Source organism: Thiobacter subterraneus, from assembly GCF_055379455.1.
On the sequence record NZ_AP042402.1, the window covers coordinates 2,595,046 to 2,649,735 of the forward strand.

Consider the following 54,690-nt stretch of genomic DNA (forward strand, 5'->3'; position numbering starts at 1 on the left):
TCGGGCTCGACCAGCACCAGCCGCCCGTCGGGCAGTTTCACCCGGGGCGTGCGCACCTCCAGGTAGCACTCGTGCTGGAAGAAGTTGAGATGCCGGTAACGCTTGACCTGGGTTCATGCACCGGGTGCAGCCCGGCGGCCGCAGGATGGGCAAAGCGGCTGCCGGCGGCAAAGTCGATTCGAATCGTCAGGGTCTTCTTGGCGGCATCGAAATCGTCGCCCTGGACGAACTAGCCCGGATATTTCATAGGGAAGGTATCGGCACAGCGTGTAGACCCGCGTAAAATCAGCGTGTGAAGCAGATTTTGAGGGGGGCTGTGCCGATGCCAAAGTGTACCGCGGATCTGATGAGATTTGGGCGTCTTGGGCGCCGCGTAATCGAAGCCAATTTTGAGGGCGGAGCGCTCAGCTCGGACGGCGGTCTGATGCTGCTGCGGCAGGTGGATCGCAGAATCGGCCTGTCGGCGGCAGTCGCCGCTGCCCTGCACGACCCGCGCAAGCCCGATTCCATCGTGCATAAGTTGCGCGACCTGGTGGCACAGCGGCTGTACGGCCTGTGCTGTGGCTACGAAGACCTGAACGACCATGCCGCCCTGCGGGAGGACCCGCTGATGCAAACCGCGGTCGGCACGAATGAGCCCCTTGTCAGCAGCCCGACCCTGTGCCGCATGGAACGCCGCGCCAGCCGGGCCGACGTGGTGGCCATCAACCGGGTGCTCGTCGAGCAGTTCATCGCCAGCCATGCCGCAGCGCCTGCCGAACTGGTGCTGGATGTGGATGCCTCCGACATTCCCCTGCACGGCGAGCAGGAGGGCAAAGCGTTCCACGCCTACTACGACCACCATTGCTACCTGCCGCTGTATGTCTACTGCGGCAAGTCCCTGTTGGCCTGCGTCCTGCGCAAAAGCCGCATCGACGGGGCGAAACATGCCGCAGCCGTGATCAAGCTCCTGGTCACCCGGCTGCGCGAGGCGTGGCCTCATGTCCGGATCATTGTCCGGGGGGATTCCGGCTTCTGCCGGCAACGCCTGATTCGCTGGTGCGAAAGGCACGCAGTCGGCTACGTCATTGGCGTGGCCAGGAATGCCCGCCTGCACCAGGCGGTTCAAGCATGGGAAGCCGAGCTCGAAGCGGCCTTCGTCCGCGAGGGCACGAAGCAGCGTGCGATCCGCGAGTTCCGTTATGCGGCGGAGTCCTGGAACATCGAGCGTCGCATCGTCACCCGCCTGGAGTTCGGCGCTCAGGGCGCCAATCCCCGCTTCATCGTGACCAACCTCGATCTGCCGGCGGCCGAGCTCTACGACGGCCTGTATTGCCAGCGGGGCGAGGCGGAGAACCGGATCAAGGAGACCCAGCTCGATCTGTTCGGCACCCGCGCCAGCAGCCAGAAGTTCCTGAGCAATTGGCTGCGCATCCTGTTCTCGGCACTGGCCTATACCTTGATGCAGCGCCTGCGCGAACTCGCACTCGCCGGCACAGAGCTGGCGCGGGCGAGTGCGGCGACGATTCGGGTCAGACTGCTCAAGATTGGTGCGGCAGTGGTGCGCAACACCCGGCGCATCCGCATTCTGTTCGCCTCGCATCACCCCTTGCGCGACCTCTTCCTGACTGCCGCGCGCGCCCTGGCCTCTCCATGAGCGTTCCCCAGTGCGGCCCCGACATGTTGACGCTTCGGGGGTAGGGGGTGGTGCGCCCTTCATTCGCCAAAATGCCTAATTCTTGAGCAAGCCTCCACCGTCCACCACTCATGAGTCCTGCTAACCTCAAAGTGACCTCTTGATCAGAGGGCCGGTGAAATATCCGGGCTAGGGCGAGCTGACGCGGAAGGCGGCTTCAAACAGTTGGTTGTGCATGATCGCGTTGTTGTTTCCAAGACTCAATGCCGCATTCTGCCGCATCCAGCCTCGGACCGGCGTATGGGCTTGAACCCGGTGTCAAGGGCGGGCGGCAAAAGGCGCGCCGCCCGCCCTTGATCCTGGCTTCAAGCCGGTTATGCCTGTAGCACCCACTCGAAATTCAAAAAAGGCCAAAGGATTCATAACTCTGGTCGGATGAAAACTTTGGGGTGCAGCATCATGGCTTTTTGAGTCGATCACGACTCGGGCGGGTGCCCGCGAAGGCTCCTACGCAAGCGGACGAAAGAACTCAACCTCAGCTTTGGTGCTTGCCCGCATCTGTGAGCATACACCGCTGTATCCACACCATACATCTGACCACATCATGTGACAACATGCCAGCAGGCCGTTGACAACACCCCCCAGGCAAGGACAATGGCATACTCCATTTGTAATTGATTGCCGTTGACGAAGAAAAACAAAAACATGCAGGGCGTGCATCAGGACAGGGTTGCCGATTCGGAAAGACACGTAGGCACCCAAGCCGCGCTGCGGCTCCTGGCGAGCCTGGCCGGTTTCTATCGCCAGCCGTTCGATGCCGAGCTGGTGATCAAGCGTTTTCCGCCGCCGATCGATCTGCCCACGCTGATCGAGGCCTTGGACGCGCTCGGCCTCAAGGCGGGGCTCACGCACTGGCCGGAGGCGGGGTTGTCGGCTTTGCCGCTGCCTGCCGTGGTACTGCTGTCTGCTCCGGCTCCAGAAACCTCGCAGACCGCTGTCGAACCGGCAAGCACTGTTTCACCCCAGCATCCACTCCGCACTCCGCTCACCCCGGCGCTGATCGTCCAGCACGGTGACGACACCCTCGCTTGGGTCAAACCCGGCCAGTCCGCACCGGAAACCGTGGCGCTCGATGCCGCCCGCGCCCAGGCCGCGCCGGTTCTGCTGCTGGTGGCGCAGGCCGATCCGCCGGTGTCGGAATCCGTCCGCCGCGCCGAATCGCCCGAATCCCAGAGCAAGCCTTTCGGCTTCTCCTGGTTCGTGCCCGAACTACTGCGCCACAAGCGCATCTGGCGCGATGTTCGTCTGGCCAGCCTCGCCATCCAATTGGTGGGCCTTGCCACACCCCTGTTCACCCAGGTCATCATCGACAAGGTCATCGCCCACCATTCGGAAAGCACCTTCATCGTGCTCGGCGTGGCGCTGGTGGTGTTCATGCTCTTCACCAGCGGCATGAGCTGGCTGCGCCAGTATCTGGTGCTGCACACCGGCAGCCGCATCGACGCCGTGCTGGGTGAGAAGGTGCTCAAGCACTTGCTGCACCTGCCGCTGCCGTATTTCGAAGCGCGACCCACCGGCACCCTGGTGGCCCGCCTGCACGGCGTGGAGCAGTTGCGCGAGTTCATCTCCGGTGCGGCGGTGAGTCTGGTGCTGGACCTGCCTTTCCTGCTGATCTTCCTGGCGGTGATGTTCTCCTACAGCTGGCAGCTCACGCTGATCGCCCTGGGCATCATGGCGCTGATCGTCACCGTGAGCCTCATCATGGTGCCCGTCTTCCGCGAACGGCTGGACAAGCAGTTCCTGCTCGGCGCCCGCAACCAGGCCTTCCTCACCGAATACCTGGCCGGCATGGCCACGGTGAAATCCCTGCAACTGGAGCCGGATGTCGGTAAGCGCTACGGCACCTACCTGGCGCAATACCTTTCGGCAGGCTTTGCCACCAAACAGGTGGGCAACACCTACAACGTCGTCGCCAACGGCTTGGAGCAGGTGATGATGCTGTCCATCCTCATCGTCGGTGCCTGGCTGGTGATGCAGCCCGAAGCGGGAATGACCGTCGGCATGCTGGTCGCCTTCCAGATGTTCGCCAGCCGCATGAGCCAGCCACTGCTGCGGCTGGTCGGGCTGTGGCAGGAATTCCAGCAGGCCAGCATTTCTGTCAAACGCCTGGGCGACATTCCGGACATGCCACAGGAGCCGTTCACCCTGACACCGCAACGCGCCGCCGGTGGCGAGGGCCGCATCGAGATCCGCGACGTGGGTTTCCGTTACTCCGAACAGCATCCCTGGCTCTACCGCAATCTCAACCTCAGCATTCCCGTCGGCAAGCTCACCGTGCTGGTGGGCCCCAGCGGCTGCGGCAAGAGCACGCTGGCCAAGCTGATGCAAGGCTTCTACTGGCCGCAGGAGGGGCAAATCCTGCTCCACGGGCGCGACATCCGGCAACTCGCCGCCAACGAACTCAGAGCCACCTTTGGCGTGGTGCCGCAAGAGACGGTGCTGTTCTCCGGCACGGTGTACGACAACCTGGCCATGGCCCATCCGCATGCGAGCTTTGAAGATGTGATCACTGCGTGCAAAGCGGCGGAAATCCACGAGGTGATCGAGAAACTGCCGCAGGGCTACCAGACCGAGTTCGGCGAGCGTGGCACAGGCTTGTCAGGCGGACAGCGCCAGCGCATTGCCATTGCCCGTGCCCTGCTCAAGCGCCCCAAGGTGCTGATCTTTGACGAGGCGATCTCCAATCTGGATCAGCAGACTGCCGAACACTTCGCCCAGACCATCAACCCGCTCAAGGGCAAGGTGACGATGATCTTCATCACGCATCAGGTGCCCAAGGGCTTGCAGGTGGATGAGGTGGTGAACATGGGGCAGCATGCCATGCACATGAGTTTGGTGGAGGAGTAGAACACGTGAGCAAGTTTTTTACAGCAGCCGGTTCGGTGATGCTGATCTTTTGCGTCATTTGGGGATATTCATGGCTTGAAGTGTGGCGGGACCCGAAGGGTGAGCTAGCCGACTTCTATGCGCGGCACCCGCGTACCAAGGCGCGTGTTGCATTGGCGAATAGGTTATGGGTGCCGGCTTTGGTTGCTGGGCTTGTTTTCGTAGTCTTGGGCGCGATGATGGGAGGAAAATCATGAGTGCGATTCAGAATGCAGCGGCAGCGACTGCTGCCGCCAGCTTTGTTGCCAGCCAGATCGGAAACAGCATAGCCGGTACTTTCGGCATGGGATATGCCAAATTGGTCGTCGGTCAGGCCGCATGGGCTGCGTCCGTGGGCGCGCTTGGCGAAAAACTGGCCAACGGCACAGCAACCGGCGGTGATTATGCCGCTGTGATTCAAAAGACTGGCGACGGCGGGACGGCGGCACATACGCAAATTACTGGACATGGCGGGTAGCGGCATGAAATCGTTTGATGGTCAAACTGAACGTCTGGAATCCTTCACCTGCATCAGACAGCTATTTGGCTTCATCTTGCATACATACGATGGTTACTACTTAGTGGCTTTGTCCATCACTTATTTTTCATGGGCAACTTACACGCTTTTCCAACCATCAGAATGGACCGGATTGAGTTCACTAGCCTTATTTTTCTATCCTGTTCTACTGCTGATTGTTTACGTGAGGCATCGAATTGGCACCTTGCCATCCGACCGATCGCCGGCACTATTCTCTTTTATCAGCTTAACAGTGCTGGCGCTTGTCCCGGCTTACATCATTTTCTGGAGATAACACGATGTCGTCCGTTGACGTTCAAATTCTGAAAACTATAGACAATATCAAGACTGCTATTGAACTCGGGCAGAGCCAGAATCTGGCTGCGGATGTTGCCAAACTCACGGCAATGCTGGCGGCTGGCGTGGCAGCCGAAAGCACATTCCGAACGTACTGGGCTCTCAATGGGTTGGCAAAAGCCCTGTCAGATTGGCGGCTTGGCAAAGCTGTTTCAGGGCGAGAGGCAGATATCGCCAGAGCACAGGCACTCGCTGGCTTAGTTGCAGCGGAACTCGTTGGCCGGGGAATAGACTACATAAACGATTGGAATCTGGGTTCAAAGTTATATGATTTATTTCATCCGGATGAGTTATCTCGTTCCGATTTCAACCGCGCCAAACCCTGGCGCTGGCCCCGGGACCCCTTCATCCTGGATCTCGACAGCGACGGCTGGGAGGCAGTGGGCTACCCCGCCCACATTGACTTCGACTTTGATGGCGACGGCATCCTGACCAAGACCGGCTGGGTGGGCAGGGAGTTGTGCATCTTTCTCTCTGCAAATTCCGCCCCGCACTACCGGCGGGCTGGTGAGGTGTGCGGTGGTCGCGGTAGCCTGGCCAGCCCCTGGGAATAAGCCAAGGCCGGTGCTGCCGGAGCGGCCATTGCAGGCGATGCTGCCGCAAATCCTCTTTAAGATCCCTCCGGGCGCTTGGCAGGGGGCCAAGGGCTGTGTCGTGTGCCCCATGGGCTGATGGAGAACCGGAACAAGTCAAGCTAGTTGTCGCCTGATTCATGCAACAAACTGCCCTGTATCTTCGGCATGTACGTGGCCGCGCACGACGGCATCGCGCTCCGGATTGAGCGTGACCGCACCGACCGGTGTCCAGTCGCGAACCTCCCCGGACCAGCGCGCAGGGTGGCGCTCGCGGGCCTGGAGATACGTCTGATGGCGTTTGGCCAGGATGGCCTGGTCCTCCAACGCGTGTCGCTGCGCCGGCGTGACGTAGCGGATGCCACTGTGGCGGTGCTCGAAGTTGTACCAGTGCACGAAGTCCCGTCCCCAGCGGCGGGCCTCTTCAAGGGTGGCAAAGCCCCGCGCCGGGAATTCGGGGCGATACTTGGCCGTTTTGAACAGCGACTCGACGAAGGCGTTGTCGTCGGAGACGCGCGGGCGCGAGTAAGAGGGTTTGACACCCAGCCAGTGCAGCATGGCAAGCACCGTGGTGGCCTTGAGCGTGCTGCCGTTATCGCCGTGAAGCACGGGTTTGTCGATCATCGCGTGGACGCCTTCGGCCAGCGCGGTGCGCTTGAGCAGGCTCACCGCGTGGTCGGCGTGGTCAGCCGCATGGATTTCCCATCCGACGATCTTGCGGCTGTAGAGATCCAGGATCAGGTAAAGGTGGAACCAACGCCCCTGCACCTGCGTGGGCAGGTAAGTCATGTCCCAGCACCAGACCTGGCCTGGCGCGGTCGCGACATGGGTGGTTGGCGGGCGCGAACGCTGAGGCGCACGAGCCCGGCCCCGGTGGCGCGTCTGCCCGTGGGCGCGCAGCACGCGCTGGAAGCTCGATTCGCTGGCGATATAGATCCCTTCGTCGGCGAGCGTCGGCACGATGCGCGCGGGGGGTTGGTCGGCGAAACGCGCCTCGTTGGCCACCGCCAGGATGCGGGCGCGCTCCTCTTCGGTGAGCGCATGGGCGGGTGTCGGGCGCTTGGCCATGGGCCGGCGATCGCCGACGTGCAGGCCGTCCTCGGCCTTCCAGCGTTGCAAGGTGCGCACGGTGATGCCCGCGACCTCGCAGGCCAGGCGCAGGCGCGCCCCCGTGGCATGTGCGGTGTCGATATGGCGGACTATTGTTTGGCGATCTTCCAGGCCAATCATGCGTCCTCGTCCTTGTCCTTTGGAAAGATCGCCTCGAGCTTTTTTGACAGCACCAGCAGCGCGGCGGCTTCGGCCAAGGCCTTCTCCTTGCGGCGGAGGTCGCGCTCCAGTTCCTTGATACGTCGCCGGTCGGCCTTTTTGTCACGGTGGCTGATCCGCGCGGTGTCCTCGGGGTCAGCCAGCGCTTGTGTCGCCGCTGTACGCCATTGCTCGAGTTTCTGCGGATACACGCCGTTCTCGCGGCACCAGGCACTCTTGCTGGCCTCATCCATTGCGGCGGTGACTAACACAGCCTCGAATCGGGCCGGCCCTGTCCAAGCCCGCTCGCGAGCCGGCTTGGACAGGGCATCCGCACGCCACCGCTCCAGCGTCGCCGTTGAAATACTCAGTTCGCGGGAAACCGTCTCCACCGATGCGCTCTCCGGGGGCAACAACCGTGCTACCGCTTTGTCCTTGAATGCTTGTCCGTATCTGGCTACTTTGTTCTTCCCTTATCGCCCTCAGGTTTCAGATTCTATCGAGGCGACAACTATTCTGACTCAGAGGGAGCCTTGCGGGGATCGTCGCCGTAGTCCACCAGCTGCCAGGTGACCTCGACGGGGGTGCCTTCCGTGCCGCCCAATAGCCCCCTGAGCCCTGGCGCGGGGCGGCTGGCCAGGCCATAGGGCATGGGAGCGCCCCGGGGGATGAAGCGGCGGCGGGGGTTGAGGCTGACGTCTTCGTTCAGGCACTGCCACAGGCCGCTTTCGGGGCAGAGGGCGCGGCTGGTGACCCGGGTGCCCAGGGGCAGGCGCGGCGGCGGGGTGGCGGCCGCGCCCTTGCCGGGCCCCGTGGGCCGCAGGCGGATGGAATTGACGATGGCGTCGAACAGGCGGATGGCCTGCTCGTCAGTGAGGGAGGGGGGGACATAACGCTCGCCCGTCTCGCGTCCGTCGCCGGTCATAAATTCCAGGCTGATCGAAGGACGCAACACCGAGCGGGGTTCCCCGCCCGCTTCCCAGACGAAATGGTGGATCGCATAGCCTTTGCCGCTGGGCAGCGCGTCGAGCACCTCCTGCCCGGCAATGGGTCCCACGTTCCGTTACCCTTGCGCAACACGCGCAGCTGCAACGCGACCTGGGCGAGGAAATCGGGGAAAGGCCTGCTGATGCGGGTTAGCAGCGGTTCGCTGAGTTTGTCGCGGTTGGTAAGGGTTTCCACCGAGATCAGCACATCCGGCCAGCGGGGGATGCGGAAGCTGATGCCTGCCCGCTCGTAGTGGAACTCATCGCCGGCATCGGCGATGAAGCCCTCCTCGAGGCAGAAGCCCGGCTCGGTGGGGATTTCCTCCGGCAGGCGGTAGCGCAGGTTGGGGAGGAGTTTGGTTTCCAGGCGGGTTATGACCGGGGTCATTTTGGATTCGTCAAATGCCGTCTCCGACATGGAATACAACATGCCCTTGTCCAGTCGGTAGGCCTCGAAGCCATGGGTTGTGTCGTTATCTATCAGCCGTTTGCTTAAGGTGAACACCCGCGCATGGGGAAAGGGGCGGCGGGACTCGACTAGGCTAAATTTCTCTTCGTGCTTGCCCGCCCGAAGCTTGGCCTCCCGCTCGGCCATGCGCTGCTCGAACAGGGCGGGACCACCGCCCAGCCGCTCGCTTCGGATCTCTCCGAACATGTACTCGTAGCTTTGGCCGCTCACCACGGCCTCCTGGGGCACGTCGATGAGAAAGCGCCCAAAACAGACGGTACGCATGCCGGTCATGTCATCAGCGCCCCAGGCGAGGGGGCCGAGGAGGCAGAGGACGAGCCAGCAGAGCCATCGGGACATGGAAAGTGCTCCTTCTTCGATTGGGGCAGTTCAGTCACGGGTGTGGCCTGCTCCACCAGGCGGGCGATGCAGTAGCAGACGTTGTCCCACACCTCGGGATGGCGGTAGCTCGAGGCATGCTCCACGCCCTGTAGGCGGAAGCTGGCCCTGAGGCCGGCCCGTTCCACCTGGGCCCCCGAGGGCTCGGGCACCGTGCCATCGCCGGGGCCGTCCTTGGCCCCCAGCCGGAAGGGCACGGTGTCCTCGCCCAGGGCCACCTCGCAGCGTCCCAGCCCGTCCCAGTCCGTGGCCCGGGCCTGGCGGAGCCGCTCGCCCGCTTCCGGGCCGAGTTTCACGGGGCCGTCCTCGAACTGGGATGTGGCCTCCCAGCAGACCGTGTGGAAGGTGGGCAGACAGGGATCCACCCCGAAATAGGCATAGGTGTGGGGGTGGAAATAGAGACCCAAGGTGTCGTGGAAAGCCCGTGCCTCTGTGAGAGCGTTCTCATAGGCGTCAAACGGCGTAAGCTTTTTGTCCACCAACCCCGCCGGATCGATGAGGGTTTCGTCCACCATGCCCCACCAGACGTCCTGCACCCGCTTGGCGTAGATCTCGCTGTAGGGGTCGGTTTCGGGCAGGCTCAGGAGGGTGTGGGTGCCCGCCTTCACCCGGAGCCAGCCCGGGGGATAGTCCCGGGTGGGCAGAAGCTCCAGGGCGCCGGGGGAGTGGGCCAGCACGCAGGTGGTGTCCGCCGCACTCCAGCCCAGCACCACGGCCGTGAGCTTGCCCACGAGGTCGAACAGGCCATTGCTTTCCGTGCCCGCCCGGAAGCGGCGGTAGGTCACGGGCGCCCCCAGCGCGGGCAGCACCCCGTGCACCACCCCCAGGATGCGCTCGGGGGCCTGCTGGGCGGCGCGCCGCGCCACCAGCCCGCCCATGGAGTGGGTCACCAGGATCACCCGGCCTTCCGGGATGAAGAAGTCGCTTGCCTGGTAGTGCGCCAGGATGGCCTCGATGCGTTCGAGCAGGCGCCGGGCGGAGCGCTCGTTGCTTTCCATCCAGTTGTAGCCGCAGGCCCAGACGGGGTAGTAGTAGTCGTCCAGGCGCTGGAAGGCCGCCGGGCTCAGGGGAGGGGCCTCGCCCCGGGCGCCCCAGCGGCGGCGGGTGTCCTCATCGAGCCGCTGGGCCCGCTGCCAGACGGCAAGCGGCGTGGCGGTGGGGCGGCCGCAGTCTTCGTACTGGTCGTTGAGGGCGCGTTCCAGGGTGAGCAGAAAGGGGCCGTAGGACTCCCAGTGCACCTCCCCCCAGCCGCGCCGGCGGGCTTCCCGGGTGTCCAGGTTGTAGCAGTCGCGGGGGATCGAGACAAAGCCGCCGTCGTCCACTTCGACCCGGCTGGGGTGGAGTTGGAGCTGCCGGGCCTCCGGTTTTTGTTTTAACCGCATGCGTACTTCGCCCAAGCTTTCCCATAACCCGTTGGGCGGCCGCCAGGCAGGGACGGTTTTACCGTTTATCCGCTTCAACGACCGCAGATTGCTCCCCATGATGCCCGGCACGAACACGATGGGGATGACGTGGCGGGGTGGGGCGACACACAGGGCCCGCTGGCAAAAGTCCTCCGGGCTCAAGGTGGAGTGGAATTGCGGATTGCCCCGCTCATCGAAGCACAGCGCCACACGCCGGGTGGCAAAGGGGTTGACCGTTCCCATGCAGCTTCCTGGCTATGCAGAAAGCATACAGTATCCATGACGAAGACATAGCTCGCAAGAGGGCAGACCACTGGGTTGCCACGGGCCCGTGTTTGCGGGGGCGCACGAGTGGCGCCGCTGGCCAAGGGGGAAGGTGCTGGATGCGAGTGACGCGCCTGCTGTGGCCGAGTGTCGCCGGCGTGGTGGCGCCTCACTCGGCAGCCAGGAGGGGGACGGGTTCGATGATCACGGAGCGGCCGGAAGACAGCAGGCACACCATGCCTTCCTGGATGTTGCAGGTAAGGTCCAGGTTGCGTTGGGCGAGTTGCGCCAAAGCCTCGCTTTGCTGGGGCTCGATCTTGAGCACGCTCAGGTTGGGCAGCTTTGTCAGATCCTGCCGCTGCCGCTGCCACCACTGGTCCGCGCTGCGCCCATAGGCCAGAACCACCACATGGTCCGCCCTCCGGCAGGCCTTGCGCACGGCGCGCGCCTCGGGCAGGCCCACGTCGATCCACAGTGCCAGGCGACCAGCGGCGTCTTCCTGCCGCAGCGCGGGTTCGTCCTCCACGCACAGCCCGCGGCCGAAGCTGAGGGTGTCGCTGGCGTAGAGCACGAAGGCCAGCAGCCGCACCATCATGCGCTCCAGGGTTTCCGACGGATGCCGCGCCAGAATCAGGCGGTGGCTGTCGTAGTAGCCGGCGTCCATGTCGGCGATCTTTACGTTGATTTTGTAGAGGGTGGCGTCCGCGGCCATGGGGGGACCTGTGCGGGAAGGGATGCTGCGCGCACTGTAGCACTTTGCCCGGGATGAAACAGCGGGGGCCGGTGCTTTGCCCTATCATAGGGGCCTGCGTGGAAGAAGGAGAGACCCCATGAGCTTCACCGTCTATCAAGTGATCGTTCCGCCCCTGGGGCGCATGCTGAACAATCTGGCTGCCATCCTGGAAAAGGCCGCCGCTCATTGCGAGGCGCAAGGTATCGACCCCGAGGCCCTGCTGCGCTTCCGCCTCTACCCGGACATGTTCCATTTCACCAAACAGGTGCAGGTGGCCTGCGACCATGCCAAGAACGCTGCCGCCCGTCTCACTGGCGTGGAGGCGCCGGCCTTCGCGAATGACGAACGGACCTTCGCCGATCTGGTGGCCCGGGTGCGCAAGACCGCGGAATGGCTGGGGACCCTGCGCCCGGAACAGTTCGAGGGCGCGGAGGGGCGGGACGTGGTGATCCGCCGCGGTGAGACGGTAGTCACCTATCGGGGGGACGATTACCTGCTCAATCGTGCCCTGCCCAATTTCTATTTCCACGTCACGACTGCCTACGACATCCTGCGCCACAACGGTGTGCCCCTGGGCAAGCGCGACTATCTCGGGCAGGGCTGACGGCGTGCTGCGCGCAGCCGGCCACGTGTGTCGACTCACGCCCTGAATCATCCTCTGGATCATCATGGTCTGGAGCTTCAGGAACTGGCGGCGCCGGCAGGTGTTGAAGCGTCATCCCCTGCCGGACCGACTCTGGCAGGCGGCCGTGGAAAACATGCCCCTCCTTGCTGGCATGAGCGAGGCGGACCTCGCCCGCCTGCGCGAGTGGGTGACGCTGTTCCTTCACGAGAAGGTGATCACCGGGGCGGGCGGGCTCATGCTCACCGATGCCATGCGGCTTCACATTGCCATCCAGGCCTGTCTGCTCATCCTCAACCTGGATCTGGATTACTACCGGGACTGGGTGGAAGTCATCGTCTATCCGGACGAGTTCGTGCCGGAATACGAATACACGGACGAAGACGGCCTGGTGCACCACGTGCGCGAGCCCATGAGCGGCGAGGCATGGCTTACCGGGCCGGTGATCCTCTCCTGGCATGACGCGGCGGGGGCCCACGATGTGCCGGGCTACAACGTGGTGATCCACGAGTTCGCCCACAAACTGGACATGCTAAACGGCGAGCCCAACGGTTTTCCGCCGCTGCACCGCGACATGAGCCGGGCGGCGTGGAGCGAAGCCTTCGGCGCTGCCTACCAGGATTTCTGCCGGCGGGTGGCGGCGGGGGAAGACACGCCCATCGACCCCTACGCGGCGGAAACGCCGGGCGAGTTCTTCGCCGTGCTCAGCGAGGTTTTCTTCGAAACGCCGGAGGTTCTGCTCCAGACCTATCCGGCCGTGTACGGGCAGCTCGCGCGGTTCTACCGTCAGGACCCGGCCGCCAGGCGGGCGCTCACGGCGCCTTCTCGAATTTCAGCGACACCGAGTTGATGCAGTAGCGCAGGCCGGTGGGAGGCGGGCCGTCTTCGAACACGTGGCCGAGATGGGCGCCGCAGCGGCTACAGGTGACTTCGGTGCGCACCATGCCGTGACTAAAGTCGGTCTCGGTGGCGATGCTGTCCGGCGAGATGGGTGCCCAGTAGCTGGGCCAGCCGGTGCCGGAATCGAACTTGGTCTCCGAGCTGAACAGGGGCTCGCCGCAACAGGCGCAGCGGTAGATGCCGGTTTCGTGATGATCCCAGTAGGCGCCGGTGAAGGCGCGCTCGGTGCCCTTCTCCCGGCACACGCGATACTGTTCCGGCGTGAGCTGGGCACGCCATTCCTCCGGGGTCTTGTGGATCTTCTCGCTCATGGCCTTCCTCCTTCTTGGCAGGCTGTATGGTAGCCGAAGCCGTCCTGCGCGGCGCCATCAGACACGCACCCGCGGCCGCTGCAGATGGGCGTAGGCGGGCAGGGTCTGCAGGCGGGCGTCGGCCAGCGCCGCGCCCACCGTGAAGTGATAGAGATCCTGAAAGTCGCGGCCTCCGAGGCCCAGCAGTTCGTGTGTGGCATCGTCGAAGAAGCAGCCGATCCCCGTGCCCTGCAATCCCGCCGCTTCTGCGGCCAGGTAAAGCACCTGGCCGATCATTCCCGCTTCCCAGTGGAGCTGCCGGTACACCCAGGGGCCTTCCGCCAGCGGATCGTCGAATTCCGCCAGCATGGCCACGGCGAAGGCCCCGTCGGCGGCAATGTCCTGATGGCAGGAGAGGATCTGCGCCGCGCCGCGCGCATCGCCGCTTTGCAGCCGATACAGGGGCAGGTGGCCGGGCCAGTCTTCGGCACGCTGCCAGGCGAAAGCCGGTGACAGGGCCGCGCGCAGTTTGGTTTCCGCCCCGGCCCGCCGGGGGAGGAGATAGAGGCCCGGCGCGAGTCCCTCCACCCGGTGCACGAACAAGACCAGATGCACCCGGGGCGCCCAGCCGAGGGCATCAAAGGGGGCAAGGCCCGGGCGTGGCAGGGTCAAATCCAGCATGCGGCAGAAGGCATCGCGGGAAATGGCCGTGACGCCGTCGAAGGCCTGGGCGCTGCGCCGCTGGCGGATCAGCCGGGCGGCGGGCGCGTCGGCCACTTCGGGCGAGGGGAGGGGCAGCGTCGGGGGCGTCCAGCCGTGGGGAGGGGTCGCCGGCTTGCGCGTGGCCTTGGCGACCTCTTCGATCACCGGCCAGTCGCGGGCGTGGTGGGGCGAGAGGCGGTTGGCCCGGCCCTGCCAGTCGCGCGTGGATTGGACCAGGGGCCCGAGGGGCCAGTCGGCGGGCAGCGGCCCGGGCCCCACCAGCACCAGGAGGTCCGGATGTTCGCCTTCCGCCTCCACGAAGTCGGGCGTCCGGTCGAGGCCGAGCAACGCGGCGATTTCGGCATCCGCCACACCCTCCAGCAGGCGAGCCTGCCAGCCCAGGGTGGCGGCGGCGAAGCGCAGGGCGGCGAGGGCATGGCCCGCGTCGTGCTGGCAGTAGCGGAAGGCCCGCTCGCCGTATTTCCACGCCTCGCGCCAGGGAATGGCGGACAGGCCCACCAGCAAGCATCCCGGCGGCAGCAGGGCGGCTTGCGCCGCGAGGGCGGCACGGCGTTCCAGAAGATGGTCGCGGCTCAGATAGTGGTAGACCCCATCGGCCAGGCCCGGGCAGTCCTGCAGGACCAGATAGCCCTCGGTGGGATGCAGGTTGCCGCTGGAAGGATTGCAGCGCAGGGCCCAGCGGGTGCCCCCGTAGGCCTTCCAGGCAGCGAGCCCAAGGGCGAGTTCCAGCAGGGCCGCCACGCTCTCGATGCCCAGGGGGCGGGGCGCTACGGCACCCGGCCGGAACAGCTCCCCCCAGGGGGTGGCGGGATGATGGGCAGCAAGCAGGGGCAGTTCGATGGAGGAGGCGCCCGCGAAGTGGCGGAAGGGGTCGGGCTGGGTAGCCCAGTCGAGCCCGCCGGGCCCGGCGGCATAGCGCTTAAGATGGTGCTTGCTGCGCTCGTGGTAGGCGAGCACGGTGGCAGGGTCTGTGGTCATGGGCATGGCAGGCAAGGCCTCACCCTACCACGTCCCCATGCCAACGATGCAGGACGGCGGTAGCATGGCAGGAAGGCGTGGAGGGGCAAGTCCGATGAAACCCGTCCTGGATATCGTATTCGGTCTGACACGGCTGAAGAAGCCCGTGGCCCTGGCCCTGGGTCTCTTCCTGTTCGGCCTGATCGCCCTGCTGGACGCCTTTGCGCCCGCGGCGCTCAGCGCCCATTCCCTGTTCCTGTTGCCCATCGTGCTGGTGGCCTGGAACGTGGGGGCGGCCTGGGCCGCGGGCTTCGCCGTGGCTGCGGGAGGGGTGTCCATCCTGGGCGGGCTGGCCTTCGGTCACCCCTATGCCAGCGCCAGCCTGCTCATCCTGAGCGCCCTGTTGCGCACCGGGGTCTATCTGCTGGTGGCGCTTGCCATCGCCAAGCTGATGCGTCGCCTCTACGACCAGGAATGTGCCCTGTCGCGGACGGATTTCCTCACGGGGCTGCCCAACCGCTACGCCTTCTACGACGTGGTGGGGTGGGAGCTGGAACGCCAGCGCCGCTACGGCGGGCCCCTGTCCGTGATCTACCTGGACTGCGACAATTTCAAGCAGGTCAACGACCGGCTGGGCCACAGTGCCGGCGACGCGCTGCTCAAGACAGTGGCGCAGGAAATCAGCCGCAACCTGCGCAGCACCGATCTGCCCGCCCGGCTGGGTGGGGACGAGTACGCCGTGCTTCTGCCCCAGACGGGCGGCGAGGCGGCCCTGCGTGTGGCGGAAACCCTGCAGGAGGCTTTGAATGCGGCCATGCGGGCCCATGGCTGGGAAGTGACCTTCAGCATCGGCGTGGCCGCCTGCGAGGTGCCGCCGCGCGACGTGGATGCCCTGATCGAGCTGGCCGACCGGCTCATGTACCAGGCCAAGGAGGGCGGCAAGAACCGCATCGCCTATGCTGCCCACTGCGAACCGGCCTAGGGCCGGCCGCCGGCAAGACACCGGACAGGGCGCGGCCTACATGAGCTGCCAGGCGCCCGTGCCGTCCCGGCAGGCCGTGCCCCGGGTCACCACGCGGCGCCCCTGCAGGATGCGCTCGGTGGTGAACTCGCGGCAGTCGCGCCCTTCCAGCCGGAAGTTGCGGGTGGGCACGACGGCATACTCGACGCCGGTATTGGGGTTCACCCACATCACCCGCCGTCCGGGTGGCACCAGCTCCAGAGTGTGGCCGATGCAGGCGCGGTCTGCCTCGTCCAGGTCGCGTCCAATCTGGGCGCCGAGCACGGCACCCAGCACGGTGCCCACCACGATGGCCACGGCGCGGCCCTCGCCCTGTCCCACCTGGGAGCCGATGGCACCTCCCACCACGCCGCCGAGCACCGCGCCCACCGCTGCATAATTGCAGCGGCCCACCAGCACGCCATAGTCCTTTGGCCATTTTTTGCCGGCGTAGCCGATGTAATAGGGATCATGCTTCTTGCGCCAGCCGTGGGCGGGGGCATGGGCGGGCGGGTCGGCCCAGCCGGGGGGTGGCAGCAGGCCGAGACTCAGGATGATCAGCGGTAACAGGGTACGCAGGCGGATCGGCATGGGCTATCCTTTCGTCAGCGGAGGATGAGCCCATTCTAGCCCGCCGCAGCGCGGTGCAGTCTATGAACGTTTCGTCAGGTCGCGCCGCCGGGAGGGTGTCATGGGGCGGTTCCCCCCGGGCCGCACCTGCAGCGTGATAAGGAAAAGCAATGCGCATACTGCTGGCCGATGACCATTCCCTGTTCCGCGAGGGTCTGCTGTACGTGCTCAAGGATCTGGGCACCGATCCCGACGTGGTGCAGGCGGCGGATTATCCGGGTGCACTGGAGGCGGCCGAACGCAACCCCGATTTGGATCTCGCCCTGCTGGATCTCAACATGCCCGGCATGGCCGGGCTCACCGGTGTGCGTACCTTCCGCAGCCGCTTTCCCCTGATTCCCGTGATCGTGCTGTCGGCGAGCGAATCGCCGGAAGACGTGAGACAGGCCCTCGATGCGGGGGTGCTGGGCTATATTCCCAAGTCCTCCACTGCCCAGGTGATGTTGAGTGCCATTCAGCTGGTGCTGGCGGGCGGTGTCTATTTGCCCACCCTGCTGTTGGGCCACGAGGGCACGCCCCAGGAAAGCCCGCCGCGCCAGGCAGCACCCGGACGGCGCGGCACCCGCGGCCTGACGGAGCGCCAGCTCCAGGTGCTGGCGCTGCTCGCGGAGGGTAAGCCCAACAAGGTGATCGCCCGCACCCTGGACATCACCGAGGGTACCGTGAAGATCCACCTGGCGGCGATCTTTCAGACCCTGGGCGTGCGAAACCGCACCGAGGCGGTGATCGCCGCCCAGGAGATGGACCTCTCGCCTTACCGCCTGACGGGTTGAGCGGGGCGCCGCGGCGCGCTGACGTCGGCCGCGGCCGGCGCCTGGCGTTCCTGATGGTTGACCGCCGCGATCAGGGCCAGGGACAGCGCCCGCGCCTGTTCGATGCTGAGATGGATGTCCGGACCCGAACCCGCGCCCACACTCAGGCGCACGCCGCTGCCGGCGGCGGACGAGGCGGCTTCGACACGTACCGGTGTGTGCAGGATGGTCGGCGTCATTTTCATGGCACTCCCCTTTCCAGTGTGGCGATGGCGCAATTTGAACGCAGCAAGGTTACCGGGGGGTGACGCCGGCGGGCGTCTGGCATTCGCCATATGCCGAAAGCCATAGACGCAAAAAAGCCAGGCAGCGCCTGGCTTTTTTTGACGGGTGAGGCCGTTGTTTCAGGAGGTGATGCGGCGGCGGTATTCGTGGGTGCGGGTGTCGATTTCGATCTTGTCCCCGGTCTCGCAGAACAGGGGCACCTGGATCTCGAAGCCGGTGGCCAGCCGGGCGGGTTTCATCACCTTGCCCGAGGTGTCGCCGCGCACCGCCGGTTCGGTGGTGATTTCGCGCACCACGGTGGTGGGCAGTTCCACGGAAATGGCCTTGCCGTTGAAGAACACCACCTCCACCGGCATGCCGTCCTCGAGGTAATGGATGGCATCGCCCATGTTGTCCGCCTCCACCTCGTACTGCTCGAAGTTTTCGTCCATGAACACGTACATGGGGTCGGCAAAGTAGGAGTAGGTGGCGGGCTTGCGGTCGAGCACCACCACGTCGAACTTGTCATCGGCCTTGTACACCGTTTCGGCTGCGGCGCCGGTGAGCAGGTTCTTCAGTTTCAGTTTCACCACCGCGGCATTGCGGCCGGAGCGGTTGTATTCGGCTTTCTGGACGACCATCGGATCCTTGCCGATCATCACCACGTTGCCTGCGCGAAGTTCCTGTGCGGTTTTCATAAGCTGTCTCGATACCTGGACTGGTTCAAAAAACTTTGAATTATAACCTATTCTCGCAAAATTGCACCAGACGCTGCACCAGGCTCGGCTGGCGGCCCAGGTGCCCGGCCCAGCGTTGGGCGTGGCCGGCGAGGCTGGCTGCGTGGACCAGGCAGGCCTGCCAGGCGCCGGCTACCCCCGTCTGCCGGTTCCACGCCTGCCACAGGGCCGTGAGGGCGGCAGCGGCTGCGGGTGCAAGACCGGCGACATAGACGGCGAGAAAGGCATTAAGTTTCCGCCAGTGCACCTCATCGTCCTGGGGGTAGATATGCCAGGCGAAAGGGCGCGCCGCCCACTGGGCGCGCACGAAGGAATCCTCGCCGCGCACGAAGTTGAAATCGCAGGCCCACAGCAGCCGGTCGTACTCGTCCTGGGGCAGGAAGGGCAGCACGTGGAGCGTAAGGCGGTCGCGACACAGGGTGCGGCCGGGAGCGAGGGGCTCACCGAGGGCCGCCGCAACCTGGGGCAAAAGCCGCCCCTCCGGCACCAGGCAGCGCACGGGGTGCGGACCCCGGCGCCACACACCGAGCAGTTCCGCCACCGCGGCATTCTCGTAGGCGAACAGGGAGATGCGCCGCTCGCCGGCTTCCCGCGGCGGCACGCCCAGGGCCTGCCAGAAGGCGGCCTCGGCCGCGGGATCGGCCTGAAAGGCCGCGCGGCGCTCCAGAAGATCCGCTTCCCGCAGCAGTCCCCCGGTGTGGGGCCCGAACCCCGGAAAAAAGAAATGCTTGACCAGGGGCAGCCGGGGATGGGGGGAGGTCAGGGCATGATGACGCGGCACCCAGTCTTCGGCGCTCAGGTACTCCAGGTTGATCCACAGGGGCGCGGGCGTGCAGCGCGCCATGGCCGCGACGAAGGGCTCGGGCAGATGGCAGGCGAAAGCCTCGATGACCACCTGGTGGGGGCGCACCGTGGGCAAAGGGTCGGTCCAGTGGCGCACTTCCACGCCGGCCACCCGCTGCTCGGGCACTTCGGCCCGGACCGTGGGCACGAGACGCGCCAGCACCGCCGGCTGGTCGATCCAGAGGCGCACCTCGAATCCGTATTCGGCGGCGAGCTGCCGGGCGAGGCGCCAGCAGACGCCGGCATCGCCGAAGTTGTCGATGACGGTGCAGAAGATGTCCCAGCTCTGGCACGGCATGGCCTGCATGCTAGCGGAGACGGGCGCACCGTGCACCTGCAGGCGGCAGGGAAATCCGGGATAATGCGCCCATGCACCTGCTGGCCTTCGACACGTCCACCGAGTACCTTTCCGTCGCCCTGCGCTCGCGGGGCGAGACCTTGAGCCGCGATCTGCGCGCGGGCCAGCAGCATTCGGATCTGCTGCTCCCGCTGGTGCGGGAGCTGCTGGCGGAAGCGGGGCTGGCGCTGGGGCAGCTCGACTGCATCGCCTTTGGGCAGGGGCCCGGCACCTTCACCGGACTGCGTATCGGCTGCGGCGTCGCCCAGGGCCTGGCCTTCGGTGCCGGTCTGCCCCTGGCGCCGGTGTCCACCCTGCTTGCCCTGGCCGCGGGCAGCCGCGCCCCGCGCGTGATTGCCTGCCTCGATGCCCGCATGGGCGAGATCTATCACGCGGTGTTCCAGCAGGAGGCGGCGGGCTGGCGGACCGTGAGCGGACCGAGCCTGTGCGCGCCCGCGGCAGCTCCCGAGGTGGAGGGCAGCCACTGGACCGGCGTGGGCAGCGGGTTTTCCGTGTATCACGAGGCCCTGTCCCAGCGCTATGCAGGACGTCTGGCGCGTGTGGACGGCACGCTGTTTCCCCATGCCGCCGATATCGCCGCCCTGGCCGAGGCCGAAGGCCCGGCCGGCTGGATTGTCCCCGAGCAGGCCACGCCCTTTTACCTGCGGGACAAGGTGGCCCTCAAGACAGCCGAACGATGAGCGCCGTCCTGGACCTGCAGCCTGCCTTCCGTCCCATGCGCCGGAAGGATTTGCCACGGGTGATGGAGATCGAACGGGATCTCTATCCCTTCCCCTGGAGCGAGGGCAATTTCCGCGACTCCCTGCACGCCGGCTACAGCTGCTGGGTGATCGAGCAGGGTGGGGAGGTGATTGGTTATGCGGTGCTGATGCTGGCGGCAGACGAGGCCCACGTGCTCAACATCGCCATCGCCCGCGGCTGGCAGCGCAGGGGGCTGGGCAGCGCCCTCATGCGCCACCTCATCGAGCTGGCGCGGGGCTACGGGGCACGGGAGATCTTCCTCGAGGTGCGCCCCTCCAATGAAACCGCGCGTCGCCTCTACCAGGGGATGGGCTTCAATGAGATCGCGCTGCGGCGCAACTATTACCCCGCCCCGGACGGACGCGAGGACGCGATCCTGATGGCCCTCACCCTATGAAGACCGTGCCTGCCGCCTGGCTGGAGGAGATGGGCCTCGCCCCCCTGTGGCGGCGGCGCCGCCCGTCCGGCCCCCCGGCCCCGACTGTGCCGGCGCCTGCTGCGCAGGACGTGGGTCGAATGGACTGGGCGGCGCTCAAGGCTGCGGTCGCCGCGTGCACCGCCTGCAAGCTGGCCGCGACACGCACCCAGACCGTGTTCGGCGTGGGCGACGAGGCGGCGGACTGGCTGTTCGTGGGCGAAGGACCGGGGGCGGAGGAGGACCTCAAGGGGGAACCCTTCGTGGGCCAGGCCGGGAAGCTGCTGGACAACATGCTGGCGAGCATCGACCTCAGGCGTGGCGAAGGGGTGTACATTGCCAACGTGGTGAAATGCCGGCCGCCGGGCAACCGCAACCCGGAGCCGGAGGAGATCGCCGCCTGCGCCCCCTGGCTCGACCGTCAGATCGAGCTGATCGCGCCCCGTCTCATCGTGGCGCTGGGCAAGGTGGCGGCGGTGCGCCTTTTGGGACGCGATGCCAGCATCGCCAGCCTGCGCGGCAAGCTTTGGGCGTATCATGGGCGACCCCTGATCGTCACCTATCACCCGGCCTATCTGCTGCGCAATCCGGCCGACAAGGCCCGCGCCTGGGAAGATCTTTGTTTCATCCGGGAGCAGATGCAACGCCTGCAGGCTTTGCCCCGGCCTGCCGCCCCAACGTCTTGACGGAGGATGTTTCATGCGCAAAGTGCTGACGTGGCTGTTTCTGCTGGCAATGGCCTTTGGCCTGTCGGGTTGTGGCTACAATCGGCTGCAGGCCCAGGACGAGGCCATCAAGGCCGCCTGGGCCGAGGTGCTCAACCAGTACCAGCGACGGGCGGATCTGGTGCCCAATCTGGTCAACGTGGTCAAGGGCTATGCCGCCCACGAGAAGGACGTGCTGACCCAGGTCACCGCGGCGCGGGCGCGCGTGGGGCAGATCCAGGCCACCCCCGAGCTGATCAACGATCCCAGGGCCTTCCAGCAGTTCCAGGCGGCCCAGGGTGAACTCTCCAGCGCACTCACCCGCCTGCTGGCGGTGGCGGAGAACTATCCCCAGCTCAAGGCCGATGGCCTGTTCCGGGACCTGCAGGCCCAGCTCGAGGGCACCGAGAACCGCATCGCCGTGGCGCGCAACCGCTACATCCGCGCCGTGCAGGAGTACAACACCACCGTGCGTCAATTTCCCACCAATCTGACGGCCATGCTGTTTGGCTACCAGCCCAAGCCCAGCTTCACGGTGGAGAACGAGAAGGAAATTTCCCGGCCGCCGCGGGTCGATTTCGGCGCGCCCGGGCCGGTGCCGTCGCCCTCCGGGGCGGAATATTCCAGCCAATGACGTCCGCCCCACGCGTGTGAGCGTTTTCCTGCGCCTGTGGCTGTGTCTTCTGGCGCTGGGGTGGCTGGCTCCCGGCCACGCCGAGCAGCCCGTGCCCCCGCTCACCGCGCGGGTGACCGATCTCACGGGCACCCTGGCCCCGGCCGAGCGGGCCGAACTCGAGGCGCGGCTCGCGGCGCTGGAGACCCGCAAGGGGGCCCAGATCGCCGTGCTCATCGTACCCACCACCGAGCCCGAGACCATCGAGCAATACGCGCGACGGGTGCTGGATGAGTGGAAGCTGGGGCGCAGGGGCATAGACGACGGCGCCCTGCTCTTGGTGGCCAAGGCAGACCGCCGGGTGCGCATCGAGACCCAGTACGGGCTGGAGGGTGTGATCCCGGACGCGGTGGCCAAGCGCATCATCGAGGAAGAGATCGTGCCGCGTTTCCGCGCAGGCGACTTCGCCGGCGGCATCCGTGCCGGGGTGGAGCGCATGGCGGCCCTGGTGGAGGGCGAGCCCCTGCCGCCACCCCGGCCGCAGCGGACCGCAGGGCCCGGTGAATGGCTGCCCGTCCTGGCCTTCCTCGTGTTGTTCGTGGGGCGGCTTTTGGGCAGCCTGTTCGGCCAGCTCCCGGGTGCCGTCCTCGGGGCGGTGCTGGCGGGCCTGCTGGTCTGGCTGGGCCTGGGTTCCTTCCTGCTGGGCCTCGCGGCGGGCTTTGTCGTGTTCGTCCTGCTGCTCGCGGGGCGGGGCGGCGGGGGAGGCTGGGGAAGCGGCTGGGGCGGCGGCTGGACGAGCGGAGGCGGCGGCCTTGGCGGAGGCGGGTTCAGCGGCGGGGGCGGTCTGGGCGGAGGCGGCGGCGCCTCCGGCCGCTGGTGAGGATGCAAGCATGAAGCTCGGCCGCCTGTTGCGACATCTGTTCTTCCCCGCCTGGTGGCTGCGGGTGCGCTTCCCCCGCCGGACCCTCGAGGCCATCGAGGACGCTATCCGCGCGTCGGAGCAAACCCACCGCGGCCAGATCCGCTTTGCGGTGGAGGCGAGTCTCGGTCTGCCCGCCCTGGTTGCGGGGGTCACGCCGCGCCGGCGCGCGCTGGAGGTGTTCGCCCAGCTCGGTGTCTGGGATACCGAGGAGAACAACGGCGTGCTGATCTATGTGCTGCTGGCCGACCGGGACGTGGAAATCGTCGCCGACCGGGGCATCGCGCGGCGGGTGCCGGCACAGGAATGGGAAGCCATTTGCCGGCGCATGGAAGCGGCCTTCCGCCAGGGCCGTTTCGGGGAAGGCGCGCTCACGGGCATCGAGGCGGTGGGTGCGCTTTTGGCCCGCCACTTTCCGCCCCAGGGTGCCGCGGCCAACGAATTGCCGGACCGCCCGGTGCTGCTCTGATCGGGCGCAGCCTGCCCGGGCCGCCGAGCGCCCCGGGGCGGGCGTTCTAGGGATGGCTGGAGGTACGCGCCACTTCCAGCAGACGCTGGATCTCGGGTCCGTGTTCCCGCGCGTTGCGGCGCTGCCACTGGATCACCAGCACCATGGTGGCGGACACGAACAGCCCGAACAGGACGATGGCGGCGTTCACCGGCACCTCCAGCCGGCCCAGCAGATAGTAGGCCGCCACCATGACCAGGATGCCCGCGTTCTCGTTGAAGTTCTGCACCGCGATGGAGTGTCCTGCCCCCACCAGGATGTGGCCCCGGTGCTGCAGCAGCGCATTCATGGGCACCACGAAGAAGCCCGCGGCCGCGCCGATGAGCACGAGCACGGCCTGGGCGACGACGGGATCCTTGACGCCGATCATGAGGCACACCAGCCCACCCATGGCCACACCCACCGGCAGGACCGCCAGGGCACGGTGGATGGGAATGAGCCAGGCCGCCACCACTGCCCCGGCTGCCATGCCCACCGCGGCGATGGCCTGGAGTTTGGTGGCGTGTTCCACGTCCAGACCCAGGGCCATCTTGGCCCAGTCCAGCACGATGAACTGCAGGGTGGCGCCGGCGGCCCAGAACAGGGTGGTCACCGCCAGGGAGATTTGGCCCAGCTTGTCCAGCCACAGCACCTTCACGCAGTGGCCGAAGTCGCGCAGCAGATACCAGGGATTGCGCTTGACCGGCTTGTGGTCCACGCCGGTGTTGGGGATGTAGAGGTTGATCAGCGCCGCCGCGAGGTACAGCAGGCCGATCACGGCAATGGCGCCGGCGGTGGGGGTATCCAGTCCCGGCAGGTTCAGACCGGTGAGGAAGGTGCTGGCCGGAGGCAGCAACAGCCAGCCGCCCAGCACGGTGCCCAGGATGATGGCGGCCACCGTGAGGCCCTCGATCCAGGCATTGGCGCTGACCAGCAGGCGCGGTGGCAGCAGCTCGGTGAGGATGCCATATTTGGCAGGCGAATAGGCCGCAGCGCCCAGTCCCACGATGCCATAGGCGAGCAGCGGATCCACGTGGAAGAACATCAGCGCGCAGCCCAGGATCTTGATGCCGTTGCTGATGAGCATGACCCGACCCTTGGGCATGGAGTCGGCAAACGCGCCCACGAAGGCGGCGAGCGCCACGTAGGACACCGTGAAGTAGAATTTCAAAAGGGGCGCGTACTCGGGGCTGTTGAAGAAATCCCGCAGCAGCACGATGGCGGCGATGAGCAGCGCATTGTCGGCGAGGGCCGAGCAGAACTGGGCGGCCATGATGACGTAGAAGCCGCCCGGGAGACGTTGTTGCGTGGAGGTCAAGGGTGAAACAGCCGGCGCCGATGCCGGTCCAAACTGGGCATGCGGCTTTATACCATGAAGCCCTGACGGGCGTAAGCGCGTTGCCGCAGGGGGCTGGCCGGTGCGGGACGGCGGGTGCCCGGCACCGGAGGCCTTTCATCGGGTTTCTGGTCTTCGGCTGAGGTTTGTGCTTAAATGCTGTCCCCCGCTGGTGGGGCAGGCGCGGTTTCCGGCGCGCGTCGGCAGGTCTTCAGGCCGGATCTCGGTGCAGGTTCTTCCATGGCGGATCGTCGTCTCCAGGTCTTCTACACGGTGGCCAAGCAGCTGTCCTTCACCAAGGCGGCGGAGCTTTTGTACATGACCCAGCCGGCGGTGACGTTCCAGGTCAAGCAGCTGGAGGAGCACTTCAATACCCGCCTGTTCGAGCGCAGCCACAGCAAGATCAGCCTGACCCCGGCGGGTGAGCTCGCCCTGCAGTACGCCGAGAAGATCCTTGCCCTCACCAACGAAATGGAAACCCGGCTGGGGGAGCTGACCGGCCAGGTCTCGGGCACGCTCATGGTGGGGGCCAGCACCACCATTGCCGAATACATGCTGCCGCGCCTGCTGGGCGACTTCAAAAACCGCTATCCCCACGTGCATTGCCGCCTGACGGTGGCCAATTCCGAGACCATCGAATCCAAGGTGGCGGATCACACGCTGGACGTGGGCCTGATCGAGGCGCCGTCCCACCATCCCCAGCTCGCCGCCGAGGTGTGCAGCGAGGACGAGCTGGTGGCCATCTGCGCCCCGGGCCACCCCATGGCCACGCAGGCGGCGGTAACCCCCCAGCAGCTCGCGGAACTGCCCTACGTGAGCCGGGAGGACGGCTCGGGCACGCGCGAGGTGGTGGACGCCTATTTCCGTGCCAACGGCATCCACCCGGACGATCTGCACATCGTGATGGAGCTGGGCAGCCGGGAGGCCATCAAGGGCGCGGTGGAGGCGGGTCTGGGCATTGCCATCGTCTCCCGCGCCACGATCGTCAAGGAACTCAGGCTGGGTGGACTGGTGGCCGTGCCCCTGGAACCGCCCCTGCGCCGGCCCCTGTCCATGGTGTACGCCAAGGAAAAATTCCGGTCGCGCCTGCTGCAGACCTTCCTGGACTTCGTCAAGGCCTCCCTCGCCCCCCAGGCGGCCTGAGGCGCACGGGAATCTGGCCCATGGATGCCCGGGACCGCCAGCTGTTGCGTCTGTTCCGGGCGCTGCCCGAGCAGGATCGCGCCACCCTGCTGGCCTTTGCCGAATTCCTTGCCGCCCGCACGCCGCGCCCGGCCCCGCCCCGGGAACCGCTGGCCATTCCCCGCCCCGCCGAGGAGAAAGTGGTTCAGGCCATCCGCCGCCTGCGGGAGACCTATCCCATGCTGGATCACGGGAAGATGCTCAACGAGGTGTCCCAGCTCATGACCCAGCACGTGGTGCACGGCCGGCCGGCGGCGGAAGTGATCGACGAGCTGGAGCTCCTGTTCCGCGCCCATTACGAGCGTCTCGTGGGCGCGCAGGAGGATCACGGCTAGCCCGCCCGGCCCCTGGGCGCGGGGCGGGGAAAGGGCGTCAGAGGATTTCCGCCGCGTGATCCGCGAGCCGTGAGCGCTCCCCGCGCATCAGGGTCACGTGCCCGCTGTGGGCCCAGCCCTTGAAGCGGTCCACCACATAGGTGAGGCCGGAACTGCCCTCGGTGAGATAGGGGGTGTCGATCTGGGCGATGTTGCCTAGGCAGACCACCTTGGTGCCGGGACCGGCGCGGGTGATGAGGGTCTTCATCTGCTTGGGCGTGAGGTTCTGGGCCTCGTCGATGATGAGGAACTTGTTGATGAAGGTGCGCCCGCGCATGAAGTTCAGGGACTTGATCTTGATGCGCGAGCGGATCAGATCCTGGGTGGCGGCGCGACCCCATTCGCCCGCCTCGTCGTCGGTCTTGTTGAGCACGTCCAGGTTGTCTTCCAGGGCCCCCATCCAGGGCGTCATCTTCTCTTCCTCGGTCCCCGGCAGAAAGCCGATGTCCTCGCCCACGGGCACGGTGACGCGGGTCATGATGATCTCGTTGTAGCGCTTCTCCTCCAGCACCTGGGTGAGCCCCGCAGCCAGGGTGAGCAGGGTCTTGCCGCTGCCCGCCTGTCCCAGCAGGGTGACGAAGTCCACGTCCGGATTCATGAGCAGGTTGAGGGCGAAATTCTGTTCCCGGTTGCGGGCGGTGATGCCCCAGACGTTGTTCTTCGCGTGGGTGTAATCCCGCACCGTCTGCAGGAGCGCCGTGTTGCCCACCCGCTCCTTGACCATGGCGTACAGGGGGCGATCCCCTTCCTGGTAGACGAATTCGTTGATGAGAAGCTCTTTGCACAGGGGGCCGCGGATGCGGTAATAGGTGCGGCCGCCTTCCTGCCAGGATTCCATGCCTTTGCCGTGGGTCTCCCAGAAATCCGGGGGCAGGGGGCGCGTGCCGGTGTAGAGGAGATCCGTGTCCTCCAGCACCTTGTCGTTGTAGTAGTCCTCCGCGGGCAGGCCCAGGGCGCGCGCCTTGATGCGCATGTTGATGTCCTTGGACACCAGCACCACTTCCCGTTCCGGGTATTGGCGGGACAGATGCAGCATCACGCCCAGGATCTGGTTGTCGCCGCTGTTGCCGGGCAGACCGGCGGGCAGCTCGCCGCTCACGGCACTGGTCTGGAGGAACAGACGGCCGGTGGCGGCCTCGCCGCTGAAGGGCGCCAGGGGAATGCCCTGCTCGATCTCGGTCTGGGGACCGGAGACGATCTGGTCCAGGAAGCGGCTGGCCTGGCGCGCATTGCGCGCCACCTCCGTCATGCCCTTCTTGTTGTTGTCCAGTTCCTCGAGGGTCATCATCGGCACATAGACGTCGTGCTCCTCGAAGCGGAACAGGCTGGAGGGATCGTGCATCAGCACGTTGGTGTCCAGCACGAACAGCTTGGTGAGGGGGGCTTTGCGGGATGCCTTGCGGCGGTTGTGGGCCATGGCTTGGAGGTGGGAAGGGTCGGTGGCAGCGGAAGGGGCGTCGTCGAGGGTCATAGGCTCTGCACGAAGTGGAGGACATCCTGCGCATGGCCCGGCACTTTCACGCCGCGCCATTCCCGCACCAGCAAACCGTCACGGTCGATGACGAAGGTGCTGCGTTCCACACCGCGCACCTGCTTGCCGTACAGGTTTTTCAGCTTCATGACACCGAACAGCTGGCAGACACGCTCGTCCGGATCGCTCAGCAGGTCGAAGGGCAGACCCAGCCGGGCCTTGAAGTTTTCGTGGGATTTGAGGCTGTCCCGGGAAATGCCGAAGATCTCGGCACCGGCCTCGCGGAATGCCCCATGGAGATCACGGAAATCCGCCGCCTCGCTGGTGCAGCCGGGCGTGCTGTCCTTGGGGTAGAAATACAGCACCAGGATCCGGCCCCTGTGCTGCGACAGACGGAAGGTCCTGCCGCCGGTCGCGGCAAGTTCGAAATCGGGAACGGGATGGCCGACTGCCAGCTCAGCCATCGCCCAGGCGGCCTCTTGGCATCGCAGTCATGCCTGCATTGTTCGCAAAATTTTTTGAAAACGCAAGCGCACCCTTCAGCGGCGGCCGGCCGTTTTTTGCGCATACATCCGACTGTCCGCGGCGCGCAGCAGGGCGTCCCAATCCGCGCCATCTTCGGGGAAGCGGGCGACCCCGATGCTGGCGGAGGGCACGATCAAGCCGTCCTCGATGGGCAGGGGCTGGGCGAGCACGCCCCGCAGCTTGGCCGTCAGGTGCGTAAGATCCGTCACCGTCCCCGCCTCCTCCAGCAGGATCACGAATTCGTCGCCGCTCAGGCGGGCCACCGTATCGCTTCCCCGCAGGACGTTGCGCAGGCGCTGGGCGATGGTCCTGAGCAGCAGATCCCCCACGTGGTGGCCGTGGCGGTCGTTGATCTGCTTGAACCCATCCAGGTCGAGGAAGAGCAGGGCGAATCCACGTCCCTCCCGTTGCGCGCGCTGGCGCGCCTGCTGGAAGCGGTCCAGCAGCAGCGCGCGGTTGGGCAGGCCGGTGAGGGGGTCATGGGTGGCGAGATAGGCCAGGCGGCGTTCTGCGCGGCGACGCTCGGCTTCCAGCCGGCCATGGATGCGCAACAGCGCCAGGAGGAGGACGAGGGTGGTGAGGGCGCCCGCTGTTGCCGCCACCAGCCCCGTGGGCGGCAGGTCGCGCCAGGTGAGCTGGCGTTCGGCCTCAAGCAGGAACGACTGGCCTGCCACGGTCACGGTGGTATCCCGGGCGAGGCGGGGCAGCAGATGGCGGGCGAACGGGTCCACGGTTTCGCCCGCACGGCGCACGAACAGGGTTTCGCCGCTTCCCGCCTGGCGCAGGGTGAGGGAAAGGGGCAGGTGCTGGCCACCGGCCAGGGGTTGCACCAGTCCGGCCAGATCCACCACCAGCAGCACGGTCTGTGCGCCGGCCGGGCGCTGCGGCACCGGACGGAACAGCACGTAGGCCAGCTGCCCTTCCACCAGGCGGAACGGTGGGCTGGCCGCGAAATCGCCCTGGGCATGGCTGCGGGCAAGGGCCTTAGCGAGGAAGGGCACGGAATCCAGATCCAGTCCCAGAACCGCTTCCGATCCCGGACGCAGCGGCTCCATGAAAACGATGGGGTGGTACCAGGGCTTGGCAGGCACATCGTCCCAGTGACGCTCCTCGTAGCGGAAGTTGCGCACCCGGAAGCCCGGGTGTTCCTGCTCCATGCGGGCTTCGAAGGCTGCGAGCAGGCCGGCGGGCACCGCCTGGGCCACTTCCAGGGCGAAGATATGGGGATGGCGCGCCAGCACCTCCGCCGCATAGCGCCGAAGCAGCGCCGGCTCCCCCGCCGGGCTTGCGGCGACCAGACCGGCGAAGCCGTCCAGCACCAGGGCATTGGCGATCAGCCGGGATTCCAGCCGCTCCTTGGCGGTGGCCAGGTCGGCGAGGAAGCGGCTTTCCGTCTCACGCAGCCCCGCCAGGTACACCAGGGCGAGGAGTCCCGCGACGAACAGCCCCCACGTGCTCCAGGCGAGCGCGGGAATGAATCGCAGACGGAAAGGGCTCATGGGTTTGCGGGCAGGGGCGCCCCCAGAGCTTAACCCAAAAAGCCTAAGCCGGTGTCGGGAAGATGTCGCCCTGGACGCACAGGCGACCGGAGCGGCCCGGAATCTCCCGCAGCACCACCTCGTGGTAGGGCAGGCGGGCAGGGTCGAGGTCCGCCCGCAGGCCGGCCAGATCCGTGACTTCGTAGCCCTGGTCGCGCCAGCCCGCGAGCAGGCGCTCGAACACCGGCGCCAGCTTCATGCCCTCCAGCTCCGCGTGGAGGGTATAGACGTGACCGGTGGCGGGCGGGTCTGCCGTGAGGGCCAGCAGGTGCTCGGCCACATTGACCTCGGTCACACCGTCGCGGCCGATGAGTTCGTCCAGCGTGGGCAGGGTGGTGGGCAGTTGCGGGCAGTCGATGATTTCTGCGTTCCAGAGGGGAATGAAGGGATGCGTGCCCCGGCAGTCGGAAGCGTGGCTCAAACCCATGCGCTGTTCCAGGCGGAAGGCATGCACGTTCATCTGCCAGCCGGCGGCCCCGAACACCCGCGCCGGTTCGCCGAAGATGTCCTGGAAGCGGCGCGCCGCCGTTTCCATCTCGCGGGCCGTCCACTCGGCGTCGGCCTGCTGCACATGATCCTGCCAGCGCACGTGGTCGTGGCTGTGGATGCCCACTTCGAAACCTGCGTCGCGCACCTGGCGCAGGATGGTGGCGCAGCGCCGTCCGATGTCCGGCCCCGGCAGCAGGGTGCCGTAGAGCAGGGTGGCAAGCCCGTAATGGGAGGCCACCGAGGTGCGTGTGACCTTCTTCAGGAAGCCCGGCCGGAATACCCGCCTGATGGCACGCCCGGTGTGATCGGGACCCAGGCTGAAGAGAAACGTGGCGCGCGCCCCGTGGCGCGTCAGCATTTCCATCAGGCGCGGCACGCCCTCGCGGGTGCCGCGGTAGGTGTCCACGTCGATCTTGAGGGCGAGTTTCATGGTGGTTTCGTCGACGCAAGTCGCAGGGGCGGCCGGCCGTCGCGGGTTTACTGTGTCGTCCTAGCTGCCTTCCCCGTCGGATTGTCGTTATTCCACCAGCTTGCGGGCCTCGGCCACCTGACCCTTGTAGGCATCGAAGATGTGCCGCAGGGCTTCCTGCATACTCACCCGGGGCGCCCAGTCCAGGTCGCGCATGGTGTTGTCGATGCGGGGCACGCGGTTCTGCACGTCCTGGTAGCCCTGTCCGTAGTACTCGCTGGACCCGGTCTCCACCATTCGCACCCGCGCCGCGGTCTCCCGGTATTCCGGATAGGTCATGGCCAGGTCGAGCATCATCTGCGCCAGTTCCCGCACCGAGTAGTTGTTGGACGGGTTGCCGATGTTGTAGATGCGGCCGCTGGCCACGCCATTTTTGTTTTCGATGATCTTCATCAGGGCGTCGATGCCGTCCGAGACGTAGGTAAAGGAGCGTTTGGCGTGTCCGCCATCCACCAGCTTGATGTCCTCGCCGCGCACGATGTGGCCGAGGAACTGGGTGATGACCCGTGAGCTGCCCTCCTTGGGCGTGAAGATGGAGTCCAGCCCTGCGCCGATCCAGTTGAAAGGACGGAACAGGGTGTAATCCAGTCCTTCCTGCATGCCGTAGGCGTGGATCACACGGTCCATGAGCTGCTTGGAGCAGGCATAAATCCAGCGCGGCTTGTTGATGGGGCCATAGACGAGTTCCGAGGTTTCCGGATCGAAGGCTTCGTCCCGGCACATGCCATAGACTTCGGAGGTGGAGGGGAAAATGATGCGCTTTTTGTATTTCACGCACTGGCGCACGATGGGCAGGTTGGCCTCGAAATCCAGCTCGAACACGCGCAACGGCTCGCGCACATAGGTGGCGGGCGTGGCGATGGCCACCAGGGGCAGCACCGTGTCGCACTTGCGGATGTGGTATTCGATCCACTCCCTGTTGATGGTGATGTCGCCCTCGAAGAAGTGAAAGCGGGGATGGCCCATGATATCGGCCACGCGGTCGCTCATCATGTCCATGCCATAGACTTCCCAGTCCGTGGTTTCCATGATGCGTTTGGAGAGATGGTGACCGATGAAGCCGTTGACGCCGAGGATGAGAACGCGCTGCATGGATGCCTTTCGATGAAGCGGAAACCAAAAATTATACGGGTCAGCTAAGGGCCCAGGGACCCGGACCACAGCAGGTAGCGAGGGTGGCGGCGCTGACCTCTCTGCCCTCCACCTCCAGCTGCAGCACGCGCAGCACGCCGCCGTCGCGGCAGTGGGCGAACAGCCGGTCGTCTTCTGCATAAAGGGTGGCGGTGAGAGTGGGTGAGCGGGTGCCGGCCACACGGGTGCGCAGCAGACGCGCGGGCCGTCCCGCCACGGTGCACAGGGCACCGGGAAAGGGCGGCGCCACGGCCCGCACCAGATTGTGGATGTCACGCGCCGGGCGGGACCAGTCGATGCGTCCGTCCTCGGGCTTGCGCCCGCCGAAATAGGACCCCGCAGAAAGATCCAGGGGCCGGCGCGGCGCGGTACCGGCGATGAGGGCCGGCAGGCTGCGGTGCAGCACCATTTCGGCGGCACAGGTCACCTTTCGAAACACGTCCAGGGCAGTGTCGTCCGGCAGGATGGGCACCGCCTGCTGGTCCACCAGATCCCCGGCATCGGGCTTGGTGGTCATGTAGTGCAGGGAGGCGCCCGTTTCCGTTTCGCCGTGGAGGATGGCCCAGTTCACCGGCACCCGGCCACGGTATCGGGGCAGCAGCGAGCCGTGCATGTTCAGGGCGCCGCGGGCCGGAATGGCCAGCAGCGGTGCCTTGAGCATGTGGCGGTAGTAGAAGGAAAACAGGAAATCCGGCGCCAGGGCGCGGATGCACTGCACGACCTCGTCTGTGTTGGGATCACGCGGCGTGATGACGGGGATGTCGTAATCCGCCGCGAGCCGGGCAACGCTGCCGAACCAGATGTTTTCCTCCGGGTTGTCCTCGTGGGTGACCACCAGGGGCACCTGCACCCCGTGGGCCAGCAGCACGGAGAGACAGCGCACACCCACGTCGTGATAGGCGAAGACGACGGCGCGCATCATGCCTCACCCTGCTCCAGCACGGCCTGGATCACGTAGCGCGGCCGGGTGCGCACCTGCTGGTAGATGCGCCCCACGTATTCGCCCAGAAGACCAATGCCGAACAGGGCGATGCCGATGAGGAAGAACAGGATGGCGAACAGGGTGAACAGCCCTTCGGCCTCGGGGCCTACGATCACACGGCGGATCACCAGGAACACGAAAAACGCCGCCGACAGCAGGGACACCGCGATGCCGAACAGGGAGAACATCTGCAGCGGCACGATGGAGAAGGCCGTCACGAGATCGAAGTTCAGCCGGATCAGCCGGTACAGGGAATATTTGGATTCCCCGGCGGCCCGTTCCTCGTGTTCCACCACCACTTCGGTGGGATTGCGGGCAAAGGTGTAGGCGAGCGCCGGGATGAAGGTGTTGACTTCCGAGGTGCCGTTGATCAGGTCGATGATCTGCCGGCTGTAGGCGCGCAGCATGCAGCCTTGGTCGGTCATCTTCACATGGGTGATGCGTTCCCGCAGGCGGTTCATCGCCCGCGACGCCCAGCGGCGCCAGGCACTGTCCTTGCGCTGGCGGCGGATGGAGCCCACGTAGTCGTAGCCTTCGTCCATGCGGGCGAGCAGCTTGCCGATTTCCTCGGGCGGATTCTGCAGGTCGGCATCCAGGGTGACGATCCGGTCGCCGCGGCAGTGTTCGAAGCCGGCCATGATGGCCAGATGCTGGCCGAAGTTGCCGTTGAGTAGGATCACGCGGGTGACGTCGGGCCGCCTTTCGAACTGCTCCCGCAACAGGGCCGCGGAGCGGTCCCGGCTGCCGTCGTTGACGAAGATCACCTCATAGCTGCGGCCCAGGGCGTCCAGTGCCGGATAGAGGCGCGCGAACAGGGCGGGCAGGCCCGCCTCCTCGTTGTACACCGGGATCACCACCGAGACTTCCGGATGGTTCATGCCCGCGCCTCCTCGAGCACTTCCGCCAGGGCCGTGCACACCCGATCCACATCCGTGTCTGCCATGGCCGGAAACAGGGGCAGGGTGACGATGCTGCGGCCGATGGCCTCGGCCACGGGGAAATCACCCTCGCGCCAGCCCAGATCCCGGTACAGCCGGAACAGGTGGATCGCCGGATAGTGCACCCCGATGCCGATGCCCCGCGCCTTCATGCGGGCAATGAATTCGCCCCGGGAGATGTTCATGCGGGACAGGGGCAGCAACACCTGAAACATGTGCCAGTTGCCGTGCTCGAAGTCGGCGCGGGGCAGGCCGAGCGCCAGGCTCGGATCCAGTCGCGCGAAATAGCGTTGGGCAAGCGCCCGGCGGCGTGTGGTGAAGGCATCGAGATGTCTCAACTGGCCAAGGCCGATGGTGGCGGCGATGTCCGTGAGATTGGCCTTGCCTCCCAGCACGTCCACACTCATTTCACCGTCCGGATGGCGCGTGACACCCTGCAGCCGCAGTTTCTCCGCGAGGGGCGCGAGCCCGGGGTCGGGCAGCACCAGCGCGCCCCCCTCGCCGGTGGTGATGTTCTTGTTGGCATGGAAGCTGAAGGCGACCAGATCGCCGAAACTGCCTATGAATTTGCCGCGCCAGCTGGCGCCGAAGGACTGGGCGGCGTCCTCGATCACGCGCAAGCCGTGGGCCCGGGCGATGGCATAGAGGCGGTCCCGGTCCACCGGCAGGCCCGCCAGATCCACCGGCATGATGGCCCGGGTGCGTGGCGTGATGGCGGCCTCGATGCGGTCGAGATCGATGTTGCGGGTGTGCGGGTCCACGTCCACGAACACCGGCCGGGCGCCCACGGTGAGGATGACATTGGCAGTGGCCACCCAAGACAGGGGCGTCGTGATGACCTCGTCACCCGGGCCGATGCCGGCCAGGCGCAGGGCGATCTCCAGCGCCGCCGTGCCGGAACTGAACACGCGCACCGTGCGGCCGCCACACAGCTCGGACAGGCGTGCCTCGAACTCTGCACAGCGGGGGCCGGTGGTGAGCCAGCCGGAGCGCAGCACCTTGACCACCTGCGCGATGGTGTCCTCGTCGACGGCGGGGCGCGTGAAGGGAAGGAACTCCATCAGGAACGGGCGACGATGTACACGCCGAGAATGATGACGCCGATGCCCAGCAGGCGCGTGGGCGTCACCGCCTCCCCGAACAGATACCAGGCGGCGATGGCATTGAGCACATAGCCCACGGAAAGCATGGGATAGGCCACACTCACCTCCACCCGGGACAGCGCCATGATCCACACCACCAGACTGACGCCGTAGCACACCATGCCGGCCAGGATGAAGGGTTGGGTGGCGAGCTTGAGGCCCACCGGCCAGACGTTCTCCGCGGTGAAGGCAAAGTGGCCCACGGCGTTGGTGCCTGCCTTGAGCAGCAGCTGGGCGACGGCGTTGAGCAGCACGCCGGTGAAAATCAGGCTGGCCGAGACCAGGTTCATGGCGCACCTTCCCGGGGCGGCGCGATGGCCACGTGTTCCCGGTCGCGCACCAGCAGGCGGTGAGGCAGGCGGTCCTTGAGCTGGTCGTAGGCATCGGGTTTGAGAATGGCCACTGCAGCGCGCTCGCCGGGGAAGCGTGCCATGAAGGTCGCGAGATCAGGGCCGCGCCGCCACGGTTCCTGAATGAGACCGAAGGCCATTTCGTCTTCGTGGGCCACCAGGGTGCAGGTCCGCTTGAGATAGAACGGCAGGGTCTGGTCGTACATTTCCACGCAGTAGAGAGTTGAGTCCGGTCGCAGCAGGGGCCGCAGCTTGCGCGCGAAATCATACCCCGAATTGATGGGCGCCAGCGCCTCGTGGCCGCTCACCACGGCCTGGGCCGCCAGCAGGCCGCCCAGGGCCGTCGCCAGCGCCGCGGCCAGACGCCGTTCCCGCGTGAGCCAGTGCCAGGCAAGTCCCAGGGCGACCATGAGCAGTGCGGCGCCGGCGGCGAGCCACAGGCCGTAGCGCCCGTAGAGCGTGGGCTCCGCCTGGGCGTAACGTTCGAAGGCGAAGGCTCCCGCGAGGGTGATCAGCACCACGGCAGTAAGACCCATGGCAATCTCGAGGCGCAGGCGGCGCGCCGGGGCGCGCGCCCAGGCATCACCGATGAGAAGCGCCAAGGCCGGAAACACCGGCAGGATGTAGCCCGGCAGCTTGGACTGGGACACACTGAAGAAACCCACCACCACGATCACCCACAGAAGCAGAAACAGACGCGGCCGGAACGCCGGCTGGCCGCACTCCGCGGCAAAGGCGCGGGCAAGGGCGGGGAACAGGCTGCCCAGCCACGGCAGGCTGCCCAGGAGGAGCAGGGGCAGGTATTCGTACCATGGCTGATACCGGTGATGGACCCGCGTGAGGAAACGCTCGAAATGCTCGTGGATGAAGAAGAAGCGGGCGAACTCGGGGTTGGCGAGGGACACGGCCACGAACCAGGGCGCAGCAATGAGGAAAAACAGCACCAGACCGGGCAGCAGATGCAGACGGCGCCACACGGCGAAATCGCGGGTGAGGAGCGTGTAGGCGGTGAGTGTCAGTGCAGGCAGCACCAGTCCGATCAGACCCTTGCTCAACAGGGCGAGGGCAGTGGCGGCCCAGGCCAGGAGCATCCAGTTGCGCTGCGCTTTTGGGTCTTCCCGGGTCTGGGCGAGCAGGAAGGCGGTCCAGGCCAGCTGCAAAAAGAAGCTTACGCCCATGTCCAGGGAATTCACGTGCCCGCCCAGCACGTAATAGGCGCTGGAGCCCAGCACCAGGGCCGCCAGCAGTCCCGCCGGCTCGCCGAACAGGCGGCGGCCGGCGAACCAGGCGAATAGCACCCCGGCCCAGCCGGTGAGTGCCGTCCACAGGCGCGCGGTCCATTCGTGTTCGCCGAACAGACGGTAGGCCACCGCGGTCGCCCAGTACTGCAGGGGCGGTTTCTCGAAGTACTTGATGCCGTTGAGGCGCGGCGTGACCCAGTCGCCGCTTTGCGCCATTTCCCGCGGGATCTCGGCGTAGCGGCCTTCGTCCGGGCGGATCAGGTGGCGGCTGTCCAGATTGCCGAACCAGAGCAGGGAAAACAGCACGAGCAGGAGAAGGGGGAAGGTGCGGGAAAACGCAGGCATGAAGGGAAAGGATAGGCCTCGAGGCTTAGGGCACCCTTAACGGGTTTGCCCAGGGGCCGGTGCGCGTTCAGCGGCCGGCCTTGAGCATGACGATCACCGCGCCGCTGCCGCCATCGCAGGGGCGGGCTTCGACGAAGGCGAGCACCTCGTCGCGCTGCATCAGCCAGCTGCGCACCTTGTGCTTGAGCACGGGTTCCCGGTTTTTCGAGCCCAGTCCCTTGCCGTGCACGACACGCACGCAGCGGATGCGGCGTTTGCGGCAGTCGTGCAGGAATTCCGCCAGCCGGGTGCGCGCCTCGTCCCGGGTGTGGCCGTGCAGATCCAGCTCCGCCTCGATCACCCAGTGGCCGCGGCGCAACCGGCGCAACACCTGCTGGGGCAGTCCCGGACGCACGAAGCGCAGCTCCTCGCCGGTTTCCGCCTCCTCCCAGGGCACTGCATCGGACAGCAGGTCCACCACCACGCGCCGCTCGTCCAGCAGGCGCTGGCGTGGCACGGGGCGCACCCGCGGCCGCTCCGGCTCGATGCGGCCGGAATCCCGGAGCGGCCGGGCATCCGCCACCGCGGCGCGGAAGGCTTCGGCCTCCGCGGGGCAGAGGTTCAATCCGGCGGGCCGCCCGGCTTTGGGGAGCATGTCACTTCAGGTTGTCGAGATAGCGTTCCGCATCCAGCGCCGCCATGCAGCCGGAACCCGCGCTGGTGATGGCCTGGCGATAGACGTGGTCCTGCACGTCGCCGGCCGCGAACACCCCGGGAATGCTGGTGGCGGTGGCGTTGCCGTTGCGCCCGCCCTGGGTGACAATGTAGCCGTTTTCCATTTCCAGCTGGCCCACGAAGATGTCCGTATTGGGCTTGTGACCGATGGCGATGAACACGCCGGCCACCTCGATCTCCTTGGTGCCGCCGTCCTTGCGCTTGATGCGCACCCCGGTGACGCCGCTCTTGTCGCCCAGGATCTCGTCCACTTCGCTGTTGAGTTCCAGGGTGATGTGGCCTTCCTCCACCCGCTGCATCAGCTTGTCCACCATGATCTTCTCGGCGCGGAAGGTGTCGCGGCGGTGGATCAGGGTCACGTGGCTGGCGATGTTGGCGAGATACAGCGCTTCCTCCACGGCGGTGTTGCCGCCCCCCACCACCGCCACCTTCTGGCCCTTGTAGAAGAAGCCGTCGCAGGTGGCGCAGCCGGACACACCCTTGCCCATGAAGGCCTGCTCCGAAGGCAGGCCCAGATACTTGGCGGAGGCCCCGGTGGCGATGATCAGCGCGTCACAGGTGTAGGTGCCGGAATCGCCGATGAGGGTGAAGGGACGCTCGGTGAGCCTGGCGGTGTGAATGTGGTCGAACACGATCTCGGTCTCGAAGCGCTCCGCGTGCTGCTGCAGCCGCTGCATGAGTTCCGGACCGAGCACGCCATTGACGTCGCCGGGCCAGTTGTCCACCTCGGTGGTGGTCATGAGCTGTCCACCCTGGTTGAGCCCGGTGATGAGCACGGGCCGGAGATTGGCGCGGGCGGCGTAGATGGCGGCCGTGTAGCCGGCGGGGCCGGAACCGAGGATGAGCAGCTGGCAGTGCTTGGTGGACATGGAAATCCTCCTGGATGCAATCCGAAAAGTCCCCGATTCTAGCAGCATCGGCCGCTCGACCGGTATGGCGCCGGCGCCTGTTGCCGGAAACCGGCCCGCGGCGGCGCCGTCGGCGCCGGCCGGCCACTGCCCGCCGATCGAACCCCGGGCCGCAAGGCCGGGGCAAATCTGGGATAATCAGGGTCTTGACCCGTCGCGTTGCCATGCCCCTGAACGATCGCAAGCCTGCCACCCCCGTCACTTCCCCGGCCGCCCATCCCCGGCTGGTGCCCATGCTGCGGGAAGCCGGGTGGCTCGCCAGCGTGGCGCTGGCCCTGTACGTGGCGCTGATTTTGCTCACCTATCACAAGGGCGATCCCGGCTGGTCCCACAGTGCCAGCGAGGCCACCGTGCACAACTGGGGTGGGGCCTTCGGCGCCTGGATGGCCGACCTGCTCCTCCACGTCTTCGGCTTCTCCGCCCACTGGTTCGTGGTCTTCACGCTCTATCTGGTCTGGTGGGGCTACCGGCGCCTGGAGCGGGTGGGCCTGGAAGATCGCCATCCCCTGTTCGTGATGGGTGCAGGCTTTCTGGTGATGCTCCTGGCCAGCGCCGCGCTGGAGCGGCTGCGCCTGCATCACGTGCAGTTCAACCTGCCCGATGCGCCTGGCGGCATCGCCGGGGCGGTGGTGGGCGACATGCTGGCCGCCGCCTTCGGCTTCACCGGCGCCACCCTTTTCCTGCTCGCCCTGTTCGGAGTCGGTTTCAGCCTGTTCACCGGGGCGTCCTGGCTCACCATCATGGAGCGCATCGGGCTGGGCGTGGAGTGGCTCTACCTTTTCCTGCGCAGCCGCATCGAGCACTGGCGGGACCGCAGGGCGGGCGAACAGGCCCAGAGCGAGCGCGAGGTGGTGGTCCAGGAACTGAAAAAGACGCTGGACGAGCACAAGCCCATCCACATCGAACCGCCGGTGGTGGAGATTCCCAAGTCCAAACGGGTGGAGAAGGAAAAGCAGGTTCCCCTGTTCGAGAACCTCCCGGACAGCGGGCTGCCGCCCCTGCATCTGCTGGACGCCGCCGAGGGCAATCTGGAAGTCCTGTCGGCGGAGACCCTGGAGTTCACCTCCCGCCTCATCGAGCGCAAGCTGCTGGAGTTCGGCGTGGAAGTGAAGGTGGTGGCGGCCTACCCGGGCCCCGTCATCACCCGCTACGAGATCGAACCGGCGGTGGGCGTGAAGGGCAGCCAGATCACCAACCTGGTGAAGGACCTGGCGCGGGCCCTGTCGGTGGTGAGCATCCGCGTGGTGGAGACCATCCCCGGCAAGAGCTGTATGGGCCTGGAGCTGCCCAATCCCAAGCGGCAGATCATCCGCCTGTCGGAGATCCTGAGCTCCCAGGTGTACAACGACATGAATTCGCCGCTGACCATCGCCATGGGCAAGGACATCACGGGCAAACCCGTGGTGGCCGATCTGGCGCGCATGCCCCATGTGCTGGTGGCGGGCACCACCGGCTCCGGCAAGTCCGTGGCCATCAACGCCATGATCCTGTCCCTGGTGTACAAGTCCGATCCCTCCCAGGTGCGCCTGATCCTGGTGGACCCCAAGATGCTGGAGCTGTCGGTCTATGACGGCATTCCCCATCTGCTCGCGCCGGTTGTCACCGACATGAAGCATGCCGCCAACGCCCTCAACTGGTGCGTGGCGGAAATGGAGCGGCGCTACCGGCTCATGTCGGCCCTGGGGGTGCGCAACCTGTCCGGCTTCAACCAGAAGGTGGCGGAGGCGAAAAAGGCCGGCACGCCGCTCACCCATCCCTTCAGCGTGACGCCCGACAATCCGGAGCCGCTGGAACCCCTGCCCTTCATCGTGGTGGTGATCGACGAGCTGGCGGATCTCATGATGGTGGTGGGCAAGAAGGTGGAGGAGCTGATCGCGCGGCTTGCCCAGAAGGCGCGCGCCGCCGGCATCCATCTGGTGCTGGCCACCCAGCGTCCCTCGGTGGACGTGATCACGGGCCTCATCAAGGCGAACATTCCCACACGGATCGCCTTCCAGGTATCGAGCCGGGTGGACTCCCGCACCATTCTCGACCAGCAGGGCGCCGAGGCGCTGCTGGGGCAGGGCGACATGCTCTACCTGCCGCCGGGCACCGGCTATCCGCAACGAGTGCACGGCGCCTTCGTTTCCGACCAGGAAGTGCACCGGGTGGCGGAATATCTCAAGAAGCTGGGTGAACCCCAGTACGTGGAAGGCATCCTGGAGGGAACCCCGGCGGAGGGCGAGGGCGGCGGCGCTGAGGCGGGCGCCGACGGCGAGGCCGATCCCCTCTACGACGAGGCCGTGGCCATCGTGCTCAAGTCCCGCCGCGCCTCCATTTCCAGCGTCCAGCGCCAGCTGCGCATCGGCTACAACCGCGCCGCGCGGCTCATCGAGCAGATGGAGCGCGCGGGCTTGGTCTCGCCCATGCAGCCCAATGGCAACCGGGACGTGCTGGTGCCGCAGCGCGAGTAGTGTGCGACCCGATCGTTTCCAGCGCGGCCTGTGTTCAAAAGGGTATCGTTTATGAGATTACTGATGGCTGGCGTGATGTTCCTGGCATCGGTCGCCCATGCCGGGGCCATCGACGGCCTGCGTGCCTTCGTGCGCGAGACGCACTCGGCCCGGGCGCAGTTTTCCCAGGTGGTGCTGGACCGCGCCGGCCAGCCGCGCCAGCAGGCGGCGGGGGTGATGGTGTTCGCCCGGCCCGGGCGCTTCCGCTGGACCTATGACAGCCCCTACCAGCAGGTGATCGTGGGCGACGGCATGAAGCTCTGGGTGTACGACAGGGATCTGGAGCAGGTGACCGTCAAGCCCCTGGGCGAGGCGCTGGGCAGTTCGCCGGCGGCGCTGCTCGCCGGGGACAACGAGATCGAAAAATTCTTCACCCTGCGCGAGGCCGGCAGCCAGGGCGGACTGGCCTGGCTGGAAGCGGTCCCGAAATCCGGCGACACCACTTTCGAGCTGATCCGCATGGGCTTTTCCGGCAGCACCCTGCGCGAGATGGAACTCAGGGACAGCTTCGGCAACCGCACGCTGATCCGGTTCGAGCGCATCGAGCGCAATCCGCGCCTGGATCCCGGACTGTTTCGCTTCACGCCCCCCAAGGGGGTGGATGTCATCGGTGAGTGACCTGTTCATCGTCAAACCCGCGGCACCGCTGGCGGAACGTTTGCGTCCGGCCACCCTGGATGAGGTGATCGGCCAGCGCCATCTGCTGGGCCCGGGCAAACCCCTGCGGCTTGCTTTCGAGGCGCGCCGGCTGCATTCCATGATCCTGTGGGGCCCGCCGGGGGTGGGCAAGACCACCCTGGCAAGGCTCATGGCCCGTGCCTTCGATGCGGAATTCATCGCCCTTTCCGCCGTGTTCTCCGGGGTGAAGGACATCCGCGACGCCATCGCCCGGGCGGAGGCGGCGCTCCAGCAGCAGGGGCGCCACACCATCCTGTTCGTGGACGAGGTGCACCGCTTCAACAAGGCCCAGCAGGATGCCTTCCTGCCCTATGTGGAGCAGGGCCTGGTCACCTTCATCGGCGCGACCACGGAGAATCCTTCCTTCGAGGTCAACGGCGCGCTGCTCTCCCGCGCCCAGGTCTATGTCCTGGAACCCCTGGGCGAGGCGGAACTGGGCGAGCTGTTCGACCGGGCCTTGCGCCTCGCCTTGGGGGAACTTACCTTCGAGCCGGCTGCCAGGCAGCGCATCATCGCCTATGCCGATGGCGATGCGCGGCGCCTGCTCAACCTGCTGGAACAGGTGCATACCGCGGCGCAGGCGGCGGGACGGCGGGAGGTGGACGAGGCGTTCGTGGCCAATGCCCTCGCCCGCAGCGGACGGCGCTTCGACAAGGGCGGCGAGGCCTTCTACGACCAGATCTCCGCCCTGCACAAGTCGGTGCGCGGCTCCGATCCGGATGCCGCGCTGTACTGGTTCGTGCGCATGCTGGACGGCGGCGCCGATCCCCTCTATCTCGGGCGACGTCTGGTGCGCATGGCCAGCGAGGACATCGGCCTGGCCGATCCACGCGCCCTGCGACTGGCGCTGGATGCCGTGGAGACCTATGAGCGGCTGGGGTCGCCCGAAGGGGAGCTGGCCCTGGCCGAGGCCGTGCTGTATCTGGCCTGCGCGCCCAAGAGCAACGCGGTGTATGTCGCGTATAATGCCGCGCGCGAATTCGTTGCCCGCGATAGCTCGCGTCCGGTCCCGCTCCATCTGCGCAACGCCCCCACCCGGCTGATGAAGGCGCTGGGCTACGGCAAGGCCTATCGCTACGCCCATGACGAGCCCGAGGCCTATGCCGCCGGCGAAAACTATTTCCCGGAAGGCATGCCCGGGGTGCGCTTCTACGAGCCCACGCCACGCGGTCTGGAAGGCAAAATCGCCGAGCGCCTGGCCCATCTGCGGGAGCTGGATCGCAAGGCGAAGAAATAGTCATCCATCACAGCAGCAGGGACGGGCCCGAGTCGGGGCGCGGGAATCGTCCGGAAAGCCGGCGCGTCCCGGTGCGATAGGCCTTGCCGGTCGTGCGCCACCCCCTGGTGTCTGTGCCTGCCAACAGGAAAACCAACCATGCTCGACATCCAACTCCTCCGCAACGATCTCGAAGGTGTGGCCCGGCGGCTGGCCACCCGGGGTTTCGTGTTCGACGTCGCCCATTTCCAGGCGCTGGAACAGGAACGCAAGACCGTGCAGACCCGCACCCAGGAACTGCAGGCGCGGCGCAATGCCCTGTCCAAACAGATCGGCGCGGCCAAGGGCCGGGGCGAGGACGCATCGGCCCTGATGGCGGAGGTGGCGGGGTTGGGTGACGAGCTCAGGAGCCTGGAGGAGAAGCTCGCCTACGTCCAGGCGCGCATGCACGAGCTGCTGGCGGGCGTGCCCAACCTGCCCCATGAATCGGTGCCGGTGGGGCAGTCGGATGCAGACAACGTGGAAGTGCGGCGTGTGGGCGCGCCGCGCGTATTCGATTTCCCGGTCCGGGATCACGTGGATCTGGGCGAGGGGTTGGGGCTTCTGGACTTCGCCACCGCGGCCAAGCTGTCGGGCTCCCGTTTCACCCTGATGAAAGGCGCGCTGGCACGCCTGCACCGGGCCCTCGCCCAGTTCATGCTGGACGTGCATACCCGGGAGCACGGCTACACGGAAGTGTATGTCCCCTATCTGGTCAATGCCGAGAGCATGTTCGGCACCGGCCAGCTGCCCAAGTTCGAGGCCGACCTGTTCGCCACCTACAAGGGCGAGAACGAAAGGCTCTATCTCATCCCCACGGCGGAAGTGCCGGTCACCAACATGGTGCGCGACACCATCCTGGCGGCGCATGAGCTGCCCCTGAAGCTGGTGGCCCACACGCCCTGTTTCCGCTCCGAGGCCGGTTCCTACGGCAAGGACACACGGGGCATGATCCGCCAGCACCAGTTCGACAAGGTGGAGCTGGTGCAGATCGTGGAGCCGTCGCGCTCCTATGCGGCCCTGGAGGAACTCACGGGCCACGCGGAAGCCATCCTGCAGAAACTGGAGCTGCCCTACCGCGTGGTCGCCCTGTGCACCGGCGACATGGGATTCGCCGCCGCCAAGACCTATGACCTGGAAGTCTGGCTGCCGGGCCAGAACACCTACCGGGAAATTTCCTCCTGCTCCAATTTCGAGGCCTTCCAGGCCCGCCGCATGCAGGCGCGTTTCCGGGGCGACAAGGGCAAGCCCGAGCTGGTGCACACGCTGAACGGCTCCGGACTGGCGGTGGGACGCACCCTGGTGGCGGTGCTGGAAAACTACCAGAATCCGGACGGCAGCATCAGCGTGCCCAGTGTGCTGCGCCCCTATCTGGGCGGGCTGGAACGCCTCAGCGCCGGCTGAGACGCAGGTCCGCGCCGTTCCGGCCGAAGGGCGACAGGGGTGGTTTGTAGGCTGGCTGGAACTTGAGCAGGATGTCGTAATAGGTGCGGATGTTCTCGGTGAGGATCACCGCCTCGCCGCCGCGCGCGTAGCCATGCTTCACCGTGCTGTGCCACTGGGCGCGCGCCAGCAGGGGCAGGGTCTTCTTGAGATCGGCCCAGGAATCCGGATTCAGGCCCTGGCGCTGGGCCAGGATGCGGGCGTCCTCCAGATGTCCCATTCCCACGTTGTAGGCGGCCAGCGCCATCCAGGTGCGGTCCGGTTCCGGCACGCGCGCCGGCAGGGCGTCCTTCAGGCTCAGCAGATATTTCGCGCCCGCGAGGATGCTCTGGGCGGGATCCAGGCGGTCGGTGACGCCCATGTGGTCGGCAGTCTGTTCGGTGAGCATCATGATGCCGCGCACGTTGGTGGGGGAGGTGGCTAGCGGATCCCATTTGGACTCCTGATAGCCCAAGGCCGCCAGCAGACGCCAGTCGATACCGGTGATTTCCTGCGCCTGCTGGAACAGGGCGCGGTAGCGCGGCAGCACCCGGTTCATGCGTGCCAGGAATTCGATCACATCGGCGGCCTCCAGCCGTTCGATGTGGCCGTAATAGCGGTCGAGGAGCCGCGCCAGGGTGCCGTCGCGCCGGATGCGCGCGAAGAATTCCACCGCCTTCCGGTACAGCCAGGCATCACCGTCCTTGGCGAAGGCCCAGGCCAGCTCCTCCGGCGGTTCCACGTCGAAGGCCACTGCCAGCTGCGGGTGATAGCGCTGGGCGAGCAGGATGATGTGGGAGTCGGCGATCGCGTAGTCGATTTCCCCCTCCGCGACCCGGCGCAACAGCTCCTCGCTGTCGTGATCCGGCACCTCTTCCCAGCTCAGTCCCGGATATTTGCGCTGGGCACGGCGCAGGCTTTCCGCGTAGCTGCTGCCGGCCACTACCTGCAGGCGCTTGCCCACCACGTCGGCCAGGGTCTTTGGCCGTGGCGCATCGCTGCGGTACACGAGCTGTTCCCGCACCGTCTGGTAGGCCGGCCCGAACAGCACACGCTTCCTGCGTTCGTCCGTGATGGTCAGCCCGGCTGCGGCGACGTGGGCCTGACCCGAGGTCAGCGTGGGCAAAATCTCCGGAAACGGCACCACGATCCAGCGCACCCTGAATCCCAGCTCATCGGCGAAGCGCTGCATGAGGTCGTGCTCCAGCCCCACGGGGCTGCCGTCCGCGTCCTCGTAGTAGGTGGTGGGGCCATTGCGGGTGACCACCACCAGATCGCCGGTCTCGCGCGCGGGCTTGAGCGGCTCCGGCGCGCGGCCGCAGGCAGCGAGCAGCAGGCAGAAACCGATGAGGGCCAGGCCACGCATGATGGCGGCAAGTTTCGCCGAGCCGCCGGCCGTTGTCCACGGCGCCCGCTCAGGCAGCCAGCAGTTCGCCCAGGGTGAGGGCGTCCGCCACTGCGTGGGCGGCTTCGTCGTTGTCGAAATACACATAGGCCCGGGCCACTTTTGCTTGCCGCAGCCACTTGGCCCAGGACGCGAGGCGGTTTCGGCCGTACCGGCCGCAATAGGCGGCGGTGGGGCCGTGCAGACGCAGGTAGGTGAAGTCCGCGGTGAGGGTGCGTGGCGCGGTGTAGCCGGCGAGATCGTAGATGCACCAGGCCGCGTTGTGGGCGGAAAGCAGCTCCAACACCGGCGGGCAGTGCCAGCGTGGATCCCGGAATTCGAAGGCCACCTGCCAGTGGCGCGGCAGCAGTTGCAACAGCAGTGCCAGGCGGTCGGGATGGGGCGCAAAGCGCGGGGGCAACTGGAACAGCACCGGCCCCAGCCGCGCGTTGAGCCCCGCCACGGCCTCGATGAAGGGCGGCAGGCCCTGTTCCGGGTCGGCGAGTTTCTTCTGGTGGGTGATGAAGCGGCTCGCCTTCACCGCGAAGCGGAAGTCCGGGGGCACTGCCGCGGCCCAGGCGGCAAAGCGGTCCTGCGTGGGCAGGCGGTAGAAGCTCGCATTGATCTCCACCGTGGTGAAATGGCGCCCGTAGAAAGCCAGCCACTGGGACGTGGGCAGTCCCGCGGGGTAGAATCGTCCCTGCCAGTGGCGATAGGACCAGCCTGAGGTGCCGATGTATGCCTGCATCGTGGAAAGGGGGCTTGGTCACGGGACACTCTGTCTAGCGATTGCAGCCGGTCCCGTCACGTTTCACCCGAGTATAGGAGGCAAGCGGCCATGACGCTGCACCAGCACGATCCGCAACGCATCATCCAGCTGGCCGAACGTCTGCTGGGCAACCGCGAGAAGGCCGAGGCCTGGCTCGATCACCCCCGCATCCAGCTGGGCGGGCGCACGCCGCGGGAGATGCTCACCACCCCCGATGGCGTGCTGCGGGTGGAGGAGCTGCTCACGCAGCTGGACGACGATCTCCGGCTTGGGATCGACTGAGGTGGACTTTCCCGCCATCAGCCTCGCGGACCTGCTCACCCGCTATGAGGGCGTGCTGCTGGACGCCTACGGCGTGTTGGTGGGGGACGAGGCCGCACTGCCGGGCGCGGCGGCACTCATCGACTGGCTGAACGATCACGGCAAGCCCTATCTGGTGGTCACCAACAGTGCCTCGCGCCTGCCCGAGACCGCCGCGCGCCGCTACGCGGGCTTCGGGCTCGACATTCCCCCCAATCGCATCCTCACCTCCGGCAGCCTGCTGGAAGACCACTTCCGCACCCATCATCTCGTCGATGCCCGCTGCGTCGTGCTGGGGCCGGAGGACAGCCGAACCTACGTCGTGCGCGCCGGCGGCCATGTGGTGGGGCCGGAGGGGACGTTCGACGCTCTGGTCATCTGCGACGAAAAGGGCTTCCCCTTTTTGCAGACGGTGGATGCGGTGCTGACCGCGCTGTTCACGCTGATCGACAGTGGCCGCACGCCCCAGCTGGTGCTGCCGAATCCGGACCTCATCTATCCCACGGGCCGGGGCTACGGACTCACTGCCGGCAGCATCGCTTTGATGATCGAGGCGGCGCTGGCGCTGCGCTATCCGGCGCGGCGGGATCTGCGCTTCCATCGCCTGGGCAAGCCGGAACCCGCCATCTTCGCCGCGGCGGTGCAGCGTCTCGGCACGCGCCGGCTGGTGATGATCGGCGACCAGCTGGAGACGGACGTGCGCGGCGCGCGGGCCTTCGGCCTGGATGCGGCATGGCTCAAGGGCGGTGTCAGTGCCGAGCTGCCTGCCGATGCGCGCTTCGCACCCACCTGGGTGCTGGACACCCTGTCGGGGCCGCTGCCATGAGCCGCGCGGAGCCCAAACCCGGTGCCTTTTCCGCGGGCGTGGTGGTGGTGCGGCCGGAGCCCGACGGCTGGCGTTTCCTTCTGCTGCGTGCCTGGCGCAACTGGGATTTCCCCAAGGGCGCGGTGGAAGCGGGGGAGACACCCCTGGCCGCCGCGGTGCGGGAGACGGCCGAGGAGGCGGGTCTGACCGACCTGGACTTTCGCTGGGGCACCGAATATGTGGACACCGGCCCCTACGGCCCGCGCCACAAGGTGTCCCGCTACTACCTGGCGCAGACCGCCACGCGCGACGTTCATCTGCCCGTCTCCCCCGAGCTGGGGCATCCGGAGCATCACGAATGGCGCTGGGTGACGCTGGACGAGGCGCGCCGGCTGGTGTCGCCGCGCCTGGTGCCGGTCCTGGAATGGGCGGTGCGCCGCCTCGGGGAGGGCACGCCATGACCGGCCAGACAGGCCGCGCGCGGGAGATCCTCGCCCGCCTGCTGCGGCAGCATCCCCATCCCCGGCTCGCGCTGGAATACCACAACCCGCTGGAACTGCTGGTGGCGGTGATCCTGTCCGCCCAGTGCACCGACGCCCGGGTGAACGAGGTGACCCGCCGCCTGTTCCGCAAGTACCGCAGCGCACGCGACTACGCCGAGGCGGATTTGGCCGAGCTCGAGGCGGACATCCGTCCCACCGGTTTCTACCGCAACAAGGCCAAACTCCTCGTCGCCTGCTGCCGCAAGCTGGTCACGGATTTTGGCGGCCGGGTGCCGGACAGCCTGGACGCCCTGCTCACTCTGCCGGGTGTGGGACGCAAGACGGCCAACATGGTGCTGGGCAACGCCTTCGGCATTCCGGGCATCGCGGTGGACACCCACGTGGCACGGGTGGCGCAGCGCCTGGGACTTGCCGCCAGCGACGATCCGGAAGCAATCGAACGCGCGCTGATGGAGGTCTTCCCGAAAAAGGACTGGGTGACCGCCACCAACGCCCTCATCCTGCATGGCCGGGAGACCTGCACCGCGCGCAGGCCGAAGTGCGCCGGGTGCGTGCTGCGCGATCTCTGTCCCTGGCCGGGGAAAACCGGCTGAATCACTCGTGGCGCAGGGCGTCGATGGGATTGAGACGCGCCGCGCGCCGCGCCGGAACGAAGCCGAAGATCACGCCGATGGCGCCGGCGAACAGAAAGGCCAGCAGGTTGATGCCCGGGTTGAACAGGAAGGGCACCTGCATGAGTTTCGCCAGCCCCATGGCGGCAGCCAGGGCCACCAGGATGCCCACCAGTCCCCCGAAGGCGGACAGGACCACCGCCTCGATCAAAAACTGCAGCAGCACGTCCCGCTCCAGGGCGCCGATGGCAAGCCGGATGCCGATCTCCCGCGTGCGTTCGGTCACCGACACCAGCATGATGTTCATGATGCCGATGCCGCCCACCAGCAGGGACACCGCCGCCACCGCACCCAGCAGGGTGGTCATCACGCGGATGGTGCCGGTGAGCGTGTCGGCGATCTGGCGCGTGTCGAAGATGGTGAAGTTGTTGTCCTCGTTGTCCGCCAGGCGCCGCCGCTCGCGCATGAGCTGCTCGATCTGGCGCTTGACCTTCTCCATGGATTCCGTGTCCTTTACGGAAACCATGATGGCGCGCACGTCGGTGTTGCCGATGAGCCGGCGCTGCACGGCGCGCAGCGGCATGACGATGGTGTCGTCCTGGTCGGAGCCCATGGCCGACTGACCCTTGGCGGCGAGCACGCCGATCACCTCGCAGGCAAACTGCTTGACGCGGATTTCCTCGCCGACGGGGCTCTGGGTGCCAAACAGCTCGCGCTTCACCGTCTGCCCCAGCAGGCACACGGATTTGCCCGCCCGTTCCTCGCTTTCGTTGAAGAAGCGGCCTTCGGTGAGTTTCCAGTTGCCCACGTCGAAGTAGCTCACGGTGGCGCCGGTGATGCTGGTGGTCCAGTTGTTCGCGCCGGCCACCACGGTGGTGGAACGGCTGGCAATGGGGGCCACGGCACGCACGCCCGCAATCTGTTCGGCGATGGCCTCGGCGTCGCTCACCTTGAACGCCGGGGCGCCGATGAAGCCCATGCCCAGGCGCTGGCCGGGACGCAGGGTGAGCAGGTTGTTGCCGAGACTGGCGATCTGGTCGGACACGGCGCGCGTGGCACCGTCGCCCAGGGTGACCATGGTGATCACGGAAGCCACGCCGATCACCACCCCCAGGATGGTGAGGAAGGAACGCAGCAGATTGCGGCGGATCGCCCGCAGGGCGAGGAGGAAGGTATTCCAGATCATCGCCGTTCTTCCCGTTCCACGCGGCCGTCGCGGAAATGGACCACGCGCTGGGCCCAGGCGGCGATGTCCGGCTCGTGGGTCACCATCACCACGGTGATGCCCTTGTCCTGATTCAGGCCGCTGATGAGTTCCATGATCTCGCGGCTGGTCTGGCTGTCCAGATTGCCCGTGGGCTCGTCGGCGAGGAGCACGCGCGGCCGGGTGACGATGGCACGGGCGATGGCCACCCGCTGCTGCTGGCCCCCCGAGAGTTCCGCGGGCGTGTGGTGCTCCCAGCCCACCAGCCCCACCGCGGCGAGGGCCTCCCGGGCCAGCGCGTGCCGCCGGGCCGCCGGCTCGCGCCGGTAGAGCAGGGGCAGCTCGACGTTTTCCTGGGCGGTGGTGCGGGGCAGCAGGTTGAAGCCCTGGAACACGAAGCCCAGCTGATTGCGCCGCAGCAGCGCCCGCTGGTCCCGGGTCAGCCGTTCCACCGCGAGATCCTCGAACCAGTAGTGACCACCGGTGGGCACGTCCAGGCAGCCGAGTATGTTCATGACCGTGGACTTGCCGGAACCGCTGGGGCCCATCACCGCCACGAATTCTCCGGCGGCGATGGCCAGGTCCACACCGCGCAGGGCCTGGAAGGCCGCGCTGCCGCGACCGTAGATCTTGGTGACTCCTTCCAGGCGGAGCAGCGCCTCGCTCATTTGGCCGGCTGGCTCACGTCGGTGATGACCTTCATGCCCGGCTCGAGCCCGCCGCCGGTCACCTCGGTGACGCGGCCGTTGCTGAGCCCCAGCGTGACCTCCACCGGCGTGGGCGTGCCATCCCGCAGCACCCACACCCGGCGTGGCGCGTCCTTGCGCTTCGCCTCCTTGGGCACGCGGCCGCTCTCCGGGCGCGGCGGTTTGGGCAGCAGCGCATCGAGGATGCCGCCCTTCTTCTTGCTGCCGGCATTGCTGCGGGGCGTGAAGCGCAGCGCGGCATTGGGCACCAGGAGGACATCGTCCCGCACGGCGGTGAGGATTTCCGCGGTGGCCGTCATGCCGGGCCGCAGGCTGAGATCATCATTGTTCACGCGCAGGGTGGTGGGGTAATACACCACGCCCTCCGTCACCTGGGAGCCATAGGCGACGCGCTCGATCACCGCGGGATACCTGCGCCCGGGCCAGGCATCCACCGTAAAGGTGGCCTTCTGGCCCGGTTTCACCTGGCCCACGTCCGCCTCATCCACGTTCACCTGCAGTTCCATGCGGGTGAGGTCCTCGGCCAGGGTGAACAGCACCGGCGCCTGCAGCGAGGCGGCCACGGTCTGACCCGGTTCCACCTTGCGCATCAGCACCACACCGTCGATGGGGGAGCGGATGCTGGCCTTGGTGAGATTGGTCTCGTCCGTGCGCAGCGTGGCGCGCGCCTGTTCCACTCCCGCCTCCGCGCTCCGGAGTGCGGCCTCGGCCTTGGCCACGCTGGCGCGCCCGGTCTCCAGTTCCGCCTGCGAGGGCACTTTGCCACCGGAAAGCCGCGCCACTTCCTCCAGGCGCGCGAGATTGGCCCGCGCATCCTGCAGGGTCGCGCGTGCCTGGGCCACCGCGGCTTCCGCCGCCACCAGTGCGGCGCGGGAGCGCGCCACCTGGTCTTCCAGCCGGCGCGTATCCAGCCGGGCCAGCGCCTGCCCCCGTTTCACCTGGTCGTTCACGTCCACGAACACCTTGTCGATGATCCCCGACAGCTCGCTGCCCACGTCCACCTGGTTGGTGGGCTGCAGGTTGCCGGTGGCGGATACGGTCACTTCCAGGCGGCCCCGTTTCACCTCCTCGGTTTCATAGCGGGGTTTGCTTTCACTGCGCTGGGCGACTAGGGCGATGACTGCGGCGGCGAGCACCAGCACCACAGCGCCGATCAGAAGCAGGCGGCGGCCGCCCATGGCCTCGCGCCCGAGCAGGCGCCGGAGGGAAGAGGTCTGGTCGTTCATGGCGTGTTTTCCTGTTGCGCGGCGGTCCAGCCGCCACCAAGAGCCTTGTACAGACGGATCATGCTGGAAACACGGTCGGCACGTGCGGCGGCAAGGGCGTCTTCCACCGCCAGCTGGCTGCGCTCCGTGTCCAGCACGGACTGGAAATCGATGAGCCCCGCCTGATAGCGGTGCCGGGCAAGCAGGGCGGCATTGCGCGCTGCCTCGGCTGCGACGGCGAGACTGGCCTCGCGCCCCCGCGCACTGCTCACCGCGGCGAGCGCGTCCTCCACTTCCGAGAGGGCGGTGAGCACGGTCTTGCGATACTGGGCCTCGGCTTGGTCCCGCAGGGCATCCTCCACCTCCACCTGGGCGCGGCGCTTGCCGGCATCGAACAGGGGCGCGGCGAGCTGGGCAACCACTGTGGAGAAACCGCTGCCTGCATCGGTGAGTGCGCCGGCGCTCAGGGCCTCCAGCCCCAGCGTGCCGGACAGGGTCAGGCGCGGCCAGCGCGCCGCCTCCGCCACGCCCACCCGCGCGGTGGCGGCGGCGAGGGCCCGTTCCGCGGCGGCCACGTCCGGACGCTGGCGCAGCGTGTCGGCGGGAATGCCCACGGCGATGCGTGCCGGCACCGGCGGCAGCGGCTGCACCTTTGCGAGCCTTGCGCGCACCGCCGCCACCGGCTGGGCCATGAGCAGGGCAAGCCGGTCCTCCGCGGCGGCGAGATTCTGCTCCAGCACGGGTATCTGGGCGCGGGTCTGTTCCACGTTGGCGCGCGCCTGCTCCACGTCCTGACTGCTCACCAGCCCTGCGCGCGCCCGCCATTCCGTGAGCTGCAGCGTGTCGAGCTGGCGCGCGAGATTGTTCCGGGCGATGACCAGCCGGTTCTGGAAATTGCGCACATCCACGTAGGCCGTCGCGGTTTCCGCCGCCAGGCTCACGCGCGTGGCGGCGAGATTCGCCTGGGCGGCCGCGATGTCGGCCTCCGCCGCCTCCACCGAGCGGCGCACGCCGCCGAACAGGTCGAGCTCCCAACTGGCATCCAGCTCGGCGCGGTAGAGCCGGCGCGTGAAGCCGCTGCCGGTCTGGCTGCTGGTGTCGCTGCGGCTGGCGCTGGCGGTGCCGGAAAGTTCCGGCCACTGCGAGGCAGCCGTGGCGATACGCTGGGCGCGGGCCTGGCGCAGCCTGGCCTGGGCGAGAGCGAGGTCCGGCTGGGCGCGCAGCGCCTCTTCCACGCAGGCCGCGAGCAGGGGATCGCCAAATTTCTGCCACCATTGGGCGATGTCGGCCGGCTCGGCGGAGAGCGGGGCCGGCTCCAGGCGGGCCCACTGGGAGGGCGCGGAAAGAGCGGGAGGCCGATAGTCGGGACCGGCGGCGCAACCGGTCAGGAGCAGGGCAGCGAGCAGGGCGAGCTTGTTCTTGTGCATGGGGATGTTACGACAGGCACAGGGCCGGCCGGTTCACCGGCCCCGCTGCCCATAGTGCCTGAAGCGCTCCAGAACCTCGTCCATCTCGGCGTCGCTGAGGAGGACCGGCTCACCCAGCAGGCGCGCGCGCCAGTACTGGGCCGCCAGTTCCTCCACCTCCTCGGCCAGCGCCAGCGCGCCTTGGAGATCGCTGCCCACCGCCACCAGACCATGGTTGGCCATGAGGCAGGCGCGGCGCGCGCTGAGCGCCTCCAGCACGGCATCGGACAGGGCCTGGGTGCCGAAGGTGGCATAGCGGGCGCAGGGGATGTCCTTGCCGCCCGCCGCCGCGACCATGTAATGGAAGGGCGGGATCGGTATGCGCAGGCAGGACAGGCTCACCGCGTGGGGCGCATGGGCGTGGACCACGGCGTTCACCTCGGGCCTGGCGGCATAGATGTCGCGGTGGATGCGCCATTCGCTGGAGGGTTTCAGGGGGCCTTCGTGACGGCCCGCCATGTCCATGCGCACCATCTGCTGGGGCTTTAGCATGTCCGCCGGCAGGCCGCTGGGCGTGATGAGCAGACCATCGCCGCAGCGCACGCTCACGTTGCCCGCGGTGCCGCGGTTGAGTCCGCGCAGCACCGTCTGGCGGGCTGTTTCCGCCAGCGCGGCACGCAGGCTGGCTTCGTCGTTCATGGATGTTCGGCCTCGGGATAGGCCTGGCGCAGGGCCGACCGCTGCGCCGCCAGCACGCCCCGTTCCGTGATGAGGCCGGTGACCAGGTGCGCGGGCGTCACGTCGAAGGCGGGATTGAGGGCGTCGCTGGCTTCCGGCGTCAGGCGCACCTCGCGCACCTGTCCTGCGTCATCGAGGCCCGTGACATGGGTCACCTCGCGTGCCCCGCGCATCTCGATGGGAATGGCATGCCCGTCGGTGAGTCGCCAGTCGATGGTGGGCCCGGGCACGGCGACGTAGAAGGGCACCCCGTTGTCCCGCGCGGCCAGGGCCTTGAGATAGGTGCCGATCTTGTTGGCCACATCCCCCGTCGCCGTGACCCGGTCGGCGCCCACGATCACCAGATCCACCCGGCCCTGCTGCATGAGATGGCCCGCGGCGTTGTCGGCGATCACCGTGTGGGGCACGCCATGCCGGGCCAGCTCCCAGGCAGTGAGCGCCGCACCCTGGTTGCGGGGGCGCGTCTCGCTCACCCACACGTGCACCGGAATCCCGGCATCGAAGGCCATGTACACCGGCGCCAGCGCCGTGCCCCAGTCCACGGTGGCCAGCCACCCCGCATTGCAATGGGTCATGACCTTTACCGGCTGGCGGCCCTGCCGGTGCAGGGACTCGATCAGCGCCAGGCCGTGGCGGCCAATGGCCGCGTTGAGG

54 protein-coding genes and 3 pseudogenes (2 of these 57 cut by a window edge) are annotated in these 54,690 nt (G+C 66.9%); 25 read left to right on the plus strand and 32 right to left on the minus strand.

What is annotated here, in order from left to right; translation table 11 throughout:
• Positions 1-229, minus strand: a pseudogene (locus tag ACZ42P_RS12815) (ISL3 family transposase); its annotated part reaches 586 nt to the left of the window's first position; the annotation flags it as partial.
• 93 nt (positions 230-322) lie between these two features.
• On the opposite strand from ACZ42P_RS12815, the gene ACZ42P_RS12820 reads away from it, so the two are divergent.
• From ACZ42P_RS12820 to ACZ42P_RS12840, 5 genes are all read left to right on the plus strand, one after another.
• Entirely contained in the window at positions 323-1,636 is a 1,314-nt protein-coding gene (locus ACZ42P_RS12820) for an IS1380 family transposase (protein ID WP_464899413.1), read from the plus strand.
• Between the two features lie 684 nt (positions 1,637-2,320).
• Entirely contained in the window at positions 2,321-4,522 is a 2,202-nt protein-coding gene (locus ACZ42P_RS12825) for a peptidase domain-containing ABC transporter (protein ID WP_464897924.1), read from the plus strand.
• A gap of 5 nt (positions 4,523-4,527) precedes the next feature.
• Positions 4,528-4,758 (plus strand): hypothetical protein, encoded by a 231-nt coding sequence (locus ACZ42P_RS12830; protein WP_464897925.1) that lies wholly within the window; start codon positions 4,528-4,530, stop codon positions 4,756-4,758.
• Complete coding sequence (locus tag ACZ42P_RS12835; RefSeq protein WP_464897926.1) at positions 4,755-5,018, plus strand: hypothetical protein; 264 nt, start codon at positions 4,755-4,757, stop codon at positions 5,016-5,018. Before ACZ42P_RS12830 ends, ACZ42P_RS12835 begins: the two co-directional genes overlap by 4 nt.
• 338 nt (positions 5,019-5,356) lie before the next feature.
• The gene (locus tag ACZ42P_RS12840; RefSeq protein ID WP_464897927.1) at positions 5,357-5,968 is read left to right on the plus strand and encodes a hypothetical protein; all 612 of its coding nucleotides are present in this window, start codon (positions 5,357-5,359) and stop codon (positions 5,966-5,968) included.
• A gap of 156 nt (positions 5,969-6,124) precedes the next feature.
• On the opposite strand, the gene ACZ42P_RS12845 is transcribed toward ACZ42P_RS12840, so the two are convergent.
• The 4 genes and pseudogenes from ACZ42P_RS12845 to ACZ42P_RS12860 all read right to left on the minus strand — a co-directional run bounded on the left by ACZ42P_RS12845 (position 6,125) and on the right by ACZ42P_RS12860 (position 11,446).
• Positions 6,125-7,650 (minus strand): IS3 family transposase gene (locus ACZ42P_RS12845; RefSeq protein WP_464897928.1). Its coding sequence is split into 2 segments (ribosomal slippage): positions 6,125-7,263 and positions 7,263-7,650, totalling 1,527 coding nucleotides; the frame shifts between segments, so codons are not numbered across the junction.
• Between the two features lie 95 nt (positions 7,651-7,745).
• Positions 7,746-9,028: pseudogene (locus tag ACZ42P_RS12850) on the minus strand (T6SS immunity protein Tli4 family protein).
• A complete protein-coding gene (locus ACZ42P_RS12855; protein ID WP_464897929.1) occupies positions 8,959-10,713 on the minus strand; it encodes an alpha/beta hydrolase in 1,755 nt (584 codons plus the stop codon). Before ACZ42P_RS12855 ends, ACZ42P_RS12850 begins: the two are co-directional and overlap by 70 nt.
• Positions 10,714-10,903: 190 nt before the next feature.
• Complete coding sequence (locus tag ACZ42P_RS12860; RefSeq protein ID WP_464897930.1) at positions 10,904-11,446, minus strand: YaeQ family protein; 543 nt, start codon at positions 11,444-11,446, stop codon at positions 10,904-10,906.
• 118 nt (positions 11,447-11,564) lie between these two features.
• On the opposite strand from ACZ42P_RS12860, the gene ACZ42P_RS12865 reads away from it, so the two are divergent.
• Positions 11,565-12,071, plus strand: a complete 507-nt coding sequence (locus ACZ42P_RS12865) for a DUF1993 domain-containing protein (protein WP_464897931.1) — start codon at positions 11,565-11,567, stop codon at positions 12,069-12,071.
• A gap of 64 nt (positions 12,072-12,135) precedes the next feature.
• Positions 12,136-12,939: a M90 family metallopeptidase gene (locus ACZ42P_RS12870; RefSeq protein ID WP_464897932.1), complete on the plus strand. Its 804-nt coding sequence runs from the start codon at positions 12,136-12,138 to the stop codon at positions 12,937-12,939.
• Here the strand turns inward: ACZ42P_RS12870 and msrB are convergent.
• The gene (msrB, locus tag ACZ42P_RS12875) at positions 12,902-13,300 is read right to left on the minus strand and encodes a peptide-methionine (R)-S-oxide reductase MsrB (RefSeq protein WP_464897933.1); all 399 of its coding nucleotides are present in this window, start codon (positions 13,298-13,300) and stop codon (positions 12,902-12,904) included. The two genes, ACZ42P_RS12870 and msrB, sit on opposite strands and share 38 nt — an antisense overlap.
• Before the next feature lie 57 nt (positions 13,301-13,357).
• A complete protein-coding gene (locus tag ACZ42P_RS12880; protein WP_464897934.1) occupies positions 13,358-14,980 on the minus strand; it encodes a SagB/ThcOx family dehydrogenase in 1,623 nt (540 codons plus the stop codon).
• A 94-nt stretch (positions 14,981-15,074) separates the two neighbouring features.
• Between ACZ42P_RS12880 and ACZ42P_RS12885 the strand changes: the two genes are divergently transcribed.
• On the plus strand, positions 15,075-15,941 hold the full coding sequence (locus tag ACZ42P_RS12885; RefSeq protein ID WP_464897935.1) for a GGDEF domain-containing protein: 867 nt from the start codon (positions 15,075-15,077) through the stop codon (positions 15,939-15,941).
• A 36-nt stretch (positions 15,942-15,977) separates the two neighbouring features.
• On the opposite strand, the gene ACZ42P_RS12890 is transcribed toward ACZ42P_RS12885, so the two are convergent.
• Positions 15,978-16,550, minus strand: a complete 573-nt coding sequence (locus tag ACZ42P_RS12890) for an RT0821/Lpp0805 family surface protein (RefSeq protein WP_464897936.1) — start codon at positions 16,548-16,550, stop codon at positions 15,978-15,980.
• Between the two features lie 149 nt (positions 16,551-16,699).
• Here ACZ42P_RS12890 and ACZ42P_RS12895 point away from each other — a divergent pair, with 149 nt between their 5' ends.
• The gene (locus tag ACZ42P_RS12895) at positions 16,700-17,362 is read left to right on the plus strand and encodes a response regulator (RefSeq protein WP_464897937.1); all 663 of its coding nucleotides are present in this window, start codon (positions 16,700-16,702) and stop codon (positions 17,360-17,362) included.
• On the opposite strand, the gene ACZ42P_RS12900 is transcribed toward ACZ42P_RS12895, so the two are convergent.
• The 3 genes from ACZ42P_RS12900 to earP all read right to left on the minus strand — a co-directional run bounded on the left by ACZ42P_RS12900 (position 17,344) and on the right by earP (position 19,483).
• A complete protein-coding gene (locus ACZ42P_RS12900) occupies positions 17,344-17,586 on the minus strand; it encodes a hypothetical protein (RefSeq protein ID WP_464897938.1) in 243 nt (80 codons plus the stop codon). The genes ACZ42P_RS12895 and ACZ42P_RS12900 overlap by 19 nt on opposite strands.
• Positions 17,587-17,745: 159 nt before the next feature.
• Positions 17,746-18,303, minus strand: coding sequence for an elongation factor P (efp, locus tag ACZ42P_RS12905; RefSeq protein ID WP_464897939.1), 558 nt, complete (start codon positions 18,301-18,303; stop codon positions 17,746-17,748).
• A 40-nt stretch (positions 18,304-18,343) separates the two neighbouring features.
• Positions 18,344-19,483 (minus strand): elongation factor P maturation arginine rhamnosyltransferase EarP, encoded by a 1,140-nt coding sequence (earP, locus tag ACZ42P_RS12910; RefSeq protein WP_464897940.1) that lies wholly within the window; start codon positions 19,481-19,483, stop codon positions 18,344-18,346.
• A gap of 71 nt (positions 19,484-19,554) precedes the next feature.
• Here earP and tsaB point away from each other — a divergent pair, with 71 nt between their 5' ends.
• The 6 genes from tsaB to ACZ42P_RS12940 all read left to right on the plus strand — a co-directional run bounded on the left by tsaB (position 19,555) and on the right by ACZ42P_RS12940 (position 23,404).
• Positions 19,555-20,223 carry a tRNA (adenosine(37)-N6)-threonylcarbamoyltransferase complex dimerization subunit type 1 TsaB gene (gene tsaB / locus ACZ42P_RS12915; protein WP_464897941.1) on the plus strand — a complete coding sequence of 223 codons (669 nt, stop codon included), beginning with the start codon at positions 19,555-19,557 and terminating at the stop codon, positions 20,221-20,223.
• Positions 20,220-20,681: a ribosomal protein S18-alanine N-acetyltransferase gene (gene rimI / locus ACZ42P_RS12920; RefSeq protein WP_464897942.1), complete on the plus strand. Its 462-nt coding sequence runs from the start codon at positions 20,220-20,222 to the stop codon at positions 20,679-20,681. The genes tsaB and rimI overlap by 4 nt, the downstream gene beginning before the upstream one ends.
• A gap of 119 nt (positions 20,682-20,800) precedes the next feature.
• The gene (locus tag ACZ42P_RS12925) at positions 20,801-21,385 is read left to right on the plus strand and encodes a uracil-DNA glycosylase (RefSeq protein ID WP_464897943.1); all 585 of its coding nucleotides are present in this window, start codon (positions 20,801-20,803) and stop codon (positions 21,383-21,385) included.
• Between the two features lie 13 nt (positions 21,386-21,398).
• A complete protein-coding gene (locus tag ACZ42P_RS12930) occupies positions 21,399-22,037 on the plus strand; it encodes a LemA family protein (RefSeq protein ID WP_464897944.1) in 639 nt (212 codons plus the stop codon).
• 16 nt (positions 22,038-22,053) lie between these two features.
• Entirely contained in the window at positions 22,054-22,896 is an 843-nt protein-coding gene (locus tag ACZ42P_RS12935; RefSeq protein ID WP_464897945.1) for a TPM domain-containing protein, read from the plus strand.
• Positions 22,897-22,906: 10 nt separating this feature from the next.
• Positions 22,907-23,404, plus strand: a complete 498-nt coding sequence (locus tag ACZ42P_RS12940) for a TPM domain-containing protein (protein WP_464897946.1) — start codon at positions 22,907-22,909, stop codon at positions 23,402-23,404.
• Between the two features lie 46 nt (positions 23,405-23,450).
• Here ACZ42P_RS12940 and lplT read toward each other — a convergent pair whose 3' ends face one another.
• Entirely contained in the window at positions 23,451-24,740 is a 1,290-nt protein-coding gene (lplT, locus tag ACZ42P_RS12945) for a lysophospholipid transporter LplT (RefSeq protein WP_464897947.1), read from the minus strand.
• Between the two features lie 258 nt (positions 24,741-24,998).
• Between lplT and ACZ42P_RS12950 the strand changes: the two genes are divergently transcribed.
• Entirely contained in the window at positions 24,999-25,901 is a 903-nt protein-coding gene (locus ACZ42P_RS12950) for a LysR family transcriptional regulator (protein WP_464897948.1), read from the plus strand.
• A gap of 20 nt (positions 25,902-25,921) precedes the next feature.
• On the plus strand, positions 25,922-26,275 hold the full coding sequence (locus ACZ42P_RS12955) for a CBS domain-containing protein (RefSeq protein ID WP_464897949.1): 354 nt from the start codon (positions 25,922-25,924) through the stop codon (positions 26,273-26,275).
• Positions 26,276-26,312: 37 nt separating this feature from the next.
• Here ACZ42P_RS12955 and ACZ42P_RS12960 read toward each other — a convergent pair.
• From ACZ42P_RS12960 to trxB, 12 genes and pseudogenes are all read right to left on the minus strand, one after another.
• A pseudogene (locus ACZ42P_RS12960) lies at positions 26,313-27,857 on the minus strand (PhoH family protein); the annotation flags it as partial.
• A complete protein-coding gene (locus tag ACZ42P_RS12965; RefSeq protein WP_464897950.1) occupies positions 27,782-28,249 on the minus strand; it encodes a peroxiredoxin in 468 nt (155 codons plus the stop codon). The gene ACZ42P_RS12965 and the pseudogene ACZ42P_RS12960, both read right to left, overlap by 76 nt.
• Before the next feature lie 75 nt (positions 28,250-28,324).
• Positions 28,325-29,809 (minus strand): diguanylate cyclase domain-containing protein, encoded by a 1,485-nt coding sequence (locus tag ACZ42P_RS12970; RefSeq protein ID WP_464897951.1) that lies wholly within the window; start codon positions 29,807-29,809, stop codon positions 28,325-28,327.
• A 43-nt stretch (positions 29,810-29,852) separates the two neighbouring features.
• Positions 29,853-30,767 carry a polysaccharide deacetylase family protein gene (locus ACZ42P_RS12975; protein WP_464897952.1) on the minus strand — a complete coding sequence of 305 codons (915 nt, stop codon included), beginning with the start codon at positions 30,765-30,767 and terminating at the stop codon, positions 29,853-29,855.
• A gap of 87 nt (positions 30,768-30,854) precedes the next feature.
• Positions 30,855-31,898, minus strand: coding sequence for a bifunctional UDP-4-keto-pentose/UDP-xylose synthase (locus ACZ42P_RS12980; RefSeq protein WP_464897953.1), 1,044 nt, complete (start codon positions 31,896-31,898; stop codon positions 30,855-30,857).
• 40 nt (positions 31,899-31,938) lie between these two features.
• A complete protein-coding gene (locus tag ACZ42P_RS12985; protein WP_464899414.1) occupies positions 31,939-32,856 on the minus strand; it encodes a formyltransferase in 918 nt (305 codons plus the stop codon).
• The gene (locus tag ACZ42P_RS12990) at positions 32,856-33,797 is read right to left on the minus strand and encodes a glycosyltransferase (RefSeq protein WP_464897954.1); all 942 of its coding nucleotides are present in this window, start codon (positions 33,795-33,797) and stop codon (positions 32,856-32,858) included. Before ACZ42P_RS12990 ends, ACZ42P_RS12985 begins: the two co-directional genes overlap by 1 nt.
• Positions 33,794-34,918: a DegT/DnrJ/EryC1/StrS family aminotransferase gene (locus ACZ42P_RS12995; RefSeq protein ID WP_464897955.1), complete on the minus strand. Its 1,125-nt coding sequence runs from the start codon at positions 34,916-34,918 to the stop codon at positions 33,794-33,796. The genes ACZ42P_RS12990 and ACZ42P_RS12995 overlap by 4 nt, the downstream gene beginning before the upstream one ends.
• A complete protein-coding gene (locus ACZ42P_RS13000) occupies positions 34,918-35,289 on the minus strand; it encodes an SMR family transporter (RefSeq protein WP_464897956.1) in 372 nt (123 codons plus the stop codon). The genes ACZ42P_RS12995 and ACZ42P_RS13000 overlap by 1 nt, the downstream gene beginning before the upstream one ends.
• Positions 35,286-36,935 (minus strand): glycosyltransferase family 39 protein, encoded by a 1,650-nt coding sequence (locus ACZ42P_RS13005; RefSeq protein WP_464897957.1) that lies wholly within the window; start codon positions 36,933-36,935, stop codon positions 35,286-35,288. Before ACZ42P_RS13005 ends, ACZ42P_RS13000 begins: the two co-directional genes overlap by 4 nt.
• Positions 36,936-37,002: 67 nt before the next feature.
• Complete coding sequence (locus tag ACZ42P_RS13010; protein ID WP_464897958.1) at positions 37,003-37,569, minus strand: Smr/MutS family protein; 567 nt, start codon at positions 37,567-37,569, stop codon at positions 37,003-37,005.
• A 1-nt stretch (position 37,570) separates the two neighbouring features.
• Positions 37,571-38,518 carry a thioredoxin-disulfide reductase gene (trxB, locus tag ACZ42P_RS13015; protein WP_464897959.1) on the minus strand — a complete coding sequence of 316 codons (948 nt, stop codon included), beginning with the start codon at positions 38,516-38,518 and terminating at the stop codon, positions 37,571-37,573.
• A 203-nt stretch (positions 38,519-38,721) separates the two neighbouring features.
• Between trxB and ACZ42P_RS13020 the strand changes: the two genes are divergently transcribed.
• The 4 genes from ACZ42P_RS13020 (at position 38,722) to serS (ending at position 44,386) form a co-directional block, all read left to right on the plus strand.
• Positions 38,722-41,010, plus strand: coding sequence for a DNA translocase FtsK (locus tag ACZ42P_RS13020; protein WP_464897960.1), 2,289 nt, complete (start codon positions 38,722-38,724; stop codon positions 41,008-41,010).
• 63 nt (positions 41,011-41,073) lie between these two features.
• The gene (gene lolA / locus ACZ42P_RS13025) at positions 41,074-41,667 is read left to right on the plus strand and encodes an outer membrane lipoprotein periplasmic chaperone LolA (RefSeq protein ID WP_464897961.1); all 594 of its coding nucleotides are present in this window, start codon (positions 41,074-41,076) and stop codon (positions 41,665-41,667) included.
• Entirely contained in the window at positions 41,660-42,964 is a 1,305-nt protein-coding gene (locus tag ACZ42P_RS13030) for a replication-associated recombination protein A (protein WP_464897962.1), read from the plus strand. The genes lolA and ACZ42P_RS13030 overlap by 8 nt, the downstream gene beginning before the upstream one ends.
• Before the next feature lie 138 nt (positions 42,965-43,102).
• Positions 43,103-44,386 (plus strand): serine--tRNA ligase, encoded by a 1,284-nt coding sequence (gene serS / locus ACZ42P_RS13035; RefSeq protein WP_464897963.1) that lies wholly within the window; start codon positions 43,103-43,105, stop codon positions 44,384-44,386.
• Here serS and mltF read toward each other — a convergent pair.
• On the minus strand, positions 44,373-45,770 hold the full coding sequence (gene mltF, locus ACZ42P_RS13040) for a membrane-bound lytic murein transglycosylase MltF (protein ID WP_464897964.1): 1,398 nt from the start codon (positions 45,768-45,770) through the stop codon (positions 44,373-44,375). The genes serS and mltF overlap by 14 nt on opposite strands.
• 49 nt (positions 45,771-45,819) lie before the next feature.
• A complete protein-coding gene (locus tag ACZ42P_RS13045; protein WP_464897965.1) occupies positions 45,820-46,536 on the minus strand; it encodes a DUF72 domain-containing protein in 717 nt (238 codons plus the stop codon).
• A gap of 90 nt (positions 46,537-46,626) precedes the next feature.
• On the opposite strand from ACZ42P_RS13045, the gene ACZ42P_RS13050 reads away from it, so the two are divergent.
• The 4 genes from ACZ42P_RS13050 to nth are packed head-to-tail and all read left to right on the plus strand — an operon-like array spanning position 46,627 to position 48,758.
• Entirely contained in the window at positions 46,627-46,839 is a 213-nt protein-coding gene (locus tag ACZ42P_RS13050; protein WP_464897966.1) for an antitoxin Xre/MbcA/ParS toxin-binding domain-containing protein, read from the plus strand.
• Positions 46,826-47,683, plus strand: coding sequence for an HAD-IIA family hydrolase (locus tag ACZ42P_RS13055; protein WP_464897967.1), 858 nt, complete (start codon positions 46,826-46,828; stop codon positions 47,681-47,683). Before ACZ42P_RS13050 ends, ACZ42P_RS13055 begins: the two co-directional genes overlap by 14 nt.
• Positions 47,680-48,123 carry a bis(5'-nucleosyl)-tetraphosphatase gene (locus tag ACZ42P_RS13060; RefSeq protein ID WP_464897968.1) on the plus strand — a complete coding sequence of 148 codons (444 nt, stop codon included), beginning with the start codon at positions 47,680-47,682 and terminating at the stop codon, positions 48,121-48,123. Before ACZ42P_RS13055 ends, ACZ42P_RS13060 begins: the two co-directional genes overlap by 4 nt.
• Complete coding sequence (gene nth / locus ACZ42P_RS13065; protein WP_464897969.1) at positions 48,120-48,758, plus strand: endonuclease III; 639 nt, start codon at positions 48,120-48,122, stop codon at positions 48,756-48,758. The genes ACZ42P_RS13060 and nth overlap by 4 nt, the downstream gene beginning before the upstream one ends.
• Before the next feature lies 1 nt (position 48,759).
• Here nth and ACZ42P_RS13070 read toward each other — a convergent pair whose 3' ends face one another.
• The 6 genes in view from ACZ42P_RS13070 to mtnA are tightly spaced (at most 33 nt apart) and all read right to left on the minus strand, a layout consistent with a single transcriptional unit that may run on beyond the window.
• Positions 48,760-49,962 (minus strand): ABC transporter permease, encoded by a 1,203-nt coding sequence (locus ACZ42P_RS13070; RefSeq protein WP_464897970.1) that lies wholly within the window; start codon positions 49,960-49,962, stop codon positions 48,760-48,762.
• A complete protein-coding gene (locus ACZ42P_RS13075; protein ID WP_464897971.1) occupies positions 49,959-50,648 on the minus strand; it encodes an ABC transporter ATP-binding protein in 690 nt (229 codons plus the stop codon). The genes ACZ42P_RS13070 and ACZ42P_RS13075 overlap by 4 nt, the downstream gene beginning before the upstream one ends.
• On the minus strand, positions 50,645-51,913 hold the full coding sequence (locus ACZ42P_RS13080; protein WP_464897972.1) for an efflux RND transporter periplasmic adaptor subunit: 1,269 nt from the start codon (positions 51,911-51,913) through the stop codon (positions 50,645-50,647). Before ACZ42P_RS13080 ends, ACZ42P_RS13075 begins: the two co-directional genes overlap by 4 nt.
• A complete protein-coding gene (locus ACZ42P_RS13085; protein WP_464897973.1) occupies positions 51,910-53,319 on the minus strand; it encodes an efflux transporter outer membrane subunit in 1,410 nt (469 codons plus the stop codon). Before ACZ42P_RS13085 ends, ACZ42P_RS13080 begins: the two co-directional genes overlap by 4 nt.
• 33 nt (positions 53,320-53,352) lie before the next feature.
• Positions 53,353-53,997 carry a class II aldolase/adducin family protein gene (locus tag ACZ42P_RS13090; RefSeq protein ID WP_464897974.1) on the minus strand — a complete coding sequence of 215 codons (645 nt, stop codon included), beginning with the start codon at positions 53,995-53,997 and terminating at the stop codon, positions 53,353-53,355.
• Positions 53,994-54,690, minus strand: the 3' portion of a protein-coding gene (gene mtnA / locus ACZ42P_RS13095; RefSeq protein WP_464897975.1) for an S-methyl-5-thioribose-1-phosphate isomerase. 395 nt of this gene lie beyond the right edge of the window; only the last 697 of its 1,092 coding nucleotides appear in the window; its start codon lies off the right edge, out of view — the gene reads right to left on this strand; the stop codon is at positions 53,994-53,996. The genes ACZ42P_RS13090 and mtnA overlap by 4 nt, the downstream gene beginning before the upstream one ends.

What these genes read in the sequence shown, in the direction of transcription:
- ACZ42P_RS12825 (WP_464897924.1), top strand. Translation starts at nt 2,321, where the DNA reads ATGCAGGGCGTGCATCAGGACAGGGTTGCCGATTCGGAAAGACACGTA.
- rimI (WP_464897942.1), top strand. Translation starts at nt 20,220, where the DNA reads ATGAGCGCCGTCCTGGACCTGCAGCCTGCCTTCCGTCCCATGCGCCGG.
- ACZ42P_RS13085 (WP_464897973.1), bottom strand. Translation starts at nt 53,319, where the DNA reads ATGCACAAGAACAAGCTCGCCCTGCTCGCTGCCCTGCTCCTGACCGGT.
- ACZ42P_RS13080 (WP_464897972.1), bottom strand. Translation starts at nt 51,913, where the DNA reads ATGAACGACCAGACCTCTTCCCTCCGGCGCCTGCTCGGGCGCGAGGCC.
- ACZ42P_RS13020 (WP_464897960.1), top strand. Translation starts at nt 38,722, where the DNA reads ATGCCCCTGAACGATCGCAAGCCTGCCACCCCCGTCACTTCCCCGGCC.
- ACZ42P_RS12955 (WP_464897949.1), top strand. Translation starts at nt 25,922, where the DNA reads ATGGATGCCCGGGACCGCCAGCTGTTGCGTCTGTTCCGGGCGCTGCCC.
- earP (WP_464897940.1), bottom strand. Translation starts at nt 19,483, where the DNA reads ATGCCGTGCCAGAGCTGGGACATCTTCTGCACCGTCATCGACAACTTC.
- ACZ42P_RS12880 (WP_464897934.1), bottom strand. Translation starts at nt 14,980, where the DNA reads ATGACCACAGACCCTGCCACCGTGCTCGCCTACCACGAGCGCAGCAAG.
- trxB (WP_464897959.1), bottom strand. Translation starts at nt 38,518, where the DNA reads ATGTCCACCAAGCACTGCCAGCTGCTCATCCTCGGTTCCGGCCCCGCC.
- ACZ42P_RS12820 (WP_464899413.1), top strand. Translation starts at nt 323, where the DNA reads ATGCCAAAGTGTACCGCGGATCTGATGAGATTTGGGCGTCTTGGGCGC.
- serS (WP_464897963.1), top strand. Translation starts at nt 43,103, where the DNA reads ATGCTCGACATCCAACTCCTCCGCAACGATCTCGAAGGTGTGGCCCGG.
- ACZ42P_RS12980 (WP_464897953.1), bottom strand. Translation starts at nt 31,898, where the DNA reads ATGCAGCGCGTTCTCATCCTCGGCGTCAACGGCTTCATCGGTCACCAT.
- ACZ42P_RS13045 (WP_464897965.1), bottom strand. Translation starts at nt 46,536, where the DNA reads ATGCAGGCATACATCGGCACCTCAGGCTGGTCCTATCGCCACTGGCAG.
- nth (WP_464897969.1), top strand. Translation starts at nt 48,120, where the DNA reads ATGACCGGCCAGACAGGCCGCGCGCGGGAGATCCTCGCCCGCCTGCTG.
- ACZ42P_RS12835 (WP_464897926.1), top strand. Translation starts at nt 4,755, where the DNA reads ATGAGTGCGATTCAGAATGCAGCGGCAGCGACTGCTGCCGCCAGCTTT.
- ACZ42P_RS12870 (WP_464897932.1), top strand. Translation starts at nt 12,136, where the DNA reads ATGGTCTGGAGCTTCAGGAACTGGCGGCGCCGGCAGGTGTTGAAGCGT.
- ACZ42P_RS13050 (WP_464897966.1), top strand. Translation starts at nt 46,627, where the DNA reads ATGACGCTGCACCAGCACGATCCGCAACGCATCATCCAGCTGGCCGAA.
- tsaB (WP_464897941.1), top strand. Translation starts at nt 19,555, where the DNA reads ATGCACCTGCTGGCCTTCGACACGTCCACCGAGTACCTTTCCGTCGCC.
- ACZ42P_RS13000 (WP_464897956.1), bottom strand. Translation starts at nt 35,289, where the DNA reads ATGAACCTGGTCTCGGCCAGCCTGATTTTCACCGGCGTGCTGCTCAAC.
- ACZ42P_RS12895 (WP_464897937.1), top strand. Translation starts at nt 16,700, where the DNA reads ATGCGCATACTGCTGGCCGATGACCATTCCCTGTTCCGCGAGGGTCTG.
- ACZ42P_RS13060 (WP_464897968.1), top strand. Translation starts at nt 47,680, where the DNA reads ATGAGCCGCGCGGAGCCCAAACCCGGTGCCTTTTCCGCGGGCGTGGTG.
- ACZ42P_RS13090 (WP_464897974.1), bottom strand. Translation starts at nt 53,997, where the DNA reads ATGAACGACGAAGCCAGCCTGCGTGCCGCGCTGGCGGAAACAGCCCGC.
- ACZ42P_RS12990 (WP_464897954.1), bottom strand. Translation starts at nt 33,797, where the DNA reads ATGAACCATCCGGAAGTCTCGGTGGTGATCCCGGTGTACAACGAGGAG.
- ACZ42P_RS13010 (WP_464897958.1), bottom strand. Translation starts at nt 37,569, where the DNA reads ATGCTCCCCAAAGCCGGGCGGCCCGCCGGATTGAACCTCTGCCCCGCG.
- ACZ42P_RS12925 (WP_464897943.1), top strand. Translation starts at nt 20,801, where the DNA reads ATGGACTGGGCGGCGCTCAAGGCTGCGGTCGCCGCGTGCACCGCCTGC.
- ACZ42P_RS12950 (WP_464897948.1), top strand. Translation starts at nt 24,999, where the DNA reads ATGGCGGATCGTCGTCTCCAGGTCTTCTACACGGTGGCCAAGCAGCTG.
- ACZ42P_RS12860 (WP_464897930.1), bottom strand. Translation starts at nt 11,446, where the DNA reads ATGGCCGCGGACGCCACCCTCTACAAAATCAACGTAAAGATCGCCGAC.
- ACZ42P_RS12940 (WP_464897946.1), top strand. Translation starts at nt 22,907, where the DNA reads ATGAAGCTCGGCCGCCTGTTGCGACATCTGTTCTTCCCCGCCTGGTGG.
- ACZ42P_RS12900 (WP_464897938.1), bottom strand. Translation starts at nt 17,586, where the DNA reads ATGAAAATGACGCCGACCATCCTGCACACACCGGTACGTGTCGAAGCC.
- ACZ42P_RS12840 (WP_464897927.1), top strand. Translation starts at nt 5,357, where the DNA reads ATGTCGTCCGTTGACGTTCAAATTCTGAAAACTATAGACAATATCAAG.
- lolA (WP_464897961.1), top strand. Translation starts at nt 41,074, where the DNA reads ATGGCTGGCGTGATGTTCCTGGCATCGGTCGCCCATGCCGGGGCCATC.
- mltF (WP_464897964.1), bottom strand. Translation starts at nt 45,770, where the DNA reads ATGCGTGGCCTGGCCCTCATCGGTTTCTGCCTGCTGCTCGCTGCCTGC.
- ACZ42P_RS12855 (WP_464897929.1), bottom strand. Translation starts at nt 10,713, where the DNA reads ATGGGAACGGTCAACCCCTTTGCCACCCGGCGTGTGGCGCTGTGCTTC.
- msrB (WP_464897933.1), bottom strand. Translation starts at nt 13,300, where the DNA reads ATGAGCGAGAAGATCCACAAGACCCCGGAGGAATGGCGTGCCCAGCTC.
- ACZ42P_RS12865 (WP_464897931.1), top strand. Translation starts at nt 11,565, where the DNA reads ATGAGCTTCACCGTCTATCAAGTGATCGTTCCGCCCCTGGGGCGCATG.
- ACZ42P_RS12995 (WP_464897955.1), bottom strand. Translation starts at nt 34,918, where the DNA reads ATGGAGTTCCTTCCCTTCACGCGCCCCGCCGTCGACGAGGACACCATC.
- ACZ42P_RS12970 (WP_464897951.1), bottom strand. Translation starts at nt 29,809, where the DNA reads ATGAGCCCTTTCCGTCTGCGATTCATTCCCGCGCTCGCCTGGAGCACG.
- ACZ42P_RS13075 (WP_464897971.1), bottom strand. Translation starts at nt 50,648, where the DNA reads ATGAGCGAGGCGCTGCTCCGCCTGGAAGGAGTCACCAAGATCTACGGT.
- ACZ42P_RS13005 (WP_464897957.1), bottom strand. Translation starts at nt 36,935, where the DNA reads ATGCCTGCGTTTTCCCGCACCTTCCCCCTTCTCCTGCTCGTGCTGTTT.
- ACZ42P_RS13070 (WP_464897970.1), bottom strand. Translation starts at nt 49,962, where the DNA reads ATGATCTGGAATACCTTCCTCCTCGCCCTGCGGGCGATCCGCCGCAAT.
- efp (WP_464897939.1), bottom strand. Translation starts at nt 18,303, where the DNA reads ATGAAAACCGCACAGGAACTTCGCGCAGGCAACGTGGTGATGATCGGC.
- ACZ42P_RS12930 (WP_464897944.1), top strand. Translation starts at nt 21,399, where the DNA reads ATGCGCAAAGTGCTGACGTGGCTGTTTCTGCTGGCAATGGCCTTTGGC.
- ACZ42P_RS12885 (WP_464897935.1), top strand. Translation starts at nt 15,075, where the DNA reads ATGAAACCCGTCCTGGATATCGTATTCGGTCTGACACGGCTGAAGAAG.
- ACZ42P_RS12890 (WP_464897936.1), bottom strand. Translation starts at nt 16,550, where the DNA reads ATGCCGATCCGCCTGCGTACCCTGTTACCGCTGATCATCCTGAGTCTC.
- ACZ42P_RS12985 (WP_464899414.1), bottom strand. Translation starts at nt 32,856, where the DNA reads ATGCGCGCCGTCGTCTTCGCCTATCACGACGTGGGTGTGCGCTGTCTC.
- ACZ42P_RS12965 (WP_464897950.1), bottom strand. Translation starts at nt 28,249, where the DNA reads ATGGCTGAGCTGGCAGTCGGCCATCCCGTTCCCGATTTCGAACTTGCC.
- ACZ42P_RS12975 (WP_464897952.1), bottom strand. Translation starts at nt 30,767, where the DNA reads ATGAAACTCGCCCTCAAGATCGACGTGGACACCTACCGCGGCACCCGC.